This is a genomic window from Microbacterium marinilacus, from assembly GCF_019753765.1.
Classification (GTDB): Bacteria; Actinomycetota; Actinomycetes; order Actinomycetales; family Microbacteriaceae; genus Microbacterium; species Microbacterium marinilacus.
In genome coordinates, this window is record NZ_JAIJZW010000014.1 from 1 (window position 1) to 57,671 (window position 57,671).

Annotated in this window: 41 protein-coding genes and 1 pseudogene (1 of these 42 running past the window's edge); 17 read left to right on the top strand and 25 right to left on the bottom strand. The window is 71.7% G+C overall.

The window, feature by feature from the left end:
- Together K5S26_RS18855 and K5S26_RS16730 are read right to left on the bottom strand one after the other, a co-directional pair.
- Positions 1-174, bottom strand: a pseudogene (locus K5S26_RS18855) (HAD family hydrolase); the annotation flags it as partial.
- 79 nt (positions 175-253) lie between these two features.
- Positions 254-1,750 (bottom strand): sugar transferase, encoded by a 1,497-nt coding sequence (locus K5S26_RS16730; RefSeq protein WP_221860407.1) that lies wholly within the window; start codon positions 1,748-1,750, stop codon positions 254-256.
- 339 nt (positions 1,751-2,089) lie between these two features.
- Between K5S26_RS16730 and K5S26_RS16735 the strand changes: the two genes are divergently transcribed.
- Positions 2,090-3,118 (top strand): glycosyltransferase, encoded by a 1,029-nt coding sequence (locus K5S26_RS16735; protein WP_221860314.1) that lies wholly within the window; start codon positions 2,090-2,092, stop codon positions 3,116-3,118.
- 20 nt (positions 3,119-3,138) lie between these two features.
- Here the strand turns inward: K5S26_RS16735 and K5S26_RS16740 are convergent, their stop codons facing one another.
- Together K5S26_RS16740 and K5S26_RS16745 are read right to left on the bottom strand one after the other, a co-directional pair.
- Complete coding sequence (locus K5S26_RS16740) at positions 3,139-4,929, bottom strand: DUF4012 domain-containing protein (RefSeq protein ID WP_221860316.1); 1,791 nt, start codon at positions 4,927-4,929, stop codon at positions 3,139-3,141.
- 116 nt (positions 4,930-5,045) lie between these two features.
- Positions 5,046-7,304: a glycosyl hydrolase gene (locus tag K5S26_RS16745; protein WP_221860319.1), complete on the bottom strand. Its 2,259-nt coding sequence runs from the start codon at positions 7,302-7,304 to the stop codon at positions 5,046-5,048.
- 155 nt (positions 7,305-7,459) lie between these two features.
- Here K5S26_RS16745 and K5S26_RS16750 point away from each other — a divergent pair, with 155 nt between their 5' ends.
- On the top strand, positions 7,460-8,614 hold the full coding sequence (locus tag K5S26_RS16750; RefSeq protein ID WP_221860321.1) for a hypothetical protein: 1,155 nt from the start codon (positions 7,460-7,462) through the stop codon (positions 8,612-8,614).
- A gap of 10 nt (positions 8,615-8,624) precedes the next feature.
- On the opposite strand, the gene K5S26_RS16755 is transcribed toward K5S26_RS16750, so the two are convergent.
- Together K5S26_RS16755 and K5S26_RS19255 are read right to left on the bottom strand one after the other, a co-directional pair.
- On the bottom strand, positions 8,625-9,533 hold the full coding sequence (locus K5S26_RS16755) for a glycosyltransferase family 2 protein (RefSeq protein WP_221860323.1): 909 nt from the start codon (positions 9,531-9,533) through the stop codon (positions 8,625-8,627).
- A 146-nt stretch (positions 9,534-9,679) separates the two neighbouring features.
- The gene (locus K5S26_RS19255) at positions 9,680-10,807 is read right to left on the bottom strand and encodes a glycosyltransferase family 4 protein (RefSeq protein ID WP_221860325.1); all 1,128 of its coding nucleotides are present in this window, start codon (positions 10,805-10,807) and stop codon (positions 9,680-9,682) included.
- Between the two features lie 178 nt (positions 10,808-10,985).
- Between K5S26_RS19255 and K5S26_RS19260 the strand changes: the two genes are divergently transcribed.
- A complete protein-coding gene (locus tag K5S26_RS19260; protein WP_221860326.1) occupies positions 10,986-13,073 on the top strand; it encodes an acyltransferase family protein in 2,088 nt (695 codons plus the stop codon).
- 15 nt (positions 13,074-13,088) lie between these two features.
- On the opposite strand, the gene K5S26_RS16770 is transcribed toward K5S26_RS19260, so the two are convergent.
- The 8 genes from K5S26_RS16770 to K5S26_RS16805 form a co-directional block, all read right to left on the bottom strand.
- A complete protein-coding gene (locus K5S26_RS16770) occupies positions 13,089-13,724 on the bottom strand; it encodes a VanZ family protein (protein ID WP_221860328.1) in 636 nt (211 codons plus the stop codon).
- A gap of 189 nt (positions 13,725-13,913) precedes the next feature.
- Complete coding sequence (gene tuf / locus K5S26_RS16775) at positions 13,914-15,104, bottom strand: elongation factor Tu (RefSeq protein ID WP_221860330.1); 1,191 nt, start codon at positions 15,102-15,104, stop codon at positions 13,914-13,916.
- 264 nt (positions 15,105-15,368) lie between these two features.
- Positions 15,369-17,483: an elongation factor G gene (fusA, locus tag K5S26_RS16780; protein ID WP_308123043.1), complete on the bottom strand. Its 2,115-nt coding sequence runs from the start codon at positions 17,481-17,483 to the stop codon at positions 15,369-15,371.
- A 110-nt stretch (positions 17,484-17,593) separates the two neighbouring features.
- The gene (gene rpsG / locus K5S26_RS16785) at positions 17,594-18,064 is read right to left on the bottom strand and encodes a 30S ribosomal protein S7 (protein WP_221860332.1); all 471 of its coding nucleotides are present in this window, start codon (positions 18,062-18,064) and stop codon (positions 17,594-17,596) included.
- Between the two features lie 5 nt (positions 18,065-18,069).
- The gene (rpsL, locus tag K5S26_RS16790) at positions 18,070-18,438 is read right to left on the bottom strand and encodes a 30S ribosomal protein S12 (RefSeq protein WP_018171438.1); all 369 of its coding nucleotides are present in this window, start codon (positions 18,436-18,438) and stop codon (positions 18,070-18,072) included.
- 308 nt (positions 18,439-18,746) lie between these two features.
- Positions 18,747-19,403 (bottom strand): spermidine/putrescine ABC transporter substrate-binding protein, encoded by a 657-nt coding sequence (locus K5S26_RS16795; protein WP_221860334.1) that lies wholly within the window; start codon positions 19,401-19,403, stop codon positions 18,747-18,749.
- A 69-nt stretch (positions 19,404-19,472) separates the two neighbouring features.
- Complete coding sequence (locus K5S26_RS16800) at positions 19,473-20,066, bottom strand: DUF6121 family protein (protein ID WP_504739587.1); 594 nt, start codon at positions 20,064-20,066, stop codon at positions 19,473-19,475.
- The gene (locus K5S26_RS16805; protein WP_221860338.1) at positions 19,966-21,153 is read right to left on the bottom strand and encodes a DMT family transporter; all 1,188 of its coding nucleotides are present in this window, start codon (positions 21,151-21,153) and stop codon (positions 19,966-19,968) included. The genes K5S26_RS16800 and K5S26_RS16805 overlap by 101 nt, the downstream gene beginning before the upstream one ends.
- A 148-nt stretch (positions 21,154-21,301) precedes the next feature.
- Between K5S26_RS16805 and K5S26_RS16810 the strand changes: the two genes are divergently transcribed.
- Positions 21,302-21,874, top strand: coding sequence for a hypothetical protein (locus K5S26_RS16810; RefSeq protein ID WP_221860340.1), 573 nt, complete (start codon positions 21,302-21,304; stop codon positions 21,872-21,874).
- 78 nt (positions 21,875-21,952) lie between these two features.
- On the opposite strand, the gene K5S26_RS16815 is transcribed toward K5S26_RS16810, so the two are convergent.
- The 3 genes from K5S26_RS16815 to K5S26_RS16825 all read right to left on the bottom strand — a co-directional run bounded on the left by K5S26_RS16815 (position 21,953) and on the right by K5S26_RS16825 (position 30,848).
- Positions 21,953-25,828, bottom strand: a complete 3,876-nt coding sequence (locus tag K5S26_RS16815) for a DNA-directed RNA polymerase subunit beta' (protein WP_221860342.1) — start codon at positions 25,826-25,828, stop codon at positions 21,953-21,955.
- A gap of 38 nt (positions 25,829-25,866) precedes the next feature.
- Positions 25,867-29,355 carry a DNA-directed RNA polymerase subunit beta gene (gene rpoB, locus K5S26_RS16820; RefSeq protein WP_221860344.1) on the bottom strand — a complete coding sequence of 1,163 codons (3,489 nt, stop codon included), beginning with the start codon at positions 29,353-29,355 and terminating at the stop codon, positions 25,867-25,869.
- 347 nt (positions 29,356-29,702) lie between these two features.
- Complete coding sequence (locus tag K5S26_RS16825; protein ID WP_221860345.1) at positions 29,703-30,848, bottom strand: benzoate/H(+) symporter BenE family transporter; 1,146 nt, start codon at positions 30,846-30,848, stop codon at positions 29,703-29,705.
- 213 nt (positions 30,849-31,061) lie between these two features.
- Between K5S26_RS16825 and K5S26_RS16830 the strand changes: the two genes are divergently transcribed.
- From K5S26_RS16830 to K5S26_RS16845, 4 genes are all read left to right on the top strand, one after another.
- Positions 31,062-33,905: a cation-translocating P-type ATPase gene (locus tag K5S26_RS16830; protein ID WP_221860347.1), complete on the top strand. Its 2,844-nt coding sequence runs from the start codon at positions 31,062-31,064 to the stop codon at positions 33,903-33,905.
- 9 nt (positions 33,906-33,914) lie between these two features.
- Positions 33,915-34,772: a spermidine synthase gene (locus K5S26_RS16835; protein ID WP_221860349.1), complete on the top strand. Its 858-nt coding sequence runs from the start codon at positions 33,915-33,917 to the stop codon at positions 34,770-34,772.
- 139 nt (positions 34,773-34,911) lie between these two features.
- Positions 34,912-35,439 (top strand): hypothetical protein, encoded by a 528-nt coding sequence (locus K5S26_RS16840; RefSeq protein ID WP_221860351.1) that lies wholly within the window; start codon positions 34,912-34,914, stop codon positions 35,437-35,439.
- Between the two features lie 82 nt (positions 35,440-35,521).
- Positions 35,522-36,010, top strand: a complete 489-nt coding sequence (locus tag K5S26_RS16845; protein WP_221860353.1) for a SprT-like domain-containing protein — start codon at positions 35,522-35,524, stop codon at positions 36,008-36,010.
- 157 nt (positions 36,011-36,167) lie between these two features.
- On the opposite strand, the gene K5S26_RS16850 is transcribed toward K5S26_RS16845, so the two are convergent.
- A complete protein-coding gene (locus K5S26_RS16850; RefSeq protein ID WP_221860355.1) occupies positions 36,168-38,585 on the bottom strand; it encodes an ATP-binding protein in 2,418 nt (805 codons plus the stop codon).
- Between the two features lie 178 nt (positions 38,586-38,763).
- Between K5S26_RS16850 and K5S26_RS16855 the strand changes: the two genes are divergently transcribed.
- The gene (locus tag K5S26_RS16855; RefSeq protein WP_221860357.1) at positions 38,764-40,179 is read left to right on the top strand and encodes a cation:dicarboxylate symporter family transporter; all 1,416 of its coding nucleotides are present in this window, start codon (positions 38,764-38,766) and stop codon (positions 40,177-40,179) included.
- Between the two features lie 110 nt (positions 40,180-40,289).
- Here the strand turns inward: K5S26_RS16855 and K5S26_RS16860 are convergent, their stop codons facing one another.
- Entirely contained in the window at positions 40,290-40,922 is a 633-nt protein-coding gene (locus K5S26_RS16860) for a 2-phosphosulfolactate phosphatase (protein ID WP_308123045.1), read from the bottom strand.
- A gap of 115 nt (positions 40,923-41,037) precedes the next feature.
- Between K5S26_RS16860 and K5S26_RS16865 the strand changes: the two genes are divergently transcribed.
- Entirely contained in the window at positions 41,038-41,532 is a 495-nt protein-coding gene (locus K5S26_RS16865; protein ID WP_221860361.1) for a hypothetical protein, read from the top strand.
- Positions 41,525-42,052 (top strand): GNAT family N-acetyltransferase, encoded by a 528-nt coding sequence (locus tag K5S26_RS16870; protein WP_221860363.1) that lies wholly within the window; start codon positions 41,525-41,527, stop codon positions 42,050-42,052. The genes K5S26_RS16865 and K5S26_RS16870 overlap by 8 nt, the downstream gene beginning before the upstream one ends.
- 168 nt (positions 42,053-42,220) lie before the next feature.
- On the opposite strand, the gene K5S26_RS16875 is transcribed toward K5S26_RS16870, so the two are convergent.
- Both K5S26_RS16875 and K5S26_RS16880 read right to left on the bottom strand, forming a co-directional pair.
- Entirely contained in the window at positions 42,221-43,690 is a 1,470-nt protein-coding gene (locus K5S26_RS16875) for an ABC transporter permease (RefSeq protein ID WP_221860364.1), read from the bottom strand.
- Entirely contained in the window at positions 43,687-44,502 is an 816-nt protein-coding gene (locus K5S26_RS16880; RefSeq protein ID WP_221860366.1) for an ABC transporter ATP-binding protein, read from the bottom strand. Before K5S26_RS16880 ends, K5S26_RS16875 begins: the two co-directional genes overlap by 4 nt.
- 197 nt (positions 44,503-44,699) lie before the next feature.
- Between K5S26_RS16880 and K5S26_RS16885 the strand changes: the two genes are divergently transcribed.
- Together K5S26_RS16885 and katG are read left to right on the top strand one after the other, a co-directional pair.
- Complete coding sequence (locus tag K5S26_RS16885; protein ID WP_221860368.1) at positions 44,700-45,158, top strand: Fur family transcriptional regulator; 459 nt, start codon at positions 44,700-44,702, stop codon at positions 45,156-45,158.
- A gap of 182 nt (positions 45,159-45,340) precedes the next feature.
- The gene (katG, locus tag K5S26_RS16890; protein WP_246604191.1) at positions 45,341-47,431 is read left to right on the top strand and encodes a catalase/peroxidase HPI; all 2,091 of its coding nucleotides are present in this window, start codon (positions 45,341-45,343) and stop codon (positions 47,429-47,431) included.
- Between the two features lie 247 nt (positions 47,432-47,678).
- Here the strand turns inward: katG and K5S26_RS16895 are convergent, their stop codons facing one another.
- Positions 47,679-48,326, bottom strand: a complete 648-nt coding sequence (locus K5S26_RS16895; RefSeq protein ID WP_221860372.1) for a response regulator transcription factor — start codon at positions 48,324-48,326, stop codon at positions 47,679-47,681.
- Positions 48,327-48,459: 133 nt separating this feature from the next.
- Positions 48,460-49,734, bottom strand: coding sequence for a sensor histidine kinase (locus tag K5S26_RS16900; protein WP_308123046.1), 1,275 nt, complete (start codon positions 49,732-49,734; stop codon positions 48,460-48,462).
- A gap of 118 nt (positions 49,735-49,852) precedes the next feature.
- On the opposite strand from K5S26_RS16900, the gene K5S26_RS16905 reads away from it, so the two are divergent.
- Both K5S26_RS16905 and K5S26_RS16910 read left to right on the top strand, forming a co-directional pair.
- Positions 49,853-50,917 (top strand): threonine aldolase family protein, encoded by a 1,065-nt coding sequence (locus K5S26_RS16905; protein WP_221860374.1) that lies wholly within the window; start codon positions 49,853-49,855, stop codon positions 50,915-50,917.
- A gap of 1 nt (position 50,918) precedes the next feature.
- The gene (locus K5S26_RS16910; protein WP_221860376.1) at positions 50,919-51,440 is read left to right on the top strand and encodes a hypothetical protein; all 522 of its coding nucleotides are present in this window, start codon (positions 50,919-50,921) and stop codon (positions 51,438-51,440) included.
- 120 nt (positions 51,441-51,560) lie between these two features.
- Here the strand turns inward: K5S26_RS16910 and K5S26_RS16915 are convergent, their stop codons facing one another.
- Positions 51,561-51,836: a hypothetical protein gene (locus tag K5S26_RS16915; RefSeq protein WP_221860378.1), complete on the bottom strand. Its 276-nt coding sequence runs from the start codon at positions 51,834-51,836 to the stop codon at positions 51,561-51,563.
- Positions 51,837-51,945: 109 nt separating this feature from the next.
- The gene (locus K5S26_RS16920; RefSeq protein WP_221860380.1) at positions 51,946-52,569 is read right to left on the bottom strand and encodes an NUDIX hydrolase family protein; all 624 of its coding nucleotides are present in this window, start codon (positions 52,567-52,569) and stop codon (positions 51,946-51,948) included.
- Positions 52,570-52,638: 69 nt separating this feature from the next.
- Here K5S26_RS16920 and K5S26_RS16925 point away from each other — a divergent pair, with 69 nt between their 5' ends.
- A complete protein-coding gene (locus tag K5S26_RS16925; protein ID WP_221860382.1) occupies positions 52,639-53,286 on the top strand; it encodes an alpha/beta hydrolase in 648 nt (215 codons plus the stop codon).
- Positions 53,287-53,345: 59 nt separating this feature from the next.
- Positions 53,346-57,671: the 5' portion of an ATP-dependent helicase gene (locus K5S26_RS16930; protein ID WP_221860384.1), read on the top strand. 276 nt of this gene lie beyond the right edge of the window; 4,326 of the gene's 4,602 nt are visible here — the first part of the coding sequence; it begins with the start codon at positions 53,346-53,348; the stop codon falls past the right edge of the window.

A 57,671-nucleotide genomic window follows, 5' to 3' on the forward strand; every position in this document is an offset into this window, starting at 1 on the left:
GATCTGGCCACCGGAGATGATCGCCACCTCCACCCGCTCCGCCAGCCGCACCAACAGCTCGCCGATCCGCGGATCGATCGGGCTCTTCGACGGGGCCAGCGTGTCGTCGAGGTCGAACGCCACCACCTGGGCGGGCGCGGCGAACGATGCGTCAGCGGGAGGCGCGGAGGTCATCCCCTCAGCCTAGGCGGTCGCGCCGGAGAGGCCGCGGCGGTGCCGAACGGGGGAGCCGGCGGGCCGGACCGATCCGTTCTCAGGCGACGGTGTCGCCGGGCAGGAGCGCGGCGCGGAACGTCTTGAGCAGGATGACCAGGTCGCCGAGCAGGCTCCAGTTCTCGACGTACGACAGGTCGAGGCGCACGGTGTCGTCCCACGACAGCGTCGAGCGTCCGGACACCTGCCACAGTCCGGTGATTCCGGGCTTGACGAGGAAGCGGCGGTGGACGTGGTCGGCGTACTTCTCGACCTCGCGCGGCAGAGGCGGGCGAGGGCCTACGAGCGACATGCTGCCGCCGATGACGTTGAACAGCTGGGGCAGCTCGTCGAGGCTGAACCGTCGCATGATCCGACCGACCGGCGTCACGCGCGGGTCGTCGCGCATCTTGAACATGACCTCGTTGCCGTGGTCCTGCTCCTGCTGCAGGGCGGCGAGCCGGGCCTCGGCGTCCTGAACCATCGACCGGAACTTCAGCATGCGGAACTCGCGCCCGTGCAGACCGACGCGCACCTGGCGGAACAGCACGGGCCCCTTCGAGGTGAGCTTCACAAAGAGGGCCAGCACGAGCAGCAGCGGGCTCAGCAGCGTCACGAGGGCGATGCTCGCGCCGAGGTCCATCATGCGCTTCACGAAGCGCTGTCCGGCGGAGAAGCGAGGCGTCTCGACGTGGATGAGGGGCAGTCCCGCCACGGGCCGGGTATGGATGCGGGGGCCGGCGATGTCCGTGATGCTCGGCGCGAGCACGAGATGCTTCTGCCCGGCCTCGAGCGACCAGGAGATCTCCTTCACGCGCGCGGCGCCGAGCTCGTCGGTGCTCGCGATCACGACCGTGTCGGCGCCCGAGATCTGCATGGCGCGCTCGACGGTGTTGACGTTGCCGATCACCGGGATGTCGGTGCCGCGCACGGTCTCCGACGACCGGCCCGCCGGCAGGCACGCCCCGACGACTCGATAGCCGGCGCCGGGCTGACGCTTCAGCTCACGCGCGACGTGGACGACGGACCGCTCGGACCCGACGATCACCACCCGCGCGGAATACGCTCCCCGCGCGCGCTGACGGCCCAGCCAGCGCCGCCAGACCCAGCGCTCGACGAACAGCGCCAGGATGCCGACGGGGAAGGAGAGCAGCAGGTAGCCGCGGGCGACGTTGATCTGCAGCAGGAACGCGATGATGCCGATCGCGCCGAACAGCATGAAGCTGGAGTCGAAGATGCGCTTGTACTCGGTCGATCCCACGCCGATCACCCGGTCGTTGCGGGTGTCGTTCAGAGCCAGGACCAAGAGCCAGAGTGCGATCACGATGGCGGAGAAGATCGTGTAGGACGACGGCAGCAGGCCGGTCTGCCCCGGGATGCGCGCGTGCAGTCCGAGCCAGAGCAGCTGCGTGGTGAAGACGACCACCGTCAGGACGACGGCGTCGGTGATCCTCAGGCCCCTCGCATAACGAGCGCGCCAGTCGTTCGGTCCGACGGCGGTGGACCGGATGCTCGCGGTCTTGGCCGTGCTCGGCCCGGCCGTGTGCACCGCGGCCATCGCCGCGCCTTGCGCGGGATTGGAGCCGTTGTCGTCGGCGGCCTCCGGAAGGGACGCCGAACGCGCGTCGGAGTCACGCGTCAGTTCAGTCGTCAATCGGTACGCTCCTGCAGCTCGCCGGGGACTGGGGCAGTCTACTCTTCGGTCTCGCTCTGCGCCCAGGGTACGCCCGCTCCCCGGCATTCCTCGCAGGGGACACGTGCCCACCCGGCTTCAGGCGCCTCTCGGCGGCGCGCTGGTAGGTTTCGATCCGGGCCTGGTGCCCTCCCCCGCCACCGAGATCGAGAGGACGCGGCCCGTCGGGCTCCCCGAGCCCGCCCGGTGCGCAGACAGAACGCCATGTCGAGCAATCGCCCCCGCATCCTCCACGTGACGGAGTGCTATGCCGGCGGCGTCAGCCGCGCGATCGAGACCATCGTCCGGCTCACCCCGGAGGCCGAGCATCACCTGCTCTGGCGCGGCGACGAGGAGCCGGCGGACGCGTTCCCCTACGCCTCGCGGCACGATCTGCCGGAGTTCATCCCGAACGCGATCTCCCGTGTGAAGGCCGCCGTGGACGACGTCAAGCCCGACCTCGTCTACGCCCACTCGAGCTGGGCGGGCGTCTTCACCCGCGCGGTCCGGCTGCCCTCCCCGGTGGTGTACGCGCCCCACTGCTACAAGTTCGACGACGTGAGCCTCGCCGCTCCCCTGCGCGTGGCCTTCCGCCTCGCCGAGCGCGCGCTCGCCCCGCGCACGGCGCGCACCGTCGTGCTCTCGCCTCACGAGGAGGCGCTCGCGCACTCCCTGGGACGCGAGGTCGCCACTCACTACGTGCCGAACATCGCGACGCTGGAGCCGGACGAGACGCATCCCGCGACCGGCTTCGAGACCGCGCGCGACGTCATCATGATCGGGCGCCTGTCGAACCAGAAGGACCCGGCGTTCTTCGCCGACGTGGCGCGCATCGTCCGCGCACAGCGGCCCGACGTGACGTTCCGGTGGATCGGCGACGGCGAGGACGACCGCCGCGCGCTGCTCGAGGACGCCGGCGTGGAGATCACCGGGTGGGTGAACGGCGAGGCGCTCGCCGCCGAGCTGTCGCGTCCGTCCCTCTACTTCCACACCGCGATCTACGAGGGCTTCCCGCTGAGCGTGCTCGACGCGGCGGCGTTCGAGCACCCGGTGGCCGCGCGCGGCATCCCTGCGTTCGACGAGCTGGGCATCCCGCAGGCCGACAGCGCCGAGGCCGCCGCGGTGCTCGTCCTCGACATCCTCGAGGGCAACGAGGCGCTCGGCCGCGCGACGGAGGCATCGCGTCGACTGCGCGCCACGATGAACGGCGACGCGCAGCGACGCTCGCTGCAGGAGCTGTTCGCCGCGGTCTGACGTCGCGGCGAGCCGCCCGGTCAGCGCGCGGAGCAGCCCTCGCCCGACGTCTCGACGTCGGTCTCGTTCACCATCGGCGTCGAGCGCACCTCGAGCGGCCCGTACTCGCCGTCCTCGCCGACGAACGTGGCGGTGACCGTGCCCGACTCGGTCGGTGCGAGCTCGACCGTGAACCAGGCGACGGGGCGCCCCAGATCGTCGAGGTCGTGCTGCACCTCGGTCACCAGGCGTCCGTCCACGCTCACGCTGTCGACCGTCGTGCCATGCGGCCCGTAGAGGTAGACCTGCGTGCGGAACTTCTCCGCACCCCAGTGGCCGCTGCGGATGTACTGCGGCAGCACGTTCGCCTCGGCCTGCGGGATGTCGAGGTTGAGCGTCGCGCTGGTGGTGAAGCGCCGCTGTCCGTCGGCGCACGACTCGTCGACCGAGATCGCCGACTTCATGTAGTAGTCGATCTTCGACATGGACTCGTCGCGGAAGTAGACGCCGACCGCCGTCGACTCGTCGTTGTCCTCCGGGAGGATGCCCGACACGCGCAGCGGCGCGACCTGTGACTGCACCTCGTCGTTCGCGCTCCAGAACATGACGTGGCCGCCGTCGATGCCCTCGCCGATCGAGCCCGCCATCTTCATGGCGTCGAAGTCGCCGGTGGAGAGCTTGTCGAAGATGCTCACGGCGGCACTGGCGAAGAACGCGTCGACGTACTGCGCCTGCCAGTACTGGCCGTAGTCGAGGTAGATGCCGTTGAGCAGCCGGTCGACGGCCGTGTCGGCAGTGAGGTCCTCGCCGGTCTCGAGCTGCACCGGTCCCGTGGCCTCGAGCATGAAGCCGAGCGCGATCGGGTCGATCGAGATGACGCCGTCGATCTGGTCCTGCCCGATCTCGCGGTTCCAGTGCGCGATCGCGATCTCCGCCATCGTCGGGAAGTCGGGGCGGCTCGCCGAGGTGTTGATGTAAGTCAGCAGGTAGTCGCTGTAGAGCGCGAGCGCGTTGTCCGGAACCTCCACGTCCACGGGCGTGCGGTCGCGGTAGCTGTCGCTGCTCGCCTGACCGGCGATCTCGATGCTGCCGTTCTCGACGTGCAGCAGCGTCTGGGAGGCCGCCGACCCGCCGAGGCCCACCGACTCGGCGTTGTTCTGAGAGATCAGCAGGTAGTTGCGCGCGCCGTTGCCGCCGAGCAGCTCGGGCAGCAGCGGCAGCGCGTCGGCGGCGCCCGACATCACCGGGGCCACCATGTCGAGGCCGTCGCGCACCTGCGAGATGAGCGCGTCCGACTCGCGGATGTCGGCCACCTGCTCGGCGAGGTCGACGATCTCGGGCGTCGCGTCGTCGACGGCGGGCAGGATCCTGCCCAGCACGGGCTCGTCGCTCTCCGCCTCCAGGGCGTCGTAGGCGGGCACCGCGAGGCGGTTCGCGACCACGTCGAGCGACTCCGCAGCAAGGCGCACGCCCTGCAGGTTCGGGCCGGCGAAGGGGATGACCTCGGCCAGCCGCCAGATCGGGTCACCAGCGGCGTCGGCCGCCGCCCCCGCGTGCCGGCCCAGCGAGTCCAGCGACTCGCGGACGTCGGCGCCGTCCTGCAGCTCGGCGACGATGCCCTGCGCGGACTCCAGCTCGTTCTTCACGGTGATCGCGCGGAAGGCGAGCCACACGGCGGCGAGCAGCAGGAGGATGACGACCACGACGATCGTCACCGTCACGATCCGGCCGACCGGTCGACGGCGGCGGCGCTCCACCGGCGCCTCGCCCTGCGGCAGGTCGAGGATCGCCGTCGCGTCGTCCGGGGCGGCGGAGCGGCGGGATTCGGCCATCTGTCGCCTCGTCGTCGAGGCACGGCGGTCGTCAGAGGAGTCAGGCACCCCCCAACTCTAGGAGAGCGGTCCTGGGACTCCCGCTCGCAACGCCTGTGAGAGCGCCGGGGCGGCGGTCACTCCTCCTCGTCGTCCTCCGTGCGCGCGTCGGTGCCCGACCGGGTGTCGGAGCCCTCGTCGGTGCCAGTGCCCGACTCGGTGCCCGAGCCGGCGTCGTCCGCCGTGTCGTCGCCGGCTCCGGCCGTGTCGTCGCCCTCCTCGCCGATCCCGCCGCCCAGCAGCAGGATGCGGTCGATGTCGATCGAGACCGTGCCGCCGCTCGGCTCGACCTCGGTGACGTTGCCCGACAGGTCGGTGACGGTGACGGTGTCCCAGGCGGGGAAGTCGACGGTCCGCGCGTCGCCTGTCGGGTACACGACCTTCATCGTGTCGCCCGCCTCGCCGAAGGAACGGGAGCGCACGCCCTCGACCTCGTCGGTCTTGTCGTAGGCACGACCGTCCAGCTGAGCGACCAGGAGGGCCTGCACGAACGCCGCCGGCTTGGGCGGGAGCGCGGCGAGGCCGTTCTGCGCCTGCGAGAACAGGCCGAAGTTGCCCTCGTGCTCGGCGCGATCGGTCTCGTCGTTGATGAGGTCGTACCAGAAGTAGTGCTCGACCCCTGTCGCCAACGCCGTGATTTGCGCCCGCACGAGCCGGTTGCCCTGCTCCTCCAGCGAGACGTCGCCGGTCTTGGTCGTCCAGCCCAGCTCGGTGATCCAGATGGGCTTGGCACCGCCGTTGGCGTCCATGCTCGCCCGGGCGTCGCGCATGACGCCCGCCAGGTTCTCCGGGGTGTTGTACACCTGGTACGGGTGGAAGCTCATGGCGTCCACGTACTGCAGCCCGCCGCCCTGCCACAGCTGATCGAAAAAGGCCGCCTCATAGTTGCCCGTCACGCCGCCGATCACCGGGAGGTCGGGGGCGACCTCCTTGACCGGCCCGTAGACCGACTGGATGAGCGGCAGGTAGCACGATCCGGTGCGGCACCCCCTATTGAACGTCTCGATGTTGAACTCGTTGAAGACCTCGAGGCCGATCAGATCGAAGTTCTGCGCGACGGCGGCCGCGTAGCGGCCGTACGCGGCGAGCGCCTCCTGCGTCCTCGGCACCTGCTCGTCGCCGTAGACCGGGTTGCCCCAGCCGACGATCCCCAGCACACCGACACCCCTTACGGCCGACTGGGCCGCTGCGCGCGGGTACGTCTCGCCCCAGTTATAGACGCCGCTCTGCTTCTCCACGTTCTTCCAGGTGAAGTTGAAGCGCAGCGACCCCATGCCGAGCGAGGACGCCGCCGACACCGCGTCGAGGTTGATCGCCTTCGTCGGGTGGATGTGCGCGCCGATCCGGTCGTCTCCGGCGAGGAAGGCGTCGGGCATCCGCACGATGCCCACGGGGGCGTTCACCACGGCCCCGTTCGCATCGGTGACGCTGACGGTGTAGTACCCCTGGCCGAGACCCTCGAGCGGGATCGGCGACACGCGATCGCCGATCGTCGCCGTGCCTCGGGCCGCCTCCGACCCGTCGAGCCGGGTGGCGACCCAGTTGGCCTCACCGGGCGCGACAGCGGCGGCGAGCGTCGCCATCTGCTCGTTCAGGATGAGGGAGTCGTTCGTGATGCCCCATTCGCTCGAGACGTCCTCGAACGAGCTGTTCGGCACGACGTTCTCGCCGCCCTCGGCGGTCATCGAGATGTTGTCGATGCCGAAGCCGCGCACGGCGTCCGTGACGGTGAGCTTCAGATCGATGCCCGTCTGGCCCGCGCCGGTCGTGACCGTCTCCTCGATGGTCCACCACTCGCTGCCGAGGTCGGGCATCGGCACGACGGTGTCGCCGGCGGCGAGCTCCACCGGCACCTCCGAGACCTCCTCGTCGAGCAGGCGCACATCGAAAGTGAGCGTGTACTCGGTCTCGGGCTCGACCGTGAGCGGCGTGTAGGCCGCCACCGTCGGCTCGCCCACGGCCGGCGCGTCGATCACGAGGGACGTCTGACCGTCGGAGGCGCCGCCGACCTGTGGGCGCACGCCGCCCAGCTCGGTGTCCCCCGCCACGTTCCACGACGCGATCTCGCCGCGTGCGACGGCGGCGCGCGGAAGCTCGCCACCCTCGGGCTCCGGCGTCGGTGTCGGCGTCGGAGTCGGGCTCGCAGAGGAGGCGCTGGGGGTAGGTGTCTCCGCCACCGGCGGGGCCGGCTCCTCGCCGCTGTTGAGGGCGATCGCCACGGCCGTGCCACCGCCGATCACGAGCAGCGCGACGCACACGCTCGCGATCACGGCCCGCCTGCGCGTCCACCACGCGCGCGTGAACGGCGCCTTCCACCACTTCCGATCGTCAGACATCCCCACCCCGTATCCGGCAGTCATCAGGTCGCGCACTGCGCGAGGCCATCGTAGGCGACGCGCCTCCGCGAGCGATGGACCGCGACATGACTGATGAAAGATGTCCGGGAGCAGCCATGCGAGGATGGACCGACCGCCGACCCCGAAGGGCCCCCGTGGACGACACGTCACCGCCGAGCGCGAATCGACGCGTACCGCCCCAGAGCCTGCGAGCCCTGTTCGTGCCGCGGGCCTGGCTGCTGTACTGGTCGCTCGGCGCCGGCTTCGTCGTGGGGCTCGTCATCACCGTGCTGCACGATGACCTGCTCCCGGCGCAGTACGAGCTCGACGCGCTGAAGATCTGGAGCATCGCACGCGGTGACCGCCCGAAGTTCAGCGATGGGTCCTTCACCCCCGTCGCGATGGTGTACCGCGCGCTCGGGATGGGCGATGCGCCGCTCGCGGCCGCGTTGTTCGGTTATCTCGCCGCGACGGCCGTCATCGTCTTCGCAGCGCTGCGGTTCGGCCGGCACGGCCTCACGCCCGCCCTCGCGATCTACACGCTCGGCGCGTTCGCGCTCGCGGGCATCTACCTGGGGCAGTACTCGAAGGACGTGTTCGTCCTTCCCGTGATCGCCCTGCTCCTACTGCCGCGCCGCGCTCTGTGGGATGCGGCGCCCATCGCCGCCATGCTGGCGTACGCCCTCTGGTTCCGCGACTACTGGGCGATCGTCGCGGCGGGCTACTGCGCCTACCGTCTGATCACGATCCCACAGGTGCGCGTGCGGTACCTGCTCGCGCTCGGGTCGATCGCCGCCGTCTGCGTCAGCGCCGCCATCTTCGCGGTCATCGGCTATGCGCCGAACCACTACCGCACGAGCGTGCAGGGCGGCCTCGAGGCCAACACGCTGATCGTGCCCCTGGACCCGCTGCCGCAACCCTGGGGCGGCCTCCTGGACGTGTTCGCGAACTACTGGCTGATCCTGGTGCCGCTCACCCTGCCCTTCCTCGCCGGCGTCCTGTACACCGCCGCGCTCGCCGGGCTGGCGTTTATGCGCTTCACGCCGCTCGTCGCGGCGGGGTCGTACCGGCACTGGCCGGTCGTGCGCACGCTCGAGGGCGTCCTGCTGCGGCGAAGCCTCGCGCTCCTGCTCGCGTTCGCCGTCGTGCAGGCGCTGTTCGAGCCCGACTACGGCTCGGTGCTGCGGCACCTCACCCCGCTGCTGCCGCTCGGCCTGGTCGCGGCGCGGGCGATGCGCCAGGCTCCCGCCGCCGAGTGGGGGCTGCGCACCTGGAGCTGGTCGGTGCCTCCGGCACGGACCGCACCCTGAGGCGGACGCCTCAGCCGACCCGCTTGTACTCGTGGATGCGGTGGCCCAGCAGGCCCGAGAGCTTGCCCAGGGGGATGTAGACGCGACGCAGCGAACGGGCGTGACGGCCACGGCGCAGCACCGCGTCGAGGGCCGTCTGCGTCGCGCCGACGCCGAGCGTCGCGACCGCGCGCAGCACGAACAGCGCCAGCGGATCGCCGTGCTTGCGCCTGACCCGCGCCTCGACGATCCCGTTGCGGAGATAGCGCTGACGCAGCCACTGCCACGAGAGCCGCGACGAGGGCACGTCCTCTGACACGACGGCCTCCGCGCAGTACAGGATGCGGGCGCCGGCCTTGCGGACGCCCCAGAAGAGGTCCCAGTCGGAGCCGCCGGTGCTCGAGAACGCGGTGTCGAACCGCGGGGAGCCCGCCCGCACCCACGCCTCGCGCGTGAGGAGCGTGTTGTTGGTCGCCGCGCTCGGCAGCTCCGTGCCGGTCTGCTCCACCCGCCGCTGGTAGAACCCGCCGCGGGGGATCCACTCCGGGGTGGCGTCCGGGAGGACGGTGATGACGGGCCCCTGCACGACGCCGGCGCCGGACTCGCGGGCGTAGGCGGTGAGGGTCTCGTACCAGGCGGGCTCCACCCACTCGTCGTCGTCGACGAAGATCACCGCCGCGTGCGCGTCGGTGAAGCTCTCGAGCCCGCGGTTGCGGGCGCTCGCGATGCCGGGCTCGGTCTCGACCACGTAGGCCGGCGCGAGCGGATGCGCCTCGACGGCAGCCCGCGCCGACTCGTCGGCGTCGTTGTCGACCACCACGATGTCGGCGGCGGCGTCGACGCTGCCGCGAAGGCTGTCGAGCAGCCGGACGAGGTCGTCCGGACGCCGGTAGGTGGCGATCGCGATGAGGTGGCGGCGGGGCGCGTCGGGGGTCGTCACCCGCGCCATCCTATGCCGCGCCGTCCGGCGACTCCTCACCGTGAATCGCTCGCCGCGCTGGTCTTCTCGTCCCCCGGCTCCGCCACGTCCGCCTCACCCATGACTACGGTTGCCGAAGCGTGGGAGTCAGGCGCAGCGCGAGGCGGTCACCGACGACGCCCTCCCGCACGGACCTGCCCGCTCAGGGCGCGCACCGCCGCGGCCAGCTGAGGCCCGGCCGCGGTCCACCGGAACCGCGGAGAGACGTCGGCGGCACGCGCCGCGAGGCGCTCTCGCAACGCCGGCTCGGCGACCACGCGCGCGACCTCGCGCGCCAGGTCCTCCGGGTCGTCGACATCGGCCAGCAGCCCGTAGCCGTCCTGCAGCATCGCGGCCTGCGCGGGGATGTCGGTCGCCACGACCGGCACGCCCGCGGCGACGCTCTCGAGGATCTTGAACGGCGTGGTCGTCTTCGCCATAGAGCCGGTGTTCGCCTTGGGGCACAGCGTGACGACGGCGCCGGCGACATACCCGGCGAGCTGAGCGGGCGGCAGGGCCCCGAGCCAGTGCAGGGTGTCGCTCTGCGCGCTCTCGACAGCTTCGGCCCTCGCGCCGTCGCCGATCACCAGCAGGTCGATGTCCTTCGGCCAGGCGACGGTGCGCTGGGCCTCCAGCATGTAGTCCACACCCTGCCAGGGCGCGAGCCCCCCGAAGAACAGCACGTAGGGGCGGTCGCGCTCCACCGGCGCGGCGTCGAAGAACACGTCGGACACGCCGCTGGGCATCACCTCGAGGGGCACGTCCGCGGCTCCGGCCCGCGCGCGCTCCTCGCGCACCCAGTCCTCGAGTCCCGCGTTGACGACGAGGACGCTGTCGCCCGCGACGAGGCTCTTCGTCATGAGGGCGCGGATGCCCGGCACACGGTGCAGCCACGGGTTCGTCTCGTACGCCGACGCGTCGTTGCCCTGCACCAGCAGAAGGACGCGACCGCCCCTGCGCCGCCACGCGGGCGCGACGAAGGCGAGGAACGGGTGCCAACGTGTGACGAGCACCCCGTCGTGCGCCGCACCGCGCGCTCGCAGCACGAGCCGCAGCAGCCGCGAGGCCTTCCCCACGAGGCCGCCGCCGGCCTGCTCCGAGTTGATCAGCCGGCGCACGGGGATGCCGGCCGCGTCGAGACGCACGCGCGTGCCGTCCATGTGGGTGCGCGCGGCCGACCCGACGGGCGTCGGCTCCATCCACAGCATCGTCACGGGGGCGAGGGCGCCCGTCGTCGCAGCGGGGGTGTCGGTCACGGTGAGAGCCTCCAGAGGGGCGGAGATGTCCGGCAGCCGGTTGCTCCGCCGCGGCGGGCGTCTGTCAGCGCCGCCCGCCTGGTGATGTCGGTCACTTCATCCTAGTTGCGCGAGAGGCGCGCCTCCCCGGGGCGGTGCCCGTCCGGCACCGCCCCGGGCGACCGATAGAGTCTCTCGGGTGAGCGCAGGGTTCCGTCCGGAGATCCAGGCACTGCGCGCCGTCGCCGTCCTCCTCGTGGTCCTGTTCCACCTGTGGCCCGATCAGCTGACCGGCGGATACATCGGCGTGGACGTCTTCTTCGTGATCTCCGGGTACCTCATCACGTCGCACCTCTGGAAGGAGCTGCGGGACTCGGGGCGGGTGCGGCTCGGCCGCTTCTACGCGCGGCGGATCCGCCGCCTGCTGCCCGCCGCGTTCCTGGTCCTCCTCGTCGCGCTCGCCGGCGTCCTCCTGCTCGTGCCGCGCGGCGAGTGGGCCGTGATGCTCCGTGACATCTGGGCGTCGGCCGTCTACAGCGTCAACTGGGTGCTGGCGGCGTCCGCCGTGGACTACTTCGCGGCCGAGGACGCCGCGAGCCCCGTGCAGCACTACTGGTCTCTCTCCGTCGAGGAGCAGTTCTACCTCGTCTGGCCGCTGGTGCTCATGCTCGCCTGGCTCGCCCGACGCCGCTGGGTCCTCCTCGCCACCCTCGGCATCGTCCTCGCCGGAAGCCTCGCCTACTCCGTCGTCGGCGCCTACCAGTTCCAGTCCTTCGCCTACTTCGCCACCCCCGCCCACGCCTGGGAGTTCGCCCTCGGAGGCGTGGCCGCGCTCGCGCTGCCTCGTCTAAACCTGCGCGACGGCTGGTGGCTCACGGCGGCCTCCTGGACCGGCTGGGGAGCGATCGTCGGCGCCGCCCTGCTCTTCGACGCCGCCTCGCCCTTCCCCGGATGGATCGCGCTGCTCCCGGTCACGGGCGCTCTCCTGGTCATCGTGGCAGGGACGCCCCGCTCGCCCTGGTCGCCGTCCGACATCGTCGTCTGGCGGCCGGTCCAGTTCGTGGGCGACATCTCCTACTCCCTGTATCTCTGGCACTGGCTCCCGATCGTCCTCCTGCCGTACGCGTTCGAGGCGTGGCTCGGCAGGGATTACCTGACCGTTCGCGAGAAGCTCGTGGTGCTCGTCGCCTGCGTGCTCCTCGCCTGGGGCACGAAGGTGCTCGTCGAGGATCCGGTACGAGGCTCGACGCGGTGGCGACTGCCACGACGCACCTTCATCGCGGCCGCCGCGGCGACCGCCGTCACCGTCGCGGCCGCCGTCACACCGGTGATCCTGCTGGAGCGGGACGGGGCTGCGCAGGCGCACCGCCTCGACGCCCTCGTCGCCGAGGCGATCAGCGAGGACGGGGAGTCCTGCGTCGGCGCTCTGTCGATCGACGTCGAGGCGCCGTGCCCCGACACGCATCTGATCGCCGAGAGCGACGCGATCGCGTACGCCGCGAAGGACACCGAGCACGCCTGGCGTGCCCGCCAGGCGGAGGCCGATCCGTGGTTCGAGCCCGACTGCGCGACGTCGTCGAGCGGCAACCCCGTGTGCCGCTACGGCTCGGCGGAGGCCGACGTGAGGGTGGCGCTCGTCGGCGACTCCCACGCCGGGCACCTGACCCCCGCGTTGCTCTCGATCGCGCACGCCCACGGCTGGGCCGTCGACGTGTGGCGGGTCACCGAGTGCACCCCGGCGGTCCAGACGTACGACGCCGACGAGCCCGACGCGCGCGCCGACTGCCAGGAGTGGAAGCGGACGATCTTCGACGATGTCGCCGCCTCGGACGCGGACACGGTCGTGACGTCGTCGTTCACCGGCCGCTACACGCGATGGCTGAGGAAGAGCCCCGGGAGCGTGCGCGCGATCGAGACCGGGTTCGTCGAGGCGTGGCAGGTCTGGCGCGACGCCGGCAAGAGCGTGCTGGCCGTGTCGGACACGCCGTACTGGCGCGAGAACGTCCCCCGCTGCATCACCGCCGCTCTCGATCCGCAGCGGGATCCGTGCACGGTCGAACCCGCCGCGGTGACGTTCGACGACCCGCTGCTCGCCGCCGTCGAGACGTCGGCGGACCCCGACATCGTCGGCATCGACCTCAGCGACGTCTTCTGCGACGAGAGCCTCTGCCATCCGGTGGTCGGAGGCCTCGTCTCGACGCGCGACACGACTCATATGACGGCGTCGTTCGCGACGACGCTGGCGCCGAGGATCGAAGAGGCGCTGATGCCGCTGGTGCGGCCGTAGCGGCGCCCGCGTCGGCTAGCGCGTCATCGGGAGCTTGAGGGTCGGCGCCTCGCCACGGGGGCCGGTCCAGAACCCCGGCTCGAGGATCTGCGTCGCCAGGTCGGGCGGCTCCGGCTCGTGCCGCCGGCGCAGCTCCTCCCGCGCCCGCACGTACGCCGCGTTGCGCTCCCAGATCTCCCGCTCGATCACCGTCTGATCGCGCTTGTAGATCAGCGCGCGCATCGTCATCGCGAGCAGCAGTCCCAGATATCCGCCGATGGTGTTGGCGGCGACGTCGGACAGCGTCGAGAACCGGCTCTCGAGCGCCAGCCCCTGGGTGACCTCGATGAAACCGGCGAAGCCCGGCAGCAGGATCGCCGCGACCCACCAGCCGCGACGTGGCAGCGCCAGGCCGAGCAGGAACCCCAGCGGCACGAACATGCCGATGTTCGCCGTGAACTCCAGTGCCGAGAAGTCGAAGCGCTCCGGCACGCCGAAGCGGTGCAGCACCCGCAGCACCCGATCCGCGATGCCCCCGAAATCCAGCTGGCTCGGGTTCGGCCACATCGTCACGAGCAGCACGAACGCGGTGTAGACGGCCAGCAGCAGCGTCGCGATCCACAGCCGCGCATGACTGCGGGGCGGGGGCGGGCCCAGGGTGATGTCGCTCATCGTGCTCCTCCGATCGTCGCGGTCGGCCTCTCGCACGACGGCGGGCGAGTCATCGAATGCTACGGCCAGATCCCGAGAGAACTCGCCGAGCGGACGTCGACGCGCGCAGACCGCCACGCGTCGGCCCGCCGCATACGCAGAAGAGAGGGCCGGGACTCTCGTCCCGACCCTCTCCGAGCAATCAGCTGATTACTTGACGATCTTCGTCACCGTGCCGGCGCCGACGGTGCGGCCACCCTCACGGATCGCGAAGCCGAGGCCCTCCTCCATGGCGATGGGCTGGATCAGCGCCACCGACATGTCCGTGGTGTCGCCGGGCATAACCATCTCGGTGCCCTCGGGCAGCGAGATGACGCCGGTGACGTCCGTGGTGCGGAAGTAGAACTGCGGGCGGTAGTTCGTGTAGAAGGGGTTGTGACGGCCACCCTCGTCCTTCGACAGGATGTACGCCGTGCCCTCGAAGTCGGTGTGCGGCGTGACCGAACCCGGCTTCACGACGACCTGGCCGCGCTCGACGTCCTCGCGCTTGAGACCGCGGAGCAGCAGACCACAGTTCTCGCCGGCCCAGGCCTCATCGAGCTGCTTGTGGAACATCTCGATGCCCGTGACGGTCGTCTTCTGCGTGGCGCGGATGCCGACGATCTCGACCTCGGAGTTGATCGCGAGCGTGCCGCGCTCGGCGCGACCCGTCACGACGGTGCCACGACCGGTGATCGTGAAGACGTCCTCGATGGGCATGAGGAACGGCTTGTCCTTGTCACGCACCGGGTCGGGGATGCTCTCGTCGACGGCGTCCATCAGGTCGAGGATGGACTGCGTCCACTTCTCGTCGCCCTCGAGCGCCTTCAGGCCCGAGACGCGCACGACAGGAGCGTCCTCGGCGAAGCCCTGCGAGGCGAGGAGCTCGGAGACCTCGAGCTCGACGAGCTCCAGGATCTCCTCGTCGTCGACCATGTCGGCCTTGTTCAGCGCGACCAGCAGGTAGGGGACGCCGACCTGCTTGGCGAGCAGCACGTGCTCGCGCGTCTGGGCCATCGGGCCGTCGGTCGCCGCGACCACGAGGATCGCGCCGTCCATCTGCGCGGCACCCGTGATCATGTTCTTGATGTAGTCGGCGTGACCCGGGGCGTCGACGTGAGCGTAGTGGCGCTTCGGCGTCTCGTACTCGACGTGCGAGATGTTGATCGTGATGCCGCGCTGGCGCTCCTCGGGAGCCGAGTCGATCGACGAGAAGTCACGCTGCACGTTGGTGTCGGACGGGTACTTGTCGGCGAGCACCTTCGAGATCGCCGCGGTGAGCGTCGTCTTGCCGTGGTCCACGTGACCGATCGTTCCGATGTTCACGTGCGGCTTGGTGCGCTCGAACTTGGCCTTAGCCACTGGGTCCTCCTCAGGACGGTCATGGATCATCTCCGGGCGCTGGATTGCGACCGGTTCTGTCCGGGGATGGTTCTCAGTCTAGTAGAGAGAGTCTGTGTGAAGTTAGTTCCCGGGTGCCGCCGGGCGGCACCCGCCGTTTGCCGTCCGAGGTCCGCGCACGGCCCCGGGGGTCTGACGGGAGGGACCGCTCGCGCGAGCCCTCGGTCGTGGGAGCGGGTGGGGCCGCTCGAGCGGCCCCACCCGGATCCCGTCAGAGCAGGGCGATTACTCGCCCTTGCCCTTCTGGGTGATCTCCTCGGCGACGGCCTTCGGGACCTCGGCGTAGCTGTCGAACTCCATGGAGTAGACAGCGCGGCCCGAGGTCTTCGAACGCAGGTCGCCGATGTAGCCGAACATGCTGGAGAGCGGGACGAGGGCCTTGATGACCTTCACGCCCTGGGCGTCCTCCATCGACTGCATCTGGCCACGACGCGAGTTCAGGTCGCCGATGACGTCGCCCATGTACTCCTCGGGAGTACGGACCTCGACCGCCATGAGCGGCTCGAGGATGACGGGGTTCGCCTTGCGGATGGCCTCCTTGAAGCCCATCGAGCCGGCGATCTTGAACGCCATCTCCGACGAGTCGACGTCGTGCGACGCACCGTCGAGCAGGATCGCCTTGACGCCGACCATCGGGTAGCCCGCGACGACACCCACGTTCATCGCGTCCTGGAAGCCCTGGTTCGTCGGCTCGATGTACTCGCGCGGGATGCGGCCACCGGTGACCTTGTTCTCGAACTCGTACGTCTTGTCGGCCGTGACCTCGAGGGGCTCGATCGCGAACTGGATCTTCGCGAACTGACCCGAGCCACCGGTCTGCTTCTTGTGCGTGTAGTCGTGACGCTCGACGGTCTTGCGGATCGTCTCGCGGTACGCCACCTGCGGCTTGCCGACGTTCGCCTCGACGCGGAACTCGCGCTTCATGCGGTCCACGAGGATGTCGAGGTGCAGCTCGCCCATGCCCTTGATGACCGTCTGGCCCGTCTCGGCGTTGTTCTCGACGCGGAACGTCGGGTCCTCTTCGGCGAGCTTCTGGATCGCGAGACCCAGCTTCTCCTGGTCGGCCTTCGTCTTGGGCTCGATGGCGACCTCGATGACCGGCTCGGGGAAGGTCATCGACTCGAGCACGACCTGGTTGGCCGCATCCGAGAGCGTGTCGCCCGTCGTCGTGTCCTTGAGGCCGATGACCGCGTAGATGTGACCGGCGGTGACCGAGTCGACCGGGTTCTCCTTGTTGGCGTGCATCTGGAAGATCTTCCCGATGCGCTCCTTCTTGCCCTTGGTCGAGTTGATGACCTGCTCGCCCGAGTTCAGGTGGCCCGAGTAGACGCGGATGTACGTCAGACGACCGAAGAAGGGGTGCGTGACGACCTTGAACGCGAGCGCCGTGAAGGGCTCGTCGCGGTCGGCGTGACGCAGGATGACCGTCTCTTCGTTCTTCGGGTCGTGCGCCTCGATGGCCGGCACGTCGAGCGGGGCCGGCAGGTAGTCGACCACCGCGTCCAGCATCGGCTGCACGCCGCGGTTCTTGAACGCCGAGCCGCAGAGCACGGGGTAGACCTCGCTGGCGATGGTGAGCTTGCGGATGCCGGCCTTGATCTCGGCGACCGTCAGCTCCTCGCCCGCGAAGTACTTCTCGAGCAGCGCGTCGTCCGTCTCCGCGACGGTCTCGAGCAGCTTCTCGCGGTACTCCGCGGCGCGGTCGGCCAGGTCGGCCGGGATCTCGGTGATCTCGTACTTGGCGCCCATGGTCACGTCGCCCTTGGCGTCGCCGGGCCAGACCAGCGCGCGCATCTCGACCAGGTCGACGACGCCCACGAAGTCGCTCTCCGCGCCGATCGGCAGCTGGATCACGAGCGGCTTGGCCTTGAGGCGGTTCACGATGGTGTCGACCGTGAAGTAGAAGTCCGCGCCGAGCTTGTCCATCTTGTTGACGAAGCAGATGCGCGGGACGTTGTACTTGTCGGCCTGGCGCCACACGGTCTCCGACTGGGGCTCCACGCCCTCCTTGCCGTCGAAAACCGCGACGGCGCCGTCGAGCACGCGGAGCGAGCGCTCCACCTCGACGGTGAAGTCGACGTGACCGGGCGTGTCGATGATGTTGATCTGGTTGTTGTCCCAGAAGCACGTCACAGCAGCGGACGTGATCGTGATGCCACGCTCCTGCTCCTGCTCCATCCAGTCGGTCGTCGCGCCGCCGTCGTGCGTCTCGCCGATCTTGTGGTTGACACCCGTGTAGAACAGGATGCGCTCGGTCGTCGTGGTCTTACCGGCATCGATGTGCGCCATGATGCCGATGTTGCGGACCTTCTTGAGGTCGGTGAGCACTTCCTGTGCCACTTGCGGTTCCTAACGTGAGGTGTGCGGAGAGCGTGGGCGCCGGGCCCGGAGGACGGATCCCGTCGACCGGGCCCGGCTGTCGCATCCGTCGAGCGGATGCGGGGCGCTGGTTACCAGCGGTAGTGCGCGAAGGCCTTGTTCGACTCGGCCATCTTGTGCGTGTCCTCGCGACGCTTCACAGCGGCGCCGAGGCCGTTCGAGGCGTCGAGGATCTCGTTCATCAGACGCTCGGTCATCGTCTTCTCACGACGGCCCTTGGCGTACGACACCAGCCAGCGCAGCGCGAGGGTGTTCGCGCGGTGCGGCTTGACCTCGACCGGCACCTGGTAGGTCGAGCCGCCGACGCGGCGGCTGCGGACCTCGAGGGTCGGACGCACGTTGTCGAGCGCCTTCTTGAGCGTGGCGACGGCATCCTGGCCGTTCTTCGCCTCGACGCCCTGGAGGGCGTTGTAGACGATGCTCTCGGCGATCGACTTCTTGCCGTCGACGAGGATCTTGTTCACGAGCTGCGTGACGATCGGCGCGCCGTAGACCGGGTCGTTGACGACCGGACGCTTGGGGGCGGGTCCCTTACGAGGCATGTGACTCAGCCCTTCTTCGCGCCGTAGCGGCTGCGAGCCTGCTTACGGTTCTTGACTGCCTGGGTGTCGAGCGCACCGCGGACGATCTTGTAGCGGACACCGGGGAGGTCCTTCACACGACCACCGCGGACCAGCACGAGCGAGTGCTCCTGCAGGTTGTGGCCCTCGCCGGGGATGTAGGCGGTGACCTCGGTGCCGTTGCGGAGCTTCACACGGGCGACCTTGCGCATCGCCGAGTTCGGCTTCTTGGGCGTGGTCGTGTACACGCGGGTGCAGACACCCGCCTGCTGCGGGTTCGCCTTGAGCGCGGGCGCCTTGGTCTTCGAGACCTTAGGCGAGCGGCCCTTGCGAACCAGCTGCTGAATAGTAGGCACTGGTTGCTTTCTCCTTGTTGTGCTGCACGGTGACAGCGGTGGAATCCCCCGCTCCGCCGGGCCTGTGTTGCTCGGCATGACGATGCGGGTTTCACGTAGACCCACCCGGGCGACAGAATGTGTCGCACGTTTGGATGGTGGGTATGCCGTGGGGGTGACCTGTTCGCAGGTCAGTCCCGATGTGTGACGGCCACGGCGCACGCAAGCGGGCGCGCGTATACGCACACCCGACGATCATAGCGCATCCGTGCGGTCCCGGCGTGTCGTGCCCGGATCGGCCGCGACCCGGTGCAAGCAGCGCCAGCGCCCTAGAAGCCGATCTCCTCGTTGGGGTCGAACGGGGCGTCCAGCGCCTGCGACAGCTCGCTCAGCATCGCCTCGATCTGCGGCTCGACGTACTCGACCACCGCCGCGTGGATCCGCAGCCGGTGGTGCAGCAGGACGCGGCACACCTCGCGTCCGATGAGGTTCGCGTACTCGTCCGCGAGGGCGACCTCCCGCCGCAGGGCCGTCTTCGCCTCGTCCGAGAGCGGCGGAAGGCTCGGCACCTGCGACTCCTCCTCGCTCGCGAGCCCCGAGAGCGTGAAGAGGAAGGGCGCGCCCGGCACCGGGTCGGGATCCAGCGGGAGCCCCTCGAACTCCGGCTCCAGGCCCTCGGCCGGTCGGTAGCTGCGCGCACGGTTGCGTGCGGACTGCTGGTCGAGCTCGGCCTGCAGCATCGGCAGGTTGCGGGAGGTGTACTCGGCGACCGCGTGGTCGACGATCGTCTTGATGCGGGTCGAGAGCCCGTGCTGCACGCCGTGCGGGACGTCCGATCCGAGCCCCGCCGCGGACAGCACCGGCGAGCCCAGGCAGCGCCGGCACGGCGCCACCCGTCCGCGATGCGTCGCGGGCTCCCAGCGCGGCACCCAGCGCAGCCAGGCGTCCACCGCCTGGCTCACCTGCGTCTCGAGCGACCGCTCCACGCCTCCAGCGTAGGGGTGGGAGCGCCCCGCGCCCCGGTCATCCGCCCGAATCTCACGCAGAAGTCGAGGTCACTCGTCCTCGTCGCGCTCCCACGGCCACCGCGGTCGATGGGCGGCCGTGCGCCGCACCGCGACCGCGACCCAGGCGGCGACCGCGGCCGACCCGGCGAACACCGCCACCGTCCAGCTGGTCGCCACGTCGCCGACCGCCGCGGTCGCGAGGGCGAGGTCCGCGCCGAACACCAGCGCGAGCACCCACAGCGCCACGAGGTGCGCGAGCACGACAGCGAGCACCACGCCGATCACCGAGGTGTAGCGCGGCCGACCGCGCAGCACGGGCCACAGGGTCGCGGCGAACGCGATCGCCGACACCCCGGCCGCCAGGGGCCCGGGCACCGAACCGAGGCCGGGGGTCGCGATCACGTCGCGGTCGGTGCTGAGGCTCAGCAGGCCCGTCCCGAAGATCGTCAGGGCCACATACCCCACGGTCGCGAACGCGAGGAGCGCCGCGGGAGGGAACCTCCCGGGCGCTCCCGGCGTCGTCTGCGCGTTCGCGGCGACCTCAGGCCAGCTTCGGCCCGGCCTCGAGCGTGCGCTCGTACTCGGCCTGAGCGGCTTCGTTCTGCTCGGTGATGCGCGCGCCGCGGCGCGACGCCCAGGCACCGAACCAGATGGTGATCTCCCGCCCGAACACGAAGGCGGCGATCGCCAGCGGCGACAGCAGGTTCTCCTCGACCACGCGGAGACCGTCGCTCGCCGTCAGCACCCAGAACGGCGCCTGGAACAGCTGGCCGGCGATGTGGCCGGCATAGGCGACGATGCCCACGAAGATGCCGAGCAGCACCCAGGCGGCCCAGCGTGCGCGGTTGACGAGCGCGCCGAGCAGCCAGAAACCGAGGAAGAAGATCGCGACCGGCACCCACAGCTCGAACGACGTGGCCAGCTGCAGCGACACCTCGCCGACGTTCGCGGCCGTCACCGCGCCGTTCAGCGCGCGGCTGCCGAGGGTCGCCCCGAAGTACAGCACCGCGAACACCACGGCGGCGAGCAGTCCGATGCCGCCGGCGGCCGCGCGGTTGCCGCGCAGGCGCGGCGGCTCGGGGGCCTGCACGAAGATCGGCAGCTGCGCGGGCGGTGCGACCGGGGTGGTCTGGTCCGGGACGACCGGCTCGCTCGCCGTGATCGCGGGCGCGGCGGCCGGCGCGTCGTACGCGTCGCTCGCCGTGAAGGTCTGGGTCTTGTCCGCCGGCTCGAACCAGGGGTCGGCCTTCTTCTGCGGCTCCGCCTCGGGCGTCGTCGCCGGCGTCGTGGCCCCGCGCGCCTCGAGCGCGTCAAGGTCGGCCGCCAGCGCCGCGTAGTCCGGCTCCTCCGGCTCCGCCGGGGTGTCGGCGGGCTCGACCGGGGTCGCCGGCTCCGGTGCGGCCACCGGCTCGTCGACGATCACGGGCTCGTCCGCGGTCGCGGCGCGCTCCGACGAGGCGACCTCGGACCGCGCGCCGTCCGACACGCTGCCGACGGCGGCGTCGTCCTCGGGCACGATGACGACATCCGTCGCTCCGGTGGTGGTGCGGGCCTCGCGGCGCGTCGCGGGGGTCTCGCCGGCGTCGTCCACCGTGGCGTCCTCCTCGTGGGTGTCGGCGGCCGCGTCGAAGGCGGCGTCGGTCGTCGTCTCAGCGGGCTCGACGTCGCCCCGCACCTCGTCGGGCTCGCCGTCTCGAGGCTCGGGGCGCGGTCCCTGGGCGTCACTCATCCGAAGCACTCCTCACGGTCGGAACTGTCCCTTGCCTGCCGAGGCTACCGCGCCGTCCCGCCGCAGGACGGGAGCCTCGCCGCACGTGACGCGCGCCGCGCCGCGGGTGTACGTGACGCGGGACGCCGGGCGGGCTACCGTGACCGGCATGACCGCTCGACTCGCCGCCGTCGCCGGGGCGGCCCTGCTGCTCGCCGTGAGCCTCGCCGGATGCGCCGCCGAGGAGCCCGCGGACACCACGACCCCGAGTCACTTCACGCCATCGGCATCGCCGGGCGACGCGTCGGCCACACCGACGGCCGACCCGGTCGACCTGCCGACCGACTGCCGCGAGATCCTCTCGGACGACGTCCTCGCCCAGCTCTCCGACGTGCCGCTCAACGACGCCGCGTTCGGCGAGAGCGGCCCCCAGGACGACGGCTCGCTCGTATGCGTCTGGGGCGACCCGGGCGCCGACACGACCAACCTCGCCACCACGATCGAGCGGATGTCCCGCGGCCCCGCGCTGGCGCTCCTCAACGAGCTCATGGACGACGAGGACTTCTCGTGCTGGGACGCCGACGGCGGGACCCGCTGCGAGAAGACGTGGGAGAACGAGACCTACCCCGTCACCGACGGCCGCACCCTGTTCTGGCGCCAGGACGTGCTGATCGACACGCGCTACTCGAACCTCGCGCCCGAGGGCTACACCGCGAGCATCGTCGCCGCGCTCTTCGACTGATCGCGGGCGCGGCGGCTCGACCCCGGAGACGACGAAGGGCCCCGACCGAGGTCGGGGCCCTTCGCTACAAGATCACGCTCAGTTATACGTGCCGGGCGTGAAGTCGTCGGTCGAGAACGCGTCGAAGTCGACGTATCCGTAGTCGCCCTCCGCGAACGCGCCGTCGGACGCGAAGATGCGGTTGGGGTACCGCTCGCTCTTCGCCTCGTCCGTCGCCTCGACCGTGACGTTGCGGTACTTCGCAAGGCCCGTGCCGGCGGGGATCAGCTTTCCGATGATCACGTTCTCCTTGAGGCCGACGAGCGGGTCGCGCTTGCCCTGCAGCGCCGCCTCGGTGAGGACGCGCGTCGTCTCCTGGAACGAGGCGGCCGACAGCCACGACTCCGTCGCGAGCGACGCCTTCGTGATTCCCATCAGCTCCGGACGACCCGACGCGGGGCGCTTGCCCTCGGTCACGGCCGAACGGTTGATGTCCTGGTAGCGACGCAGGTCGACCATCTCGCCCGGGAGCAGGTCGGTCTCGCCGTGGTCGACCACGGTGACCTTGCGCAGCATCTGGCGGACGATGACCTCGATGTGCTTGTCGTGGATCGGCACACCCTGCGAGCGGTACACACCCTGCACGCCGCCCACGAGGTACTTCTGCACCTCGCGCGCACCCTGCACGCGCATGATCTCCTTCGGGTCGAGCGTACCGACCTGGAGGGGCTGGCCCACATCGACGTGCTGGCCGTCCTCGACCAGCAGCGTCGCGCGCTTCAGCACCGGGTAGACGACGGGCTCGTCACCGCTGTCGGGCGTGATGATGACCTTCTTGGCCTTCTCGGTCTCGTCGATCGTGACGCGGCCGGCGGCCTCGGCGATCGGCGAGGCGCCCTTGGGGGTGCGGGCCTCGAACAGCTCCTGCACGCGGGGAAGACCCTGCGTGATGTCGTCGGCCGAGGCCGAGCCACCGGTGTGGAACGTGCGCATCGTCAGCTGCGTGCCGGGCTCGCCGATCGACTGGGCCGCGATGATGCCGACGGCCTCGCCGATGTCCACGAGCTTGCCGGTCGCGAGCGAACGGCCGTAGCAGTTCGCGCAGACGCCGACCGCCGAGTCGCAGGTCAGCACCGAGCGGACCTTGATCGACTCGACACCCGCCTCGACCAGCTTGTCGATGAGCACATCGCCCACGTCCGACCCGGCGGCCGCGAGGACGGTGCCGTCCTCCGCCGTCACGTCGACCGCGAGCGTGCGGGCGAACACCGCGTTCTCGACGTTCGCGTCCTTGACCAGCGTGCCGGCCGAGTCGAACGAGGCGATCGTGTACTCGAGGCCCTTCGACGTGCCGCAGTCCTCCTCGCGGATGATGACATCCTGCGAGACGTCGACGAGACGACGCGTGAGGTAGCCCGAGTCGGCCGTACGGAGGGCCGTGTCGGCCAGACCCTTGCGGGCACCGTGCGTGGCGATGAAGTACTCCGCCACCGACAGCCCCTCGCGGTACGAGGAGATGATCGGGCGGGGGATGATCTCGCCCTTCGGGTTGTTCACGAGACCGCGCATACCCGCGATGTTGCGGATCTGCAGCCAGTTGCCTCGCGCACCCGACGACACCATGCGGTTGATGGTGTTGTCCTCGGGGAACGCGGCGCGCATCTCCTTCTGGACCTCGTCGGTCGCCTCGGTCCAGATCTTGATGAGCTCCTGACGACGCTCGGCGTCGGTCGTGAGGCCCTTCTCGTACTGCGAGGTGACCTTGGCGGCCTGCTTCTCGTACTTGGCGATGATCTCGGCCTTGTTCGACGGCGTGATGACGTCGCTCAGCGAGACCGTGACGCCCGACCGCGTGGCCCAGTAGTAACCGGCGTCCTTGACGCGGTCCAGCGTGGCCGCGACCTCGGTCTTCGGGTACTCCTCCGCCAGCTTGTTGACGATCTGCGACAGCTTGCCCTTGTCGGCCTGCTCCCGCACGAACGGGTAGCCCTTGGGCATCTGGTCGTTGAAGATCGCCTGGCCGAGCGAGGTGTCCACGAGGCCGTGGCGCTCGTAGTCCTCGGGCGCCTGGCCCTCGAGGAACGTCAGGCCGGGGATGCGGATGCGGATCTTCGCCTGCAGGTCGAGGGTGCCCTCGTCCTTCGCGAGCGTCGCCTCGCCCACCGAGCCGAACACGCGGCCCTCGCCCACGGCGCCGTCCTTCAGCGTCGTCAGGTGGTGCAGGCCGATGATCATGTCCTGCGCGGGCAGGGTCACCGGGCGGCCGTCCGACGGCTTCAGGATGTTGTTCGACGCGAGCATCAGGATGCGCGCCTCGGCCTGGGCCTCGACGGACAGCGGCAGGTGCACGGCCATCTGGTCACCGTCGAAGTCGGCGTTGAACGCCGCGCAGACGAGCGGGTGCAGCTGGATGGCCTTGCCCTCCACGAGCTGCGGCTCGAACGCCTGGATGCCGAGGCGGTGCAGCGTGGGCGCGCGGTTCAGCAGCACGGGACGCTCGCGGATGATCTCCTCGAGCACGTCCCAGACCTCGGGACGCGTGCGCTCGACCGAGCGCTTCGCGGCCTTGATGTTCTGCGAGTGGCCGAGGTCGATCAGACGCTTGATCACGAACGGCTTGAACAGCTCCAGCGCCATCTGCTTGGGCAGACCGCACTGGTGCAGCTTGAGCTGCGGGCCGACGACGATGACCGAACGGCCCGAGTAGTCGACGCGCTTGCCGAGCAGGTTCTGGCGGAAGCGACCCTGCTTTCCCTTGAGCATGTCGCTCAGGGACTTCAGGGCGCGGTTGCCGGTGCCGGTGACGGGACGTCCGCGACGGCCGTTGTCGAACAGCGCGTCGACGGCCTCCTGCAGCATGCGCTTCTCGTTGTTCACGATGATCTCGGGGGCACCGAGGTCGATGAGGCGACGCAGGCGGTTGTTGCGGTTGATCACGCGACGGTACAGGTCGTTCAGGTCGGAGGTCGCGAAGCGACCGCCGTCCAGCTGCACCATCGGGCGCAGCTCCGGCGGGATGACCGGGACGACGTCCAGGACCATCGACGCCGGCGACATGCCCGTCGACAGGAACGAGCTGACGACCTTCAGGCGCTTGATCGCGCGGATCTTGCGCTGACCCTTGCCCTCGGTGATCTGCAGGCGCAGCGACTCGGCCTCGGCGGCCAGGTCGAACTCGGCCAGGCGACGCTGGATCGACTCCGCGCCCATGTGGGCCTCGAAGTACTGACCGAAGCGGTCCTGCAGCTCCTGGAAGACGTCGTCCTCCGCCTTGAGCTGGCCGACCTCGAGGCCGCGGAACTCGTCCCACATGCGCTCGAGCTTGGCGACCTGCTCGTCCGCGCGCTTGCGGATCGTCGCCATCTCCTTCTCGGCGGCGTCCTTGGCCTTCTTCTTCTGGTCGGCCTTGGCGTCCTCGGCCTCGAGAGCAGCGAGCTCCTCCTCCAGCGACTGGAGGCGGGCGGCGATGCGCGAGTCGCGGCGGTCGCCGATGTTCTTGATCTCGAGACGCAGGTTGTTCTCGTGGGTCGGCATGTCGCGGTGACGCGCATCCTCGTCCACGGAGATCACCATGTAGGCGGCGAAGTAGATGACCTTCTCGAGGTCCTTCGGCGCCATGTCGAGCAGGTAGCCCAGGCGCGACGGGACGCCCTTGAAGTACCAGATGTGCGTGACGGGCGCCGCGAGCTCGATGTGGCCCATGCGCTCGCGACGGACCGAGCTCTTGGTGACCTCGACACCGCAGCGCTCGCAGACGATGCCCTTGAAGCGCACGCGCTTGTACTTGCCGCAGGCGCACTCCCAGTCGCGGGAGGGTCCGAAGATCTGCTCACCGAACAGACCGTCCTTCTCCGGCTTCAGGGTGCGGTAGTTGATGGTCTCGGGCTTCTTGACCTCGCCGAAGGACCAGCGACGGATGTCGTCAGCGGTGGCCAGGCCGATGCGAAGCTCATCGAAAGTTGTTGCGTCGAGCAATTGATTCTCCTGTTTGGAAATCTCTGTATCGGCCGGGCTTAGATCTCGTCGATCGAGGCGGACTCGAAGCGCGACGAGATGTTGATGCCGAGCTCCTCCGCTGCGCGGAAGGCCTCGTCGTCGGTGTCGCGGAGGTTGACCGCCGTGCCGTCGGCCGAGAGGACCTCGACGTTCAGGCAGAGCGACTGCATCTCCTTCATGAGCACCTTGAACGACTCGGGGATGCCGGGCTCCGGGATGTTCTCGCCCTTGACGATCGCCTCGTACACCTTCACGCGGCCGAGGATGTCGTCCGACTTGACGGTCAGGAGCTCCTGCAGCGCGTACGCGGCACCGTAGGCCTCGAGCGCCCACACCTCCATCTCGCCGAAGCGCTGGCCACCGAACTGCGCCTTACCACCGAGCGGCTGCTGGGTGATCATCGAGTACGGGCCCGTCGAACGCGCGTGGATCTTGTCGTCGACGAGGTGGTGCAGCTTCAGGATGTACATGTAGCCGACCGAGATCGGGTGCGGGTACGGCTCGCCCGAGCGGCCGTCGAACAGCCGGGTCTTGCCCGAGCTGTCGATCAGGCGGTCGCCGTCGCGGTTCGGCAGGGTCGAGTCGAGCAGACCCGCCAGCTCCGCCTCGTGCGCGCCGTCGAACACCGGGGTGGCGACCTTGGTGCCCGGGGCGGCCTCGAGGGCCTCCTTCGGCAGGTTCGCGGCCCACTCCGGCAGCCCCTCGACCTTCCAGCCCTGAGCGGCGATCCATCCGAGGTGCAGCTCGAGCACCTGGCCGAAGTTCATCCGGCCGGGCACGCCCAGCGGGTTCAGGATGATGTCGACCGGCGTGCCGTCGGCGAGGAACGGCATGTCCTCGACCGGCAGGATCTTCGAGATGACGCCCTTGTTGCCGTGACGACCGGCGAGCTTGTCGCCCTCGGTGATCTTGCGCTTCTGGGCGATGTAGACCACGACGCGGCGGTTGACGCCCGAGCCGAGCTCATCGTCGCCCTCCTCGGCGTTGAACTCCTTCACCGCGATGATCGTGCCCTGCTCGCCGTGAGGCACCTTCAGGGACGTGTCGCGCACCTCGCGGCTCTTCTCGTTGAAGATCGCGCGGAGCAGACGCTCCTCGGCCGACAGCTCGGTCTCGCCCTTCGGCGTGACCTTGCCGACGAGGATGTCGCCGGGACGCACCTCGGCGCCGATGCGGATGATGCCGCGCTCGTCGAGGTCCTTCAGCAGCTCCGGGCTGACGTTGGGGAGGTCACGGGTGATCTCCTCCTTGCCGAGCTTGGTGTCGCGGGCGTCGACCTCGTACTCCTCGATGTGGATCGAGGTGAGGGTGTCGTCCTTCACCAGGTTCTGGCTGAGGATGATCGCGTCCTCGTAGTTGTAGCCCTCCCAGTTCATGAACGCGACCAGGAGGTTCTTGCCGAGCGCGAGCTCGCCGTCCTCCGTGGCCGGGCCGTCGGCGATGACCTCGCCGACCTCGACGCGGTCACCCGCGTCGACGATCACGCGCTGGTTGTAGTTGTTGCCCTGGTTCGAGCGGTCGAACTTGCGCAGGAAGTACTCGCGCGTGCCGCCCTCGTCGAGCTGCAGGCGCACGAAGTCGGCCGAGACCTCGGCGACCACGCCGGCCTTGTCGGCGATGATCGTGTCGCCCGCGTCGATGGCCGCGTAGTTCTCCATGCCCGTGCCGACGAACGGCGACTGGGCGCGGAGCAGCGGCACCGCCTGACGCTGCATGTTCGCGCCCATGAGGGCGCGGTTCGCGTCGTCGTGCTCGAGGAACGGGATGAGCGACGTGCCCACCGACACCATCTGGCGCGGCGAGACGTCCATGTAGCCGATCTCGTCGGCGGGGACGAGGTCGACCTCGCCGCCGACCTGACGCGCGAGGACGCGGTCCTCGGCGAACGAGCCGTCCGACTTCAGCGGCGCGTTGGCCTGGGCGACGACGAACGCCTCCTCCTCCGCGGCGGTGAGGTAGTCGATCTCGTTCGAGACCTTGCCGTCGACGACGCGGCGGTACGGCGTCTCGATGAAGCCGAACGAGTTGATCCGCGCGAACGAGGCGAGCGAGCCGATCAGGCCGATGTTCGGGCCTTCCGGCGTCTCGATCGGGCACATGCGACCGTAGTGCGACGGGTGGACGTCGCGGACCTCGACGCCGGCGCGCTCACGCGACAGACCGCCGGGGCCCAGTGCCGACAGGCGGCGCTTGTGGGTCAGGCCCGCCAGCGGGTTGTTCTGGTCCATGAACTGCGACAGCTGCGACGTGCCGAAGAACTCCTTGATCGCGGCCACGACGGGACGCACGTTGATCAGGGTCTGCGGCGTGATCGCCTCGATGTCCTGCGTGGTCATGCGCTCGCGGACGACGCGCTCCATGCGCGACAGACCGGTGCGGACCTGGTTCTGGATCAGCTCGCCCACCGCGCGGATGCGACGGTTGCCGAAGTTGTCGATGTCGTCGACCGACAGGCGCAGCTCGGCGGTCTTGCCGCCGCGCACGCCCTCGAAGGTCTCGTCGCCGCGGTGCAGGCGGACGAGGTACTTGATCGTCGCGACGATGTCGTCGACGGTCAGCACCGAGTCGGTCAGCGGGCGGTCGATGCCGAGCTTCTGGTTGATCTTGTAGCGACCCACCTTGGCCAGGTCGTAGCGCTTCGGGTTGAAGTAGAAGTTGTCGAGCAGCGCGCGCGCGGCCTCGGCGGCGACCTGCTCGCCCGGACGCAGCTTGCGGTAGATGTCGCGGAGCGCGTCCTCCTTGGTGAGGATCGTGTCCTTCGCGAGGGTCTCCTCGATCGACTCGATGCCGGCGAACTCGGCGAGGATCTCCTCGCTCGACAGGCCGAGGGCCTTGAGGAACACCGTGACCGACTGCTTGCGCTTGCGGTCGATGCGGACGCCGACCTGGTCGCGCTTGTCGATCTCGAACTCGAGCCACGCGCCGCGGCTCGGGATCACGCGAGCCGACACGATGTCCTTGTCGGACGTCTTGTCGGGGGTCTTGTCGAAGTAGACGCCGGGCGAGCGCACGAGCTGCGACACCACGACACGCTCGGTGCCGTTGATGATGAACGTGCCCTTGTCGGTCTGCAGCGGGAAGTCGCCCATGAACACCGTCTGGGTCTTGATCTCGCCCGTCTGGTGGTTCATGAACTCGGCCTCGACGTAGAGCGGGGCCGCGTACGTCTTGCCGCGGTCCTTGCACTCCTCGATCGAGTACTTCTCCGGCTCGAGGTACGGGTTCGTGAACGAGAGCTGCATCGTCTCGCTCAGGTCCTCGATCGGCGAGATCTCCTCGAAGATCTCCTCGAGTCCGCTCCGCTCGGGCACGTCCGTGCGACCGGCGGCCTGGGCCTCGGAGACCCGGGCCTTCCAGGCGTCGTTGCCGACGAGCCAGTCGAACGACTCGGTCTGCAGCGCCAGCAGGTCGGGGACCGTGAGCGTGTCGGAGATCTTGGCGAACGAGAGGCGGGAAGCTCCGCGGCCGTTCTTGGTGGTGGTGGATGCGTTGCGCGCAACAGCCAAGGGGATTACCTCCATGAGCGACCGTGGCGGGGCCGCTGAGTTCCTTGTCGACAGGTGAGGTGCGGCTCCGAACATCCCGTCACCCTCGATCGCACGCCGCTATCTGCGGGGATCATGGGCGCCAGCCGACCACCATATGAAGGCATGGGAGAATCCAAGGAGCGCAAACACCTACCATATACCCCCCGACACGCGTTGTCCAGCGGGATCCTTGACCTCGCCCCGCACCTCGGGTATAACCGCGCCCCGGGCCCCTATCCGCGACAATCCCTCCTCGCGCCGACAATGCAGCGATCACCGGCATTCTCGGCGCACAGAGGGATTGTCGAGGGCCGGCCGGTCGCGGGTCAGCGGCGGCGGAGCAGGGCGTGCGACAGGAGGCCCGCCAGCAGCGCCCAGAACGCCGCGCCGATGCCGAGCACCGAGACGCCGCTCGCGGCCACCACGAAGGCGATGACGGCGGGGATGCGGCCGGCGTCGTCCTCGACCGCCGCGCGCAGCGACGAGCCGAGCGTCGGCAGCAGCGCGAGACCGGCGACCGCCGCCAGCACCCCGGGCGAGACGCCGACCAGCGTGGTCAGCGCCGTCGCGAGCGCCGCGAGCACGAGGTAGATCCCCGCGGCGACGCGGACCGCACGCCACCGCTGGGACGCGTCGGGATGCGCCTCGGGCGACGCGGCGAGCGCGGCCGTGATCGCCGCGAGGTTGATCGCGTGACCGCCGAACGGCGCGCCCACGATCGTGCCGACGCCCGTCACCGCCATGCTCTCGCGCCACGGCACGCGGTAGCCGTAGGAGCCCAGCACGGCCGATCCCGGCACGTTCTGCGACGCCATCGTCACGACGTACAGCGGCACGGCGATGCCGACCGCGGCCGACCACGTGAACGCCGGCAGCACCGGCTCGAGCACCGGCAGCACGGGGCCGCGCAGCCCGCCCTGCATCCCGGCGAGCACGCCGAGCACCGCCAGGCCCGCCGCGAACGCGGCCGGCGCGGCCCATCGCGGCGCGGTCGCCATCAGCACGATCCAGACGACCACGATCGGCAGGACCGCCAGCGGCTGCTCGACGAGCGCCCGCACGGGCGCGAGGCAGAGGCCCACGAGGACGCCGGCGAGCATCGCCTGCGCGATCGGGGCGGGGATGGCGCCGACGAGCCGGGCGAGCGCGGGCCAGAGCCCCGTCAGGACGATCAGGACGCCGGCGATCGCGAACGCGCCGACGGCGGCCGGCCAGCCGCCCTCCGGCACGGCGCCGGCGGCGAGCAGCGCGGCGCCCGGCGTCGACCAGGCGAGCACGACCGGCTGGCGCGTGCGCTGCGCCAGCCAGAGCATGCCGAGCGCCTGCGTGAAGCACAGGGCCACCAGGCCGGACGCCGCCTGAGCGGTGGTGGCGCCGGCCGCCTGCAGCCCCGCCAGCACCACGGCGGACGAGCTCGCGAAGCCGACCAGCGCGGTCGTGAGCCCCGCCAGGGCGATCCGTCCCCGATCCATGCCCCTCAGCGTATGGCGGTCGGCGACCGCGGCCCGCGCCTCCCGCTCTCGTCCGCGAGAATCCCTCTTCGCGCCGACAATGCAGCGATCACACGCATTCTCGGCGCAGGAATGGATTGTCGGCGGTCGGCGGTCGTGGGTCGGCGGCCGACCGCCGGCACAGGGGCGAATCGGGTCTCGCGCGACCGGGCATCCTCGTAGTTGACTCGGATCATGGCCGCCGCGCTCGACCTCGACCCCGCCCTCGCGGACGCCGGGGAGGTGGCACGGAGGCTCGGCGTCGACCCGGAACGGGGACTGACCGCCGACGAGGCCGCCTCGCGGCTCGCCGAGCACGGCCCCAACGAGCTGCGCGGCACGCCGCCGGTGCCGCTGTGGCGACGGGTACTCACCCAGCTGCGCGACCCGCTCGTGGTGCTGCTGCTCGTCGCCGCGGCCGTGTCCGTCGTCGCGTGGGTCGTCGAGGGGGCCGAGGGCATCCCCGTCGACGCGATCGTCGTGCTCGCCGTGATCGCGTTCAACGTGGTGATCGGCCTCGTGCAGGAGTCGCGCGCCGCCGACGCCGTCGCCGCACTCGCCGTCATGACCCGTGCCCAGTCCACGGTGCTCCGCGACGGCGAGCTCGCGACCGTGCCCGCGGCGGAGCTCGTGCCGGGCGACGTCCTGCAGCTCGCGGAGGGCGACCAGGTCGGGGCCGACGCGCGGCTGGCGCGGGGCGCGTCCCTGCGCGTGACGGAGGCGTCGCTCACGGGCGAGAGCGCCCCGGTCGGCAAGGACCCGGAGGCCCTGCCGGGCGTCGTCCCCCTCGGCGACCGCACGGACATGGTGTTCCGCGGCACGGCGGTCACCGGCGGCACCGGCCGCGCGATCGTGACCGCGACCGGCATGTCCACCGAGATGGGCGCGATCGCCACGATGCTCGACGAGACCAAGGAGGAGGCGACGCCGCTGCAGCGCGAGATCTCGCGCGTCGGCTCGCTGCTCGGCCGGATCGTCGTCGGCATCGCGATCGTCATCATGCTCACGATCGCGATCGTCGAGACCCCGACGAGGGCGTCCGACTGGGTCACGATCCTGCTGCTGGGGGTCTCGCTCGCCGTGGCCGCGGTGCCGGAGGGGCTGCCGGCGATCCTGTCCGTCGTGCTCGCCCTCGGCGTGCAGCGGATGGCCAAGCGCAACGCGGTCGTGAAGCGCCTCTCGAGCGTCGAGACGCTCGGCTCCGCGTCGGTCATCTGCACCGACAAGACCGGCACCCTGACGCAGAACGAGATGACGATCCGCCGGATCGTGACGGCCTCGGGCTCGGTCGACGTCACGGGCGTCGGCTACGCCCCCGACGGCGAGGCGCGGGTGGCCGGGCAGGACGCCGCGCTCGACGAGGCGTCGCCCGCGCTGCGCACCGAGGTGCGAGCGGTGCTGGGCGCCGGATCGCTCGCGAACGACGCCCAGCTGGCGCGACGCGACGGGCGCTGGGAGATCACGGGAGACCCCACCGAGGCGGCGTTCCTGGTCGCCGGACGCAAGCTGCCGGGGCTGGACGACGAGGTGCGCGCCGCGCGGCGCCTGGCCGAGGTGCCGTTCTCGAGCGAGCGGAAGATGATGTCGACCGCTCACCGCCAGCCCGACGGGCGCACGCTGATCCTCGCGAAGGGCGCCCCGGACGTGCTGCTCGAGCGGTGCACGCACGTGCTGGTCGGCGACGACGCGGCGCCCCTCGACGACGAGACCCGCGCACGCCTGCTGGACGCCGTCGAGACGCTGTCGGCCGACGCCTTCCGCACGCTCGGGGTCGCGGCGCGCGTCGCCACGGAGATCGGCCCCGACGAGACCGAGCCGGACGCCGACGAGGCCTGGGAGCGCGACCTCGTCTACCTCGGGGTCGTCGGCATCATCGACCCGCCCCGCACCGAGGCGAAGACCGCGATCGCGCGCGCTCACGACGCCGGCGTGAGGGTCGTGATGATCACGGGCGACCACCCGACCACGGCCGCGCGGATCGCCGCCGACCTGGGCATCGCGCCCGCGGGATCGCACGCGGTGACGGGCCGTGAGCTCGACGCGCTCAGCGAGCAGGAGCTCATCGCCGTCGCGCGCCGGTCGTCCGTGTACGCGCGGGTCGCGCCCGAGCACAAGCTGCGCATCGTCGACGCGCTGCAGGCCGACGGGCAGACCGTCGCGATGACCGGCGACGGCGTCAACGACGCGCCCGCCCTGAAGTCCGCCGACATCGGCATCGCCATGGGCATCACCGGGACGGAGGTGACGAAGGAGGCGGCGAAGATGGTGCTCGCCGACGACGACTTCGCCACGATCGTGCGCGCGGTGCACGAGGGCCGGGTCATCTTCGACAACATCCGCAAGTTCCTGCGCTACCTGCTCTGCTCGAACATGGGCGAGGTGCTCACGATGTTCTTCGGCGTCGTGCTGGTGGGCGTCATCGGGCTGTCGGAGGCCGGCGGAGAGGGCATCGTCGTGCCGCTGCTCGCCACGCAGATCCTCTGGATCAACCTCGTCACCGACACCGCGCCGGCGCTCGCCATGGGCGTCGACCCGGAGGGCGACGACGTCATGGCCCGGCCGCCGCGCGGACCCCGGGAGCGGGTGATCGACGGCGCCATGTGGGCCGGCATCGCCTCGACCGGCATCACCCTGGCCGCGGCCACGCTGTTCGCGATGGACCTGTGGCTGCCCGGCGGGCTGATCCCCGGCGGGCAGGACTCGCTCGAGGTCGCCCGCACCGCGGCGTTCACGACGCTCGTGCTCGGCAACCTGTTCGCCGCATTCAACGCGCGCTCGGCCACGTCGTCGGCGTTCCGCGGGCTGTTCGCCAACCGCCGCCTCTGGGCCGCGGTCGCCCTCGGCGCCGCGCTGCAGGTCGCGGTCGTGCACGTCCCGCCGCTGCAGGTGGCGTTCGGCACCGCGGCGCTCGACGCGTGGCACTGGGCGGTCGCCGTCGCACTCGCATCGGCGGTGCTCTGGGTCGAGGAGGTGCGCAAGGTGATCATCCGCGCCCGACTGCGCCGTCGCAGCGCGGAGACGCCGGCGGCCCGCGCGTAGCCTGGAGGCATGGGGCGACAGCGACGGGACGAGGACGTACCGCAGACACGGCTGTCGGACGGACGCATCGCGCGCATCGTGCCGAGCCCCTATGTGACGGGCTACGAGGTGGAGGTCGACGGCACGCCGCAGTCGCACGTGGACCCGTCCGACCCGACGCACCTGCACTTCGAGTACGTCGCGCGCATGGGCGCGGTCATCGACCAGCTGCCCGTGGGGCCGCTGACGGCCGTGCACCTCGGCGCGGGCGGGCTGACGATCCCCCGATACGTCGACGCGACGCGCCCTGGCTCGCGACAGCAGGTCATCGAGCTCGAGCAGCCGCTCGTCGACCTGGTGCGCGAGCACCTGCCGCTGCCGCGCGGGGCGTCCATCCGCATCCGCACGGGCGACGCGCGCGAGGGCCTGTCACGTCTGCCCGCCGCGATGACCGGAGCGGTCGACCTGCTGGTCTCCGACGTGTACTCGGGCGCCCAGACGCCCGCCCACCTGACGACCGTGGAGTTCTATCGGGCGGCGGCCGCCCTGCTGGCCCCGACCGGGGTGCTGCTGGTGAACGTCGCCGACGGCGCCGGCCTGGCGTTCGCCCGACGCCAGGTCGCGACGGTCCGCGAGGTGCTGCCCGAGACGATCGTGCTCGCCGAGGTGCAGGTGCTCAAGGGGCGCCGCTTCGGGAACCTGGTGATCGCGGCGTCGTCCGCTCCCCTGCCGACCGACTGGCTGCCCCGGCTGATGGCGGCCGGACCGCATCCCGCGAAGGTCGCGCAGGGGGCCGAGGTCGACGCCTTCGTCGCCGACGCCCGGCCCGCCGTCGACGGCGACGCGACCGCCTCGCCGCTGCCGGGACGGGTGCTGTTCGAGAGGTGACGGGCCTCCGGCGACGGCGGATCGGTTCGCCCGGCGCGGACGATCTGAGGCGTCCTGGGCGTGCCCTGCCCGGCGCCCCGGGTGTCTCGGCGACACTGGAGGGGCGCGCGCCGGAACGCATGCAGGAGGGAAACGTCGAGTGAGCAGCATCCACGGATACGACTCCGAGTCCCTGCGCGAGATCGTCGATCCGGAGGCGTGCGCCCGGCGCCTCGACGAGATCAGCCACCTGCGGAGCCTCCCGGCGATGCTCGAGCAGGTCTGGCTGCACAAGGTGCTGGGGCGCCTGGACGAGGCGCTCGCGCTGTCCGAGCAGGCCGTTCGCCTGGCCCGCATGTCGGGCACGCGGAAGGATCTGCTGCGCGCCCGCATCCTGCACGCCAGCGTGAACCACTGGCTCGGGCGGTACACCGCCGCCGAGTCGGAGCTGTCCACCTGCATCGACGAGGCGCTCGGGCAGACGTGGAACGGCATCGCGGCGTTCGCGCTGACCCACCGGGGCAAGACGCGCTACGACGCCGGCGACATCCCCGGCGCGCGCGAGGACTTCAAGCAGACGCTGTTCCTGCGCCAGGAGGCCGGCGCGAGCGACGCCGAGCTGGAGCCCGTGATGCAGTGCGTCGAGGCGGCCGATCGGCGCCGCCACCAGAGCGCCGTCGCCGGCTGACGCACGGCGCCGCCGCGCCTCCGTCGCCACGGACTCCGCGTCGACGCGTCCCGATGTCCTCGGCGACGGTTAGCCTTCTGATGTGTCGGACCTCGAACGCGTGCGCGTGTGGGCACAGGCCCTGATCGACCACCACCTGGACGGGTCCTGGACCTTCGGCTTCGACAACGCCAAGCGACGTGCCGGGCTCTGCGACTACGACCGCAAGCGCATCTCCGTCTCGCGCTATCTGGCGGCGCGGTACGACGACGACACCAATCACCAGACGCTGCTGCACGAGGTCGCCCACGCGATCGCCGGCCCCGCCGCCGCCCACGGGCCCGAGTGGAAGCGCGTCGCGCGCGGCCTCGGCTACGTCGGCGGCACCACCCACCGTGGCGAGACGGCGAACGAGCTCGCGCCCTGGGTCGGCGTGTGCCCCGCGGGCCACACGGCCTACCGACACCGCCGGCCCACGCGAGCGATGTCGTGCGTGCAGTGCTCGCCGCGGTTCGACGCGCGCTTCCAGTTCGACTGGACGCGCCGCGAGATCACCGCCGCCACGCGACTCGAGGCCTCGACGCCCCGCTGAGCCGGGCACGGCGGGAACGCGTCGAACCCGCGGGTGGATCGAGACGACACCACGCCCGCCGCGGGCTTCGAAGGTTTCGACTCGCCTACGGCTCGCTCAACCGACAACAGAGGCCGAAGGCACACAGCGACAACAGACGCCGGCCCTCGACCGGCGGTCAGGCGGGGCGGGGGCGGGAGTACTCCAGCTCGGGGCGGCCGCGGGCGCCGTGGCGCGGCGCGCGCACCGCGACGCCGCGGTCGGCCAGGTGCTCGAGGTAGCGCCGGGCGGTCACCCGGGACAGGCCGAGGCGCTCCGCGACCTCGGTGGCCGAGCGCGGCGACGCCGCCGCGGCCAGCAGATCGGACACCGCGTCGAGCGTCTGCTCCGACAGCCCCTTCGGAAGACCCGGGGCGTTGGAGGTGCGCAGCGCCGCGAACGCCGTGTCGACCTCGCGCTGGCTGAGCGTCGAGACCGGGGCCCGCATCCGGTCGAAGAAGTCCTTGTAGGCGGCCAGCTTCTGCGCGAACACCTCGAACACGAACGGCTTGATGAGGTACTGCACGACGCCGACGGCGACCGCCTGCCGCACCGACTCGAGCTCGCGCACCGCCGTCACCGCGATCACGTCCACGATCAGCCCGGACGCGCGGAGCTCCCGGCAGAGGTCCAGGCCGTGGCCGTCGGGCAGGTTGAGGTCGAGCAGCAGGAGGTGGATGCGCTCGCCGCGCTCGACGGCGTCGCGCAGCGCCCGGCGCGCGGCGCTGACGGTGAGGGCCACGCCGACGGCGTCGAAGCCGTCGAGTCGGCGGACGTACTCGGCATGGGCCGCCGCGGTGCGGGCGTCGTCCTCGACGACCAGAACGCGGATCACGCGCTCGCCTCCGCCCGCGGGCTCCGGCGCCGGCAGGATCGCCGTGAACACCGCGCCCCCGCCGGGAGCGGCCGTCACCTCGATCGTGCCGCCGAGCCCCTCGACCACCTGGCGCACGAGCGTCAGCCCGTACCCGTGGGCCTGCGACTCCGTGTCCTTCGTCGAGTAGCCGCGGCGGAAGATCCGGTCGCGGTCGGCCTCGGCGACGCCGTCGCCGCTGTCGGAGACCTGGAACACGAGCGAGCCGTCGTCGGCGCTCGCGAGGTACACCTCGACCCACGCGTCGGTGTCGCCCGTCCGCGCCGCGCGCGACGCCGCCGCGTCGGTCGCGTTGTCGATCAGGTTGCCCAGGATGGTGACGACGTCGGCGGGCTGCAGCCCCTGCGTCCCGGGGGCGAGGTGCGTCTCGAAATGCATCTCGACGGCCCTCTCATGCGCCTGCGCGGCCTTCCCGAGCATGAGCGCCGCGATCACCGGCTCGTCCACGGCGTGGAGCACCCGGTCGGCGAGACGCTGGCCGAGGTCGCGCTCGGACGCGGCGAAGGTCAGCGCCTCGTCGGCCTGCCCCAGCTCGATCAGCGTCGCGATGGTGTGCAGGCGGTTGTCGAACTCGTGCGCCTGCGCGCGCAGCGCGTCGGAGATCGTGCGCACCGACGACAGCTCCCCGGTCACGCGCCTCAGCTCGGTGCGGTCGCGGAGCGTGAGGATCTCGGCGGAGCGGCCGGCCAGTTCCGTCTGTTCCCGCGCCACGAGCAGGTCCTTCGCGGCGATCCGCACCACCTCGTCGCGGTCGTCGCCGGCGAGCACCGCGTGGACGTCCTCGGGCAGCCCGGCATCGTCGACCGCGAAGGGCGCGGGGCGGTCGATGCCCAGCATCCGCAGCGCCTGGTCGTTCGCCAGCACCACTCGGGGCGCGTGCCCGGGGCGGCGCTCGATGAGCAGCAGCCCCTCCTCGAGCGAGTGCAGCACCGCCTCGTGCGCCGCGAACAGCCGGGCGAGCTCGTCGGGATCGCGCCCGTCGGTCACCCGGTCGAGCCGGCGGAACAGCATCACCGCGGCGAGCGCGCCGAGCCCGACGACCACGACCGCGAACAGTCCCACGATCTGCAGGCGCACCAGGATCGCCTCGGTCACGTTCTCGAGCGTCACCCCGGCCGAGACCAGCCCGACGACCTCGCCGCCGGACAGGACGGGCGTGACGGCGCGCACCGACGGGCCGAGCGTCCCGGGATACACCTCGGTGAAGGTCTCGCCCTCCAGCGCCGGCTCGATCGTGCCGAGGAAGTCGCCGCCGATCCGCTCGGGGTTGGCGTGCGTGTACCGGGTGCGGTCGCTGTCCATGATGGTCACGTAGTCGACGCCCGTGGCGCGCAGGATGCCCTCGACGTAGGGCTGGAGCCGCGCGGACGCGCGCGTCACGGCGCCCTCGGGGTCGGCGGCCGCCTCCTCGTGCGCCTGGGCGACCGCCTGCACGACCGTCGGGTCGATCGCGAGCGTGGTGGCGAGGTCGGTGCTGGTGCGCGCGGCCTGCGCGTTGGCCGAGGTATGGGCGTCGAAGGCGAGGCCCGCGAAGACCACCGCGGCTCCCGCGAGCAGCACCAGGGTGAACTCCACGAGGAAGCGACGCGCGACGCTGCGCCGGCGCTCGCGGATCGGCTGCGTCGGCGCAGGGCGCGACGCCGCCTGCGCGTCGCCTCGTTGCACCGCGTGCGGTCCGGACATGAAGCCCATTCTGACCTCCGCCGCGCCGCGCCGCGGCCCCGTCGGTGCGAACACTATGCACGCAAATGTCGCGCGGCACCGGCGCGCCGCCAGGATCGGGACGCACGCCGACGGCGTCGTGCCCGCGCCCCCTCCGCGAGAGGAGGGCGGGTCGACGCCCCGATCAGAGGAGATCCTGATGGCGACGACGCCTCAGAACACCACGCAGTCCCGCCGATCACGCGGGATCGACAAGCAGCACTGGCTCTACATCGCGGTCATCATCGCCGTGATCGCGGGCATCGCCGTCGGGCTCGTCTGGCCCGAGTTCGGCGCCTCCCTCGCCTGGATCGGCAAGGGCTTCGTCTCGCTCATCAAGATGATGATCGCGCCCGTCATCTTCTGCACGATCGTGCTGGGCATCGGATCCATCGCCAAGGCGGCCACCGTGGGCAAGGTCGGCGGCCTGGCCCTCGGCTACTTCCTGGTGATGTCGACGTTCGCGCTCATCATCGGCCTGCTGGTCGGCAACGTGCTGCACCCCGGCGAGGGGCTGCAGCTGGCGAACCCGGGCTACGAGATCGAGGGCGAGGCCGAGACGACGACCGACTTCGTCCTGGGCATCATCCCCACCACCCTGGTGTCGCCGCTCGTCGGCGACTCGGTGCTGCAGGTGCTGTTCGTGGCGCTGCTCGTCGGCTTCGCGGTGCAGCAGCTCGGCAAGCGCGGCGAGCCCATCCTCGACGGCATCCGGCACTTCCAGACCGTGGTGTTCCGCGTGCTGACCATGGTGCTGTGGGTTGCGCCGGTCGGCGCCTTCGGGGCGATCGCCGGCGTCGTGGGCGAGACCGGATGGGGCGCGGTCGTGTCGCTCGGCACGCTCATGGCCGGCTTCTACATCACCTGCATCCTGTTCATCGGCGTGGTGCTGGCCGCCGTGCTGTGGCTCGTGGCGCGGATCAACATCTTCTCGCTCATGAAGTACCTCGGCCGCGAGTACCTGCTGATCGTCTCGACCTCGTCCAGCGAGTCGGCGCTGCCGCGCCTCATCGCGAAGATGGAGCACGTGGGCGTCTCGAAGCCCGTCGCCGGGATCACGGTGCCGACCGGGTACTCGTTCAACCTCGACGGCACCGCGATCTACCTGACCATGGCGTCGCTGTTCATCGCGACCGCGATGGGCACGCCGCTGACGGTGCCCGAGCAGATCGGCCTGCTGGTGTTCATGATCATCGCGTCGAAGGGCGCCGCCGGCGTCTCGGGCGCCGGGCTCGCGACCCTCGCGGGCGGGCTGCAGACCTACCGGCCCGACCTGGTCGACGGCGTGGGCATCATCGCCGGCATCGACCGGTTCATGTCCGAGGCCCGCGCGCTGACGAACTTCACCGGCAACGCGGTGGCGGCGGTCGTGGTCGGCACCTGGACGCGCGAGTTCGACCGGCCGCGCGCGCTGGAGGTGCTGCGCGGGGACCTGCCGTTCGACGAGCGCACCATGGTGGGCGACGGCCACGGGGCGGCGGCCGAGCCCGCCGAGGACGAGCTGCCGGAGCTGCCGCGCGACGGGCAGGGTCCGTCGCCGATCTCGGCCACCATCCCCACCGGCACGCGCCGCTGAGGACCGGCCCCCTCGAGGCCCGGCTCGGGTGGTCTTCGCACCGCCCGGGCCGGGCCTTCGTCATGGCTCCGGGGCGCGCTCGACGGGCGGTCGGCCCCGGGCCTCGCCGCTCAGAGGGCGGCGAAGACGCCGTCGCGGAGCACGGGCACGGCGTCGAGGTCGTCGACCCTCGCCGCGGCGAGCACCTCGCCGTGCCGAGCGTCTCCCTCGAGCTCGCGCCCCGATCCGCTCGCGGTGAGCAGGTGCTTCGCGGCACGGCGGAGGGACGCGAACGACTCGGCGGCGGCGACGGCCTCGGGCGAGGAGTGGTCGATCCCGAGGGGCGTGAGCGCGTCGACGACGGCGCCGGCGCCGAGGAGGTCCTCCACGGCGAAGCGGAGGGTGCCGCCGGGGGCCAGCTCCCCGCCGGCGATCACGGCGACGGACGTGCGCGCGCCGCGCCGCTCCTGCTCCGCCTTGACGGCGGCGGCGACAGCGGAGGCGTTGCGCAGCGCGGCGGCGAGCACGAGCGGTCGGTGCGCGAGCTCACCCGCCGCCCTCGCGACCGCGGCGCCGTTCACGGAGTGGGCGGCCGCGTCGGCCAGCACGACCCTGCCGCCGGCGGCGACGGCCGCCGCGACGTTCGACGAGAAGCGGATGACGTCGACCACCACGTACACGTCGGCCGGCGCGAGGCGTGCGACGCCGTCGACGCCCCAGTCGAGGCGGACCTGATAGGCGGACTGGTCGAACGGGGTGCTCACCCGATCAGCGTAGGCGCCGGCGGGAGCGGCACCCGCGCGGCACCCGCGCGGCATCGGGCGCGCGTGCGGCGCCGGCGTAGCGCCCGCGGCCCCGAGCGGTGCAATAGTGGGCCACATGCGGATCCTGCAGAAGCTCGTGCTGGACGTCGATGCGGACGCGGCCTGGCGCGCGCTGCACTCCCCCGCCACGATGGCCGAGCTGTACGGCCCGCTGATGCGGCTCGAGTCCCTGACCGCCGAGGGGCTGCCCACGCGATGGGAACCGGGCGCCGACGCCCCCGTGCGCTACACCGGGCTGGGGCTCGGCCTCGGCACGCACCTCATCTCGATCCGGGACCGCAGCACGTCGGACTCCCACGGGGCGGTCCGCATCCTGCGCGACGTGGGCACGCCGCTCACGGGGCCGCTCGCGACGCTGGACGTCTGGGACCACCAGATGGCGGTGTCGCCGCTGCCCGGCGACGCCTCGCGCACCCTGTGGCGCGAACGGCTGGTGGTGCGCGGCTGGTCGGCCGCCGCGCTGTGGCCGGTGCTGTGGTCGATGTGGCAGTGGCGCGGGGCGCGGCTGCGGCAGATCGCGCCGACCTGGAGCGACGGCGCCGATGGCTGACCCGGCGACGACGGGCCTGACCATCCGGCGCGCGGTGCCGGACGACGCCGGCCGGCTCAGCGAGGTGCACGTGCGGACCTGGCAGATCGCCTACGCCGGGCTCATCCCGCAGGCCGTGCTCGACTCGCTCGACATCGTGGCGCGCGCCGCGCGCTGGCGCACCACCCTGGAGAGCACCTCCCGGCCCGGGGCGGGCGCCCGCGGCCGCACCTGGGTGGCGCTCGAGGGCGACGACCTCGTCGGCTTCAGCTCGTCGGGCCCCGCCCGCGAGGAGCAGGCGCCGTGGCCGCTCGAGCTCTGGGCGCTGTACGTGCACCCCCGCCGGCACGGCACGGACGCCGGCCGGCTGCTGGCCGACGCGGCGATCGGCGACCTGCCGGCCTTCCTCTGGGTGCTCGACGGCAACGACCGCGCGATCCGGTTCTACGAGAAGATCGGCTTCGCCTTCGACGGCGCCACGAAGGACGAGCGCCACGGCGGCGTGATGCTGCACGAGCGCCGGATGGTCCGCGGGATCTGACCGATCCCGTCCGCCGGGGCTCCGGCCCTCGGCGCCCGCCCCGCGCACGTCGCAGGGGCATCCCACCCCGCCGCCACGCGTGCGGCGCCACGTCCCCTCCCGCCCCACCGCGTCCTGCGCACTGCGCGAGACGGCCGCGGGCCGGGATGCGCCGGCGACGGGACGGCGTCAGTCGGCGGCGAGGGCCTCGACCGGGGCGACGCGCGTGGCGAGGCGCGTCGGAGTGACGGCGGCGATGAGGGTGAGCACCGCCGTGGCCAGCACGACCAGCGCCACCGGCAGCCACGGCACCGACGGCATGACCAAGGACCCCGCCGGGCCGCCGGGGACGGTCGGCACGGCGCCGAGCAGCGACTGCGCCGCAGCCCATCCGTAGCCGATGCCGAGCAGCAGGCCGAGCGCCAGCGCGGCGATCGTGATGTGCGCGGACTCGAGAAGGACCATGACGCGCACCTGCCGGCCGGACAGTCCCAGCGCCCGCAGCAGCCCCAGCTCGGCGCGGCGCTGCACGACGCCGATCGTCAGCAGGTTCACCAGGCCGACCCCGGCGATCACCGCCGACACCGCGACCAGGCCCATCATCACGTATGAGAACGTGTCGAGGATGGCGGCGAACTCGGCGTCGAGCGTGCCGCCCGAGTTGGCCGTCAGCACCGCCTTGGCCGACTCGGTCGCGACGGCGAACATGGTCACGAGCGTCACGCCCATCACCACGCCGATCGCCATGCGGCTCGAGCGCTCGGGGTAGCGCAGGGCGTTCTCGGCGGCGAGGCGCGCGGTGGCGTCGCTCCCGAACCAGCGTCCGACGACCCGCAGCACGGGCGGCATGATCATCGCCGCGCCGAGCACGAGCCCGGTGAACGAGAACAGCCCCCCGAAGAACGCGATCACCACGCCCAGCGGCCCTGCGAGTCCGACGGCGATGCCGAGGCCCAGCAGCACCGCGCCGATCACGAACAGCACGATCGCCGCGGTGCTGCGCGCCGGGCGCCGCGTGGCGGGCTCGTGCGCCCGGGCGACGGAGCCGCCGAGCGCCTGCAGCGGGGTCACGGCGAGCACGCGGCGGGAGCCCGCCCAGGCGGCGAGCCAGGTGGTGAGCGCGACGATCGCGGCGGGGATCAGCAGGGTGGCCTGGGCGACGGCGTAGTCGGCCTCCGAGCCGATCAGCCGGTCGCCGAGCGCCACCCCGCCCGCGGCGAGCGCGAGCCCCGCGACCAGCCCGACCGCGGCGCCGACGATGCCGACGACGAGCCCCTGGCCCGCCACCTCGTCGCGCTGCGAGCGGGCCGAGGCGCCGATGAGGCGCATCAGCGCGATCCGCCGGGTGCGGCCGGCGACGATGGTCGAGAAGGTGTTGGCCGTCACGACGCCCGCCACGTAGACCGCGACGCCGACGAGGAGCACGCTCAGCACGCCGACGACGAGAGTGAGCATGTCGCTGTCGCCGATGTAGGGGTCGGCCTTCAGCAGCGCGCCGATGTACCCGGTGGCGCTGATCAGGACCACGCCGAACGCGCTCGACAGGGCGGCGACGAGAATGCTCGCGCCCATGCCGCGCTCGCGCAGGAAGGCCAGGCGCGACCACCACGAGGCGGTGCCCGAGGTGTCGGGCACCACGGTCTCCAGCACGGCGGTCATCGGATGCTCCCCGCGGCGGCCGGCGCCGCCTCGCCGGCGAGCATGTGCGCCGAGACCTGCTCGGCGGTCTGGCGCGGCTTGTCGGCGGCGATGCGGCCGTCGGCGAGGAACAGGACGCGGTCGGCGTGGCTCGCGGCGATCGGGTCGTGCGTGACCATCGCGATGGACTGGCCGTGGTCGCGGCTCGCGCTCGCGAGGAGGGCCAGCACCTCGCGCCCGGTGCGCGAGTCGAGGTTGCCGGTCGGCTCGTCGGCGAACACCAGGTCGGGTGCCGTCGCCAGGGCGCGGGCGATGGCCACGCGCTGCTGCTGGCCGCCCGACAGCTGGTGCGGACGGTGGCCGAGGCGGGTCGCGAGGCCGAGCGAGTCCACCAGCCCGTCGATCCGCTCGCGTTCCTGGGGCGTCGGACGGCGGCCGTCGAGGTCGAAGGGCAGCAGGATGTTGCCGCGCACGTCGAGGGTGGGGACCAGGTTGAACGCCTGGAAGACGAAGCCGACGCGACGCCGGCGCAGCAGCGTCAGCTCGGTGTCGCCGAGGCCCGTGATCTCGGTGTCGCCGATCCAGGCGCGGCCGGAGGTGGGCGCGTCCAGGCCGGCCATGATGTGCATCAGCGTCGACTTGCCGGAGCCGCTCGGCCCCATGATCGCGGTGAACTGGCCGCGGCGGATGCCGACGCTGACGTCGTCGAGCGCGCGCACGGCCGCGTCCGACGCCGCGGCGGCCGGTGAGGCGCCGGACCGCGCGGCGCCGTAGGTCTTCGTCAGGCTCTGCACGCGGGCGGCGAGCCCCATCTCGGTGGTCGTGATCTCCATGGCAGCGACGCTACGGAGACGGCGGCGCGGACGGATCGGCCGCGGGGCGCATCCGGATACATCGAAAGGATGATCCGCCGGCGGCGGCTCGGACCACCGACCCGTCCCCGCGTCGTCCCGTGACGACGGCCGTGTCGCCGATGTCCGAGACATCCGCTAGATTTGAATCATTCAGTTCTTGAGCGATTGGCCTCCCCGTGACCCACTCCCACGACGCGCACCCCGCCGGCGCCGAGCAGGCGCTCCGCGGCGCCTCGCTGCGCGTCACGGCGCCGCGGCTCGCGACGCTCGAGGCGGTCCGGCATCTCGCCCACGCCGACACCGACACCGTGATCCGCACCGTGCGCGAACAGCTGCCGGCCGTGTCCCACCAGGCCGTGTACGACTCGCTCGCCGCGCTCAGCGAGGCGGGGCTGGTGCGCCGCATCCAGCCCCACGGCATGGTCGCCCGCTACGAGTCGCGCGTCGGCGACAACCACCACCATCTGGTGTGCCGGGAGTGCGGCCTCATCATCGACATCCCCTGCGTGCACGGCGCGGCGCCCTGCATGCAGCCCGACGACGCCCACGGCTTCGCCATCGACGAGGCCGAGCTCATCTTCTGGGGCCTGTGCGCCTCCTGCCGCGCGGGCGACACCGCCGCCGCGGCCTCCTGACCTCCCTTGCCCGATCCCCATCCACACGAAAGGCCATCATGACCGAGAGCACCGGCTCCTGCCCGTTCGGCTACGACACCCCGACGGGATCCGTCCAGCCCGCGTCCGTCGACAGCGAGCCCGCCCTGCCCGGCACGGGCGACAACGGCACCGACGCCCCCGGCAAGCGCGTCCACCCGACCATGGGCTCGGCCAACACCGAGTGGTGGCCGAACAAGCTGAACCTGAAGATCCTGGCGAAGAACCCCGCCGTCGCGAACCCCCTCGGCGACGACTTCGACTACACCGCGGCGTTCAACAGCCTCGACCTGGCCGCCGTGAAGGCCGACCTCGCCGCAGCGATGACCGAGTCCAAGGACTGGTGGCCCGCCGACTTCGGCCACTACGGCCCGTTCATGATCCGCATGGCCTGGCACTCCGCCGGCACCTACCGCTCGCACGACGGCCGCGGCGGCGCCGGGGCCGGACAGCAGCGCTTCGCGCCGCTGAACTCGTGGCCCGACAACGTCTCGCTCGACAAGGCGCGCCGCCTGCTCTGGCCCGTGAAGAAGAAGTACGGCCAGAAGATCTCCTGGGCCGACCTCATGATCCTCGCCGGCAACGTCGCGCTCGAGACGATGGGCTTCCCGACCTTCGGCTTCGCCGGCGGACGCCCCGACGTGTGGGAGGCCGACGACGACGTCTACTGGGGCCCCGAGAAGGTCTGGCTGGACGACGAGCGCTACACGGGGGATCGCGAGCTCGAGGCGCCGCTCGCCGCCGTGCAGATGGGCCTCATCTACGTCAACCCGGAGGGCCCGAACGGCAACCCCGACCCGGTGGCCTCGGCCCGCGACATCCGCGAGACCTTCCGCCGCATGGGCATGAACGACGAGGAGACCGTCGCGCTGATCGCCGGCGGCCACACGTTCGGCAAGACCCACGGCGCCCACAAGGACGACCGGCTCGGCCCCGACCCCGAGGCCGCCCCGCTCGAGGCGCAGGGCCTCGGCTGGGAGAACGGCTACGGCACCGGGCACGGCGAGGACACCGTCACCTCCGGCCTCGAGGTGACCTGGACCTACCACCCGACCCGGTGGGACAACGAGTTCTTCCACATCCTCTACGCCTACGAGTGGGAGCTGTTCCAGTCGCCGGCCGGTGCGAACCAGTGGCGCCCGAAGGACGGCGGGGGCGCCGACATGGTGCCGAACTCGCACTCGGCCACCCGGCGCGAGCCGCGCATGCTGACCAGCGACCTCGCGCTGCGCTTCGACCCCGAGTACGACAAGATCTCGCGTCGTTTCAAGGACGATCAGTCGGCGCTCACCGACGCGTTCGCCCGCGCCTGGTTCAAGCTCACGCACCGCGACATGGGCCCCAAGGCCCGCTACCTCGGCCCCGAGGTGCCCGCGGAGGACCTGCTGTGGCAGGACCCGCTGCCCACCGGCACCGCGGAGTCCTCGCCCTCCGCCGTCGCGAAGGCGAAGCAGCTCATCCTCGAGTCGGGCCTGACGGTGCAGCAGCTCGTGTCGACCGCTTGGAAGGCGGCGGCGACGTTCCGCTCGTCCGACAAGCGCGGCGGCGCGAACGGCGGCCGCATCCGCCTCGAGCCGCAGGTGAGCTGGCGCGTGAACCAGCCCGCACAGCTGAAGCCGGTGATTGAGCACCTCGAGACGGTGGCCGCCGAGTCGGGGCTGTCCTTCGCCGACGTGGTCGTGCTGGCGGGCGGCGTGGGCGTCGAGCAGGCGGCGAAGGCCGCCGGCGTCGAGGTGGAGGTGCCGTTCACCCCGGGCCGCGTCGACGCGACGCCGGAGCAGACCGACCTCGAGCAGTTCGCGTGGCTCGAGCCGGTGGCCGACGGCTTCCGCAACTACGACAGCGGCTTCCTGAAGCTGCCCAGCGAGTACCTGCTGATCGACCGCGCCAACCACCTGGGCGTCTCGGCTCCGCAGATGACGGTGCTGGTCGGCGGCCTGCGCGTGCTCGGCGGCAACTGGGACGGCTCGGACCTCGGCGTCTTCACCGAGCGGCCGGGGGCGCTGACCAACGACTTCTTCGTGAACCTGCTCGAGCTCGGCATCGAGTGGACCCCGTCGGAGGATCAGCAGACGTACACGTCGAACACGGGTCTGCACGGCTCGCGGGTCGACCTGGTGTTCGGCGCCAACAGCGAGCTGCGCGCCCTGGCCGAGGTCTACGCGTCGGACGACGCGACCGAGAAGTTCGTGACGGACTTCGTCGCCGCCTGGGTGAAGGTCATGGAGAACGACCGCTTCGACCTCAGGAAGTGACGCCGCGCGATGCCGCTCTCGCCTTCGGGCGAGGGCGGCATCGTCGTGTTCGGAGGAGACGTTCCGATCACGACTTCGGGGCGGAGGCCCGTCCTGCGGCCCCCGTTGCCGGGGTATGTCCCAGTTGCCGCCCGTTACCGCCGAACCATGTCCCAGTTACGGCCCGATTCCCGCGGTCGTAACGGCCAGAACGGGGACATGATCGACGCCGGGTGCCGGGTCGTAGGCGCCGGGGCGCCGGGGCGACCTACGCCAGGCCGTGCTCGAACGCGAAGACCACCAGCTGCACCCGGTCGCGCAGCGACAGCTTCGTGAGGATGCGGCTGATGTGCGTCTTCACGGTGGCCTCGCTGAGGAACTCGCGCGCGGCGATCTCGGCGTTGCTGAGCCCGCGGGCCGCGAGCGCGAAGATCTCCCGCTCGCGCTCCGTGAGGTCGCCGTACGTGGCGGGGACGGGTCGCGGCGCCTCGCCGCTCTGCCCGAAGACGTGCGAGAAGAGGTCACGGGTGGCCGCCGCCGCGATCACCGCGGAGCCCGCGTGCACCGTGCGGATCGCGGCCAGCAGGAACTCGGGCTCGGCGTCCTTGAGCAGGAAGCCGGACGCCCCCTGCTGGATCGCCCGCGCCGCCGCCTCGTCCAGATCGAACGTCGTCAGCATGACCACCTTCGGCGCGTCCGGCCGCTGCAGGAGCTCGGCCGTCGCCGTCAGGCCGTCCATGACGGGCATCCGGATGTCCATGAGCACCACGTCCGGCTCGGTCGCCCGCACGACGTCGAGGGCCTCCCGCCCGTCGCCCGCCTCCCCCACGACCTCGAGGTCGGGCTGAGACGCCACGAGCATGCGGATCCCGGCGCGGAAGAGCGCCTGATCGTCCACCAGCACCACACGGATCATGCGTCGATCCTGTCATCGCCGCGCCCTGCGTCCCACTCCCGGCCCGATACGGAGGCGGATAAGGGCCGCAAGTGGGACACGGACGGGCCGCAAGTGGGACACGAGGGGAGGGAGGGAACGGGCGGGACGCGCATCACTCCGCGGGCCGGATCGGCAGCTGTCCGCGCACGGTCCACGACCCGGCTTCGGCGGCGGCCTCGACGTGCCCGCCGACCAGCTGCGCGCGCTCGCGCATGCCGATCAGGCCGTGGCCGCCGGGCTCGGCGGGACGGGCATCGGCCCGGATGCCGTTTCGGACCTGCAGGCCCACCCGGTCGGACCACCACGACAGCCCTACGTCGACCGGACCGCCGTCGCCGTGTCGCAGCGCGTTCGTCAGCGCCTCCTGCAGGATGCGGTACACGGCGAGCTGCACCGACGCCGGCTGGTCGCCGGCCGGCGCCGGGTCGACGTCGACGCGCAGGTCCACTCCCGCCGCCCGCACCTGCGCGTACAGCTGCTCGAGGTCGGCGAGCGAGGGCTGCGGTCCCTCCGCCTGGCTGTGCCGCAGCTGCGTGAGCAGCACGCGCACGTCGGTGAGCGCCGCCCGCGCCGTGTGGCTGATGGTCGACAGCGCCTGCGTGGCGGCCTCCGGATCCGCCGCCGCCGCGTAACGCGCGCCGTCCGCCTGCGCGATCACGACCGCCAGGGAGTGCGCCACGACGTCGTGCATGTCGCGGGCGATGCGCCCGCGCTCCTCCTCGGCGGTGGCGCGGGCCTCGGCCTCGCGCTGCGCGCGGCGTCCCTCCCGGGAGCGCAAGACGGAGCGGGTCAGCGCCCCGAGCGTCCACGACAGCAGGAGCGCGAACAGCGCGGCGAGGAAGATCGAGATCACCGAGAACAGGGCCGTGCCCATGTCCTGCGCCCCGACCGCGACCGCGCTCAACGGCAGCACGAGGTAGACGGCGATCACGAGCGCGCCGAGGCCGGCGGAGACGAACCCGGCCCAGAAGACGAGCCGCGTGCCGTAGGCGGCCGTCGCGAACAGGACGACGAAGATCGCGATATTGGCCGGCAGCGGCGTCTGGCCCGTGCCGACCTGCCACAGCGCGCCGATCCAGGCCACCGCGAGAGAGACCGGCGGCGACACGCGGCTGAGCATGAGCGCCGCGACCATCATCGCCAGGGTCACGAGGCCCGCCACGTAGGACGGCTCGCCGCCGAACGACTGCTGCGCCGCGAACGCGAACAGCGTGAACACGGTGCCGACCAGCGCGTCGATCAGCCACTGCGTGGGCGACACGGGGCGGAGCAGCCCCGCCAGCCGGGGACTCCGCAGCAGCCGTCGCCAGCGACCGGCGCCCGCGCCGTCGCCGCTCGCGCCGGTCGCGTCCGCGTCGGTCCTGCTCTCGTCGCTCGGTGCGTCCATCCGTCTCACCGTAGGCTCCCGGCGCCGCCCCGCACATCCGCCGCCCGATGTATCCGGCCCGTTCTGCGGCGGCGGGAAAGGCGCGGGGCGGGAGGGGCGCTGGCCGTAGGCTGATCCGGTGGACCCTCTGCATGACCGCGGCAGCCGCGGCTTCGCCTCGGACAACTACGCCGGCACCCACCCCGAGGTGATCGACGCGATCGCGTCCGCGAACGGCGGACACGTGAGCTCGTACGGGGAGGACCCGTGGACGGCGCGCCTGCAGCAGCTGTTCGCGGGCCTGCTCGGGGACGGCGTGGCCGTCTTCCCCGTGTTCAACGGCACCGGTGCGAACGTCGTCGGGCTGCAGTCGATGCTGACGCGGTGGGGTGCGGTCATCGCGCCGTCGCTCGCGCACATCAACACCGACGAGGGCGGGGCGCCCGAGAAGGTCGGCGGCATGAAGATCGTGCCCGTCCCGACGCCCGACGCGAAGCTGACGCCCGACCTGGTCTCGGCCGTGTCCGGCTCGCGCGGGGTGCACCAGGCGGTGCCCCAGGTGGTCTCGATCACGCAGTCGACCGAGCTCGGCACGCTGTACTCGGTCGACGAGATCGCCGCGCTGGCCGACCGCGCCCGCTCCCTCGGGCTCGCCGTGCACATGGACGGCGCGCGGATCGCCAACGCCGCGGCGGCCCTCGGGGTGCCGCTGCGCGCGTTCACCCGCGACGTCGGCGTCGACGTGCTGAGCTTCGGCGGCACCAAGAACGGCGCCATCGGCGCGGAGGCCGTCGTCGTGCTGAACCCCGACGCCGTGCACGGCGTCGACTACCTGCGCAAGACGGCGATGCAGCTGGCCTCGAAGATGCGGTTCGTCTCGGCGCAGCTGGTGGCCCTGCTCACCGACGACCTGTGGCTGCGGAGCGGCGCGCGGGCCAACGCCATGGCGGCACGGCTGCGCGCCGGCGTGGAGGCGGGCCTGGCGGACGGGACGATCCGCGGCGTCGCGTTCACGCAGCCCACCCAGACGAACGGCGTGTTCGCGACGCTCTCGGCGGGCGTCGCCGACCGTCTGCGCGAGCGTTTCCGCTTCTACGACTGGAACGAGGCGACCGGCGAGGTGCGCTGGCTCACGAGCTTCGACACGGCCGAGGACGACGTCGACGCGTTCGTCGCGGCGATCGCGGCCGAGACGGGCGCGTGAGATGAGCCGCGCACGGGGCCGTGCCGAGCTCGAGGCGCTGCCGCCGGCCGAGCGCGCCGAACGCCTGAAGGAGCGGATATACCTGACCTTCACGGCGCTCGCCGTCGTGATCGTGCTGGACTCCCACGGGCACACGACGCCCGGCGAGGCGACCACCACCCTCGCGGTGACGTGCTTCGCGACGCTGCTGGCGGTGTTCGTGGCCGACATCGTGTCGCACCTCGCGGTGCACGGCGAGGTGCACACCCGCGACGAGCTGCGCCGGGCGGTGGCGGTGTCGCTCGGCGCGATCGGCGCCGTCGCGCTGCCGTTCGTCTTCCTCGGGCTGGCGGCGTTCGACGTCTGGTCGGTGGACGCGGCGCTGTCGGCGGCGAAGGCGGCGCTGATCGCGGCCCTGGTCGCCATCGGGTGGTTCGCCGTGCGACGCACCAGGGCGCCGTGGTGGCAGAAGCTGATCGTCCTGGGCGCCGAGGCGTTGCTGGGCGTCGCGGTCGTCGGCCTGGAGCTGCTGGCCCACGGCTGACCCGTCGCCGAGCGGCGACGCCGGCGCCCTCGCGTCAGCGCCCCGGTGTCAGCGCAGCGCCCCGGTGTCGGACCAGACCGATGGGACGATCCGCGATGGCGGCAAAGGGGGGCGCCTGAGTCAGCCTGCGTCGCCCATCACTCGGCGCGTGAGCGCGGTGATGTCGGCGTCGATCTGACCGAAGCGAACGTCCATGCGCGCCTCGAAAGCCTCGAATCTCGCGTCGACCTTCGTCTCGAGAGCCCCGAGCTTCGCATCGAACTTCGTCTCCAGCCGCTCGAACCCGGCGTTCATCGAGCGCACGAAGCTCGTCATGACCACGGTGATCATCGTGCCCATCATGGCCACGAACGCGGCGATGAGCACCCAGACCTGGGGTTCGTTCATCGTGATCATCTCCTCATTCTCGGCGACCGAGTCGACGATGTCACGCAATCCAGGTCTCGTACGCGCCGCTGCGCCATCGGGGGATGACCTGCGCAGACGAGTTCCCTGGGAGCGAGCGTCAGCGCAGCGCCCCGACGCTCGCGAGCGCGTGGCGGACGAGCGTGCCCCGGCCGCCCTCCATCTCGGCGGCGAGCGCGTCGGAGGCGGCCTCCTGCGGCGTCATCCAGGTGACCTCGAGCGCGTCCTGCCGCGGCTCGCAGGTGCCGGTGACCGGCACGACGAATGCCAGCGAGACGGCGTGCTGACGGTCGTCGTGATACGCGCTGACGCCGGGGATCGGAAAGTACTCCGCCACGGTGAACGGCACGGGCGACGGCGGCAGCAGCGGGAAGGCCATGGGGCCGAGGTCGTTCTCGAGGTGGCGGAACAGGGCGTCGCGCACCGTCTCGCCGTAGCGGACGCGGCCCGACACGATCGTGCGCGTGATCTCGCCGACGGGGGTGGCGCGCAGCAGGATGCCGACCTGGGTCACCGAACCCGTGCCGTCCGTCCGCACCGGCACGGCCTCCACGTACAGCATCGGCAGCCGGCGACGGATCTCGGTGAGCTCGACGTCGCTCAGCCACGCCGGGTTCGTCGAGCCGCCCGGCACTCCGCCGAAGCCCGCCGCGCCCACGGCGGCGAAGTCCTCGGCGTCGTCGGGCTGCTCGTTCGGGTCGGGGTCGGGGGTGCGCACAGCCATGAGTCCTGTATACCCGGCCGAGCCCGGAACACCATGACGGATGTCGGCGGGACGCGGCAAGATGGACGAATGCCCGAGATCCCCGCCCTCGACGACGCGGCCGCGCTGTGGTCAGGAGAACCCGACGGCAGACCGCTCCTGGTGCTGCTGCACGGCTACGGATCCGACGAGCGCGACCTGTTCGCCCTGACGCCCCACCTGCCCGCGGGCTTCGCAGTGGCGGCGGTGCGCGCTCCGCTCGCGCCGCCCTTCCCCGCCCCGGGCCACTCCTGGTATCCGATCGAGGGCCTGGAGGGACGCGACGCGTCCTGGGTGACCCGCGCCGCCGAGCGGCTGATCGAATGGATCGACGGCGTCGCCGGCGGGGCGACCAGCGTGGGGCTGCTCGGCTTCTCCCAAGGCGGTGCCGTGTCGCTCCAGGCGCTGCGGCTCGCACCCGAGCGCTTCTCGTTCGCCGTCAACCTCTCGGGCTACGCGACGCCCGGCGAGCTGCCGGGCGACGCCGAGCTCGCCGAGCTGCGCCCGCCCGTGTTCTGGGGGCGCGGGGCGCTCGACGAGGTCATCCCCGATCCGCTCGTGCTGCACACCACCGAGTGGCTGCCGGGGCACAGCGACCTCGTGGGCCGCATCTACCCCGACCTCCGCCACGCGGTGTCGCAGCAGGAGCTCGCCGACGTGCAGGTGTTCCTCGAGAAGCGGCTCGCCCGGGACGACTGAGCGCGACGCCGCACGCCCGGGGGCGGCCGCATGTCGGAGGCACGCGTCAAGATAGAGCGATGGATGTGCTCGATCGGTTCGCGCCCGCGACGCGGGAGTGGTTCCGCGGCGCGTTCCGTGCGCCGACCGAGGCGCAGAAGGGCGCCTGGGAGGCGATCTCACAGGGGCGGCACGCCCTGGTCGTGGCGCCGACCGGCTCCGGCAAGACGCTGTCGGCGTTCCTCTGGGCGCTCGACCGCGCCTTCCGGGAGGAGCGCCGCTCCGAGCGCACGCGCATCCTCTACGTCTCGCCGCTGAAGGCGCTCGGCGTCGACGTCGAGCGCAACCTGCGCTCGCCGCTGGTCGGCATCTCGCAGGCGGCGCGCCGCCTCGGCGAGGCGGCGCCGGAGGTCACCGTCGGCGTCCGCTCCGGCGACACCCCGTCGACCGACCGGCAGCGGATGGTGCGTCATCCGCCGGACATCCTGATCACGACGCCCGAGTCGCTGTACCTGATGCTCACGAGCCAGGCGCGCGAGACGCTGCGCGAGGTGCACACGGTGATCGTCGACGAGGTGCACGCGGTCGCGGCGACCAAGCGCGGCGCGCATCTCGCGGTCAGCCTCGAGCGGCTCGACGAGATGCTGGAGCGGCCTGCGCAGCGCATCGGGCTGTCGGCCACGGTGCGGCCCATCGACGAGGTCGCGCGGTTCCTCGGGGGCTCGGCGCCGGTGGACATCGTCGCGCCGCGCGCCTCGAAGGCGTTCGACCTGAAGGTGACCGTGCCGATCGCCGACATGCAGAACCCCGAGCCGATGGTCAAGGGCGGCGGCGCGGAGACGCGCCCTGCGGCGGGTGCCGATGGCGACGACGACTGGGTGGGCGGCGAGCCGACCGAGGTGACCGGGTCGATCTGGCCGCACGTCGAGGAGGCGATCGTCGACCGCATCCTGCAGCAGCGCTCGACCATCGTGTTCGCCAACTCGCGCCGCCTGGCCGAGCGGTTGACGGGCCGGCTGAACGAGATCTACAGCGAGCGGCTCGGGATGGACCTGCCGGAGCAGGCCGTGCCGGCCGCGATGATGGCGCAGGCCGGGCAGACCGCCGGCGCCGATCCGGTGCTCGCCAAGGCACACCACGGCTCGGTGTCGAAGGAGCAGCGTGCGATCGTCGAGGAGGAGCTGAAGTCGGGCGTGCTGCGCTGCGTCGTGGCCACGAGCAGCCTCGAGCTCGGCATCGACATGGGCGCCGTCGACCTCGTCATCCAGGTCGAGGCGCCGCCGAGCGCGGCGAGCGGCCTGCAGCGCATCGGCCGCGCGGGGCACCAGGTCGGCGAGACCAGTCGCGCGGCGCTGTTCCCGAAGCACCGCAGCGACGTGCTGCACACCGCGATCGTGACGGAGCGGATGCTCGCGGGGCAGATCGAGTCGCTCTCCGTGCCCCAGAACCCGCTCGACATCCTCGCGCAGCAGACGGTCGCCGCGACGGCGCTCGGGGCGGTGGAGGTCGAGCGGTGGTTCGAGATCGTGCGCCGCAGCGCGCCGTTCCGCACGCTGCCGCGCAGCGCGTTCGAAGCGACGCTCGACCTGCTCGCGGGCCGCTACCCGTCCGACGAGTTCGCCGAGCTGCGGCCCCGTGTGGTGTGGGACCGCGACGCGGGCACGGTCGAGGGACGGCCGGGCGCGCAGCGCCTCGCCGTCACCAGCGGCGGCACGATCCCCGACCGTGGCCTGTTCGGCGTCTTCATCGCGGGCGAGAGCCGCAACGCGCGCGTCGGCGAGCTGGACGAGGAGATGGTCTACGAGTCGCGCGTGAACGACGTGTTCACGCTCGGCACGACCAGCTGGAGGATCGTCGAGATCACCCACGACCGGGTCAACGTGTTGCCGGCGTTCGGCCAGCCGGGCAAGGTGCCGTTCTGGCACGGCGACGGGCTCGGCCGGCCCGCCGAGCTCGGCGAGGCGCTCGGCGCCTTCGCGCGCGAGCTGACCTCCGCGGACGCCGCGACCGCCGAGAGCCGCCTCGTCGAGGCCGGCCTGGACGACTACGCGCGCGCCAACCTGCTCGGCTACCTGGCGGAGCAGAAGGAGGCGACGGGCACGCTGCCGACCGACCGGGCCCTGACCGTCGAGCGCGGCCGCGACGAGGTCGGCGACTGGCGCATCATCCTGCATTCCCCTTACGGCATGCACGTGCACGGCCCCTGGGCGCTGGCGGTGAACGCCCGCATCCGCGAGCGGCTCGGGGTCGAGGGGTCGGCCGTCGCGAGCGACGACGGCATCATCGCGCGCATCCCGGACGCCGAGTCGGAGCCGCCCGGCGCCGAGCTGTTCGTGTTCGACCCCGACGAGCTCGAGCGCATCGTCACGGACGAGGTGGGGGGCTCTGCCCTGTTCGCGTCGCGGTTCCGCGAGTGCGCCGCCCGCGCCCTGCTGATGCCGCGGCAGAACCCGGGCAAGCGCAGCCCCCTCTGGCAGCAGCGCCAGCGTTCGGCCCAGCTCCTGGAGGTCGCCCGGCGCCACCCGACGTTCCCGATCATCCTCGAGACGCTCCGCGAGGTGCTGCAGGACGTGTACGACCTGCCCGCCCTGCTGCGGATCGCGCGCAGCATCGGCGACCGGCGCATCCGGCTGATCGAGACCGAGCCCTCGCAGCCGTCGCCGTACGCGCGCGACCTGCTGTTCGGATACGTCGGCGCGTTCATGTACGAGGGCGACTCCCCGCTCGCCGAGCGGCGGGCCGCCGCGCTGTCGGTCGACCCCGCGCTGCTGAGCGAGCTGCTCGGCAAGGTCGAGATGCGCGAGCTTCTCGATCCCGACGTGATCGCGCAGTTCGAGGCCGAGGCGCAGCGGCTCGCGCCCGACCGTCGCGCCCGCGGGGTCGAGGGCGTCGCCGACCTGCTGCGCGTGCTCGGCCCGCTCACCGCCGACGAGGTCGCAGCGCGTCTGGAGCCCGCGGAGGGGGGCGAGCCGGGCGCGCATCTCGAGGCGCTCGTCGAGGCCCGACGCGCGATCCGCGTGTCGATGGCCGGCGCCGAGCGCTACGCGGCGATCGAGGACGCCGGGCGTCTGCGCGACGCGCTGGGAGTCGCCCTGCCGGTGGGCGTGCCCGTCGCGTTCCTCGACCCGCTGCCCGATCCGCTCGGCGACGTGGTGTCGCGCTACGCCCGCACGCACGGCCCGTTCACCACGGCCGCCGTGGCCGAGCGGCTGGGCGTCGGCCCCGCCGTGGCCCGGCACGCGCTGCAGCGGCTGGAGGGCCAGGGGCGCCTCGTCAGCGGCTTCTTCCTCGCCGAGGCGGGCGTCGCCGACGAGCCGGAGTGGTGCGACGCCGAGGCGCTGCGGCGCATCCGGATGCGCTCGCTCGCGGCGCTGCGCGGCAGCGTGGAGCCGGTCTCCGCCGAGGCGTACGCCCGCTTCCTGCCGGACTGGCAGCACGTCGCCCGACCTCTCGAGGGGGTGGACGGCGTGCTCGCGGCGATCGACCAGCTGGCCGGCGTCCCCATCCCGGCCAGCGCATGGGAGTCGCTCGTGCTGCCGTCGCGCGTGCACGACTACGCCCCCGCCATGCTCGACGAGCTGACGGCGACCGGCGAGGTCGTGTGGTCGGGTCATGGGTCTCTTCCGGGCCGGGACGGCTGGGTCGCCCTGCACGTCGCCGACACCGCGCCCCTGACGATCGCGCCGTCCGAGATCGAGATCGCGCCGGACTCCCTCGAGGCCCGGCTGGTGTCGGCGCTCGCGGGCGGCGGGGCGTACTTCGCATCGCAGCTGCGCGACCTCGCCGTCGCCGAGAACGAGGCGTCCACGGTCGAGGCGCTGTGGAACCTGGTGTGGGCCGGTCGGGTCACGAACGACACCTTCGCCCCCGTCCGCACGCTCCTCGGGGCGGGCTCGCAGGCCCACCGCGCCGCGCGCCGCACGCCCCGCGCGCGCATGTACCGGGGCTCGTCGCTCTCGCGGCCGAGCTTCGACGGGGGCCGGCCGGCGGCGCGTGCGCAGCCGTCGGGCGGACGGTGGTCGCTGCTGCGCGACCCCGAGCCCGACGCGGCCGTGCGCTACGCCGCCACCGCCTCGCTCCTGCTCGACCGACACGGCGTCGTCACGAGGGGCGCCGTGCAGAACGAGGGCGTGCCGGGCGGCTTCGCGCAGGCGTATCGCGTGCTCGGCGGGCTCGAGCAGGCCGGGCACTGCCGCCGCGGCTACCTGATCGAGAAGCTCGGCGCGGCGCAGTTCGCGACGTCCCCCACCATCGACCGGCTGCGTCAGTTCTCGGGCCTGCCCGATCCGGCCCCGCTGAAGGCGGTGACCCTGGCGGCGACCGACCCGGCCAACCCGTACGGCGCGGCCCTGCCGTGGCCCGCCCTCGACGCCGTCCGCCACCGCCCGGGCCGCAAGGCCGGCGGC

Excerpts from the sequence above, each read along its gene's own strand:
- K5S26_RS16855 (WP_221860357.1), top strand. The coding sequence starts at position 38,764 with ATGGCGACGACGCCTCAGAACACCACGCAGTCCCGCCGATCACGCGGG.
- K5S26_RS16900 (WP_308123046.1), bottom strand. The coding sequence starts at position 49,734 with ATGGACGCACCGAGCGACGAGAGCAGGACCGACGCGGACGCGACCGGC.
- K5S26_RS16745 (WP_221860319.1), bottom strand. The coding sequence starts at position 7,304 with ATGTCTGACGATCGGAAGTGGTGGAAGGCGCCGTTCACGCGCGCGTGG.
- K5S26_RS16835 (WP_221860349.1), top strand. The coding sequence starts at position 33,915 with ATGGGGCGACAGCGACGGGACGAGGACGTACCGCAGACACGGCTGTCG.
- katG (WP_246604191.1), top strand. The coding sequence starts at position 45,341 with ATGGGCTCGGCCAACACCGAGTGGTGGCCGAACAAGCTGAACCTGAAG.
- K5S26_RS16880 (WP_221860366.1), bottom strand. The coding sequence starts at position 44,502 with ATGGAGATCACGACCACCGAGATGGGGCTCGCCGCCCGCGTGCAGAGC.
- K5S26_RS16735 (WP_221860314.1), top strand. The coding sequence starts at position 2,090 with ATGTCGAGCAATCGCCCCCGCATCCTCCACGTGACGGAGTGCTATGCC.
- K5S26_RS16925 (WP_221860382.1), top strand. The coding sequence starts at position 52,639 with ATGCCCGAGATCCCCGCCCTCGACGACGCGGCCGCGCTGTGGTCAGGA.
- K5S26_RS16810 (WP_221860340.1), top strand. The coding sequence starts at position 21,302 with ATGACCGCTCGACTCGCCGCCGTCGCCGGGGCGGCCCTGCTGCTCGCC.
- K5S26_RS16910 (WP_221860376.1), top strand. The coding sequence starts at position 50,919 with ATGAGCCGCGCACGGGGCCGTGCCGAGCTCGAGGCGCTGCCGCCGGCC.
- K5S26_RS16870 (WP_221860363.1), top strand. The coding sequence starts at position 41,525 with ATGGCTGACCCGGCGACGACGGGCCTGACCATCCGGCGCGCGGTGCCG.
- K5S26_RS16875 (WP_221860364.1), bottom strand. The coding sequence starts at position 43,690 with ATGACCGCCGTGCTGGAGACCGTGGTGCCCGACACCTCGGGCACCGCC.
- K5S26_RS16730 (WP_221860407.1), bottom strand. The coding sequence starts at position 1,750 with ATGGCCGCGGTGCACACGGCCGGGCCGAGCACGGCCAAGACCGCGAGC.
- K5S26_RS16920 (WP_221860380.1), bottom strand. The coding sequence starts at position 52,569 with ATGGCTGTGCGCACCCCCGACCCCGACCCGAACGAGCAGCCCGACGAC.
- K5S26_RS16825 (WP_221860345.1), bottom strand. The coding sequence starts at position 30,848 with ATGGATCGGGGACGGATCGCCCTGGCGGGGCTCACGACCGCGCTGGTC.
- K5S26_RS16865 (WP_221860361.1), top strand. The coding sequence starts at position 41,038 with ATGCGGATCCTGCAGAAGCTCGTGCTGGACGTCGATGCGGACGCGGCC.
- K5S26_RS16850 (WP_221860355.1), bottom strand. The coding sequence starts at position 38,585 with ATGTCCGGACCGCACGCGGTGCAACGAGGCGACGCGCAGGCGGCGTCG.
- K5S26_RS16770 (WP_221860328.1), bottom strand. The coding sequence starts at position 13,724 with ATGAGCGACATCACCCTGGGCCCGCCCCCGCCCCGCAGTCATGCGCGG.
- K5S26_RS16830 (WP_221860347.1), top strand. The coding sequence starts at position 31,062 with ATGGCCGCCGCGCTCGACCTCGACCCCGCCCTCGCGGACGCCGGGGAG.
- K5S26_RS16915 (WP_221860378.1), bottom strand. The coding sequence starts at position 51,836 with ATGATCACGATGAACGAACCCCAGGTCTGGGTGCTCATCGCCGCGTTC.
- rpsG (WP_221860332.1), bottom strand. The coding sequence starts at position 18,064 with ATGCCTCGTAAGGGACCCGCCCCCAAGCGTCCGGTCGTCAACGACCCG.
- K5S26_RS16805 (WP_221860338.1), bottom strand. The coding sequence starts at position 21,153 with ATGAGTGACGCCCAGGGACCGCGCCCCGAGCCTCGAGACGGCGAGCCC.
- K5S26_RS16895 (WP_221860372.1), bottom strand. The coding sequence starts at position 48,326 with ATGATCCGTGTGGTGCTGGTGGACGATCAGGCGCTCTTCCGCGCCGGG.
- K5S26_RS16740 (WP_221860316.1), bottom strand. The coding sequence starts at position 4,929 with ATGGCCGAATCCCGCCGCTCCGCCGCCCCGGACGACGCGACGGCGATC.